We start from the raw sequence: 40,507 nt of genomic DNA on the forward strand, positions 1-40,507 counted from the left end.
TCGTCACCTGCCGTCTCGCGGCCATGTCGATCTTGCCTTCCACATCGGGCAAGCTTTCCTGGCTACGCGCTCAAAATAGGTGAGGCACCACCCGGCGCCACGCGCTCAAAGTAGGTGAGGCACGCCGTTCGCGTGATCACAGCGTGCGCGGTGCCTATCGTGGTGGGATGTCCGCTCGAGTTCTGACCCTGGCCCTTGCGACCGGCGGTCTGCTGGCGCTGGCCGGCTGCGCGTCCACCACCGACGGCGCCGCGTCCGAAGCCCCTCCGACGCCTGCCGCTACCGCCACCGCCACTGATGCCGCCACTGCCACTGATGCCGCCACCGCCACTGATGCCGCGCCGCTGCCCGCGGGGGCGCGCTGCGACGTCGGCCGGCCCGGCACCGAGGGGCTGGTCCTGGGCGGGACGGTGGACTGCGACACCCTGAACTCGGTGTGGTCCCGCGCGGTGGTGGACCCGGCGTTCCCCGTGCACGGCAACCGCAACACGATCACCGTCGACGGTTGGACCTGCCGTGCCCACCAGACCCGCCCGGTGCAGACCGGCTACTGCGAGGATCCGTCGACACAGTCGCGATTCAAGGTGATCCACACCTAGAAGCCGCGGCTACGGAAGTACGACGACCTTCCCGTCGGCGCCCGCCTCCGCACGGGCGTGTGCGGCGGCGGCCTGGTCGAGCGGGTGCTCGGAGTCCACGACCACCTCGAAGCGGCCGTCCGCCGCCAGCCCTGCGGTCAGCTGCAACGCGCCGAACGCCGAGGGGACGGAGGACACGCGCACACCCTTGTCCGGCGCATCGAAGTTCGCCAGCGTCACGACGCGGTCGGGGCCGCCGGCGATCGCGATGAGCTCGTCCAGTGACCCCCTGCCGGAGGCGTCGAGCACCGCGTCGACGCTGTCCGGCTCCAAGGACGCCACGCGATCGTCCAGGCCTGGACCGTGGTCGAGGGGTTCGACGCCCAGGACGCGCAGGCGTTCCTGTTTGGCGGGGGAGGCCGTGCCGAGCACGGCGATGCCGCGAGTCAGCGCCAGCTGCGCCGCGGCGAAACCGACGCTGCCCGAGGCGCCGTCGATCATCAGCGTCGCCCCCTCGCCCACTCCCAGCAGCTCCAGTGCGCGCAGGGCGGCCTCCGCCGCGGTGCTCACCGACGCCGCCTGCGCCCAGGTCCAGGCGGCGGGGCGGACGGCCCAGTGCTCCAGGACGGCGTGCTCGGCGAAAGTGGCGGGCCCCAGCCCGAAGACCTCGTCGCCCACAGCCACTCCGACGGCATCCGCGCCGACCTCGTCGACCACCCCGGACGCCTCCACTCCCGGGATCACGGGCCGCGGCGGGGCTCCGGCGTCCCCGGCGAACATCCCCGCACGCTTCTTCAGGTCGAAGGGGTTGACCGACGCGGCCCGCACACGGATGCGCACCTGCGCGGCACCGGCGTGCGGCACGTCGACGCGGCCGGGGGTGAGCACCGACGGCCCGCCATATGCGCTGTAGGAGACCGCGCGCATGGTGTCAGGGGAATCGTCCATCGTGACCTCCGGGCCGCTTGTGGCTTCGTGCTGCCACCATGCCACGTGGCGCAGGACCGCAGGGCTGGGCCGCGGCGGTTTCGGCGACCGGTGGTCCATCAGTAGCCTCGTGGCGTGAATCAGCTAGCTTTTCGACTGACGGACACCGGCCAGGAATGGCTGATCGACAAACCCGTGCACATCGCGATCACCGTCGTACTCGCGTTGATCGTCCGGTATCTGCTGCACCGGGCGATCGATCACGTGACACGGAACTCGGACGGCGAGGGATCGACCTCGCGCAGGGCACGGCGACGCGAGAAGCGTGCCGCTCGGCTCGCTGCGGCGGAACAGGCCGCGGGCGAGGGCAGCGGCATGGAGAGGGGCAGGGGCACACTGCACGTGGAGGAGGGCGGCGGGATCACCGCCGCGATCCTCAAGAAGAACGCGCGCAAACGCACCTCGGAGGACCTGCGCGCGGAGCGACAGCGCGACGAGCGCCGGGCGCAGCGGCTTGCGACGATCGGCTCGGTGCTCAAGTCGCTGGTGTCGTTCCTGGTGCTGCTGTGGGTGATCTTCGACATTCTCCGGATAGTCGGCGTGAATGTGGCGCCGTTCATCGCCTCCGCCGGCATCGTGGGCGTGGCTCTGGGTTTCGGTGCCCAGGCGCTGGTGCGCGACTTCCTGTCGGGCCTGTTCATGCTCTTCGAAGACCAGTATGGCGTGGGCGATTGGGTGGATCTGGGCGAGGCGTCCGGGACCGTCGAGAACGTCGGCCTCCGGGTGACGTCGGTGCGGGATCTGCACGGCACCATCTGGTATTGCCGTAACGGCGAGATCATGCGGGTGGGCAACTACAGCCAGGACTTCGGCGTCGCGTTCCTGGAGTTCCCGGTGTCCTACGGCGCGGACATCGATCTGGCCTGCAAGGTGGCGTTGGAGACGGCCAAGGAGGCCGCGGCCGAGGAGCCGATGAAGTCCAACCTGCTCTCCGCCCCGGAGTTGCAGGGCGTCAACGCGCTGGACGCGGATTCGTGGACGCTGCGCATGACGGTGGTGACGCGCGCGAACATGCAGTGGGCCACCGAGCGCGAGCTGCGCCGGCGCATCCGCCGGGCGTTCGACACGGCCGGGGTGAGTGCGCCGTACCCGGGAGGCCTGCCGGTGTCGCCACTCAAGGATATGGCTCCGCAGCCCGCGGAGTGATCCACCAGCGGGTCGAACCCCACGCGGCGAAGCAGAGCAGGATCAGGCCCGGAAGCACGCCGGCCACGATGGCGGTGACCTCGCCGGAGGAGTCCAGGCCCGCGAACACCAAGCCGGCGACGCCGCAGGCGCCGACGGCTCCGCCGATCAGGCGGAAGAAGGCAAGCCGGAACAGGCGGGCCATCGGAAAGAAGTGCAGGCCCACGACCACGGACACCCAGGCGACGCCGGCGCGCGGGGCGTCGAGCAGGCCGTTGATGACGGCGAGCCCGCCGAACAGTGCCACCACCTCGGCCGCAACGATCATCCAATAGCCGCGCGCGAGCCCCGGCGGCGCCGTCCGCGCGTCGCCGGGGCCGTCGGACGCGCGGACGGTGCCCACCGCGACCGAGGCTGTCGTCGCGGTGGCGAGGGCGATGGCGGCGATGCGGACGGCCCAGGCGGCGGCGGACGGTAGCGGCCACGAGTTGACCAGCACGTAGATCAGTCCGAATCCGGCGGCGACCAGCGATCCGATGAGCCGGCCGCGAGCAGGCTGCTGCACTGGGTTGTCCTTTCTGCAGGCGCGCGGGCTGACCAACCTACGCCATCGGCAGGTAGTGTCCGTGAGACGAACGGGGCCACGCGCCCCGCGGAAGTGGAGGTGGCAATGTCCTACATCATCTATGCGGCACTGAAGGCCGGCGGCTTCTCGGAGGCGGACGCGCGCTACTGGGCGACGCTGCTGGCGATCAACCCCCAGTAGCCGGCCCGCAGTAGTCGACTCGCAGTACTCCTCGAACCGCCCCGCGGCCGCTGCGGCTGTGCCAATGTGGTCCCCGAAGCCACGGCCGTTTCCAGTGCCGTGCAAGTTCCAGGATGAGGGGCGTCGGGGTATGTACGCGATGTACACGGAGGAACGCGGATTTCCGGAGTCCGCGTCGAAAGCGCGCGCGGCGATCCGGGCGGCGCTGATCACGTCGGCGATCGCGGCGATCGTCCTCGGCGTGATCGCGCTGTTCTGGCCGGGCCCCACCCTGCTCGCGATCGCAGTGCTGTTCGGCCTGTGGCTGGTGATCGGCGGTGTCGTGCGCGTCGCCACCGCCATCACATCGCACTTCCTGTCCACCGGAACGCGTTGGACGCTGGGGATCCTCGGTGCGCTCGTCGCCGCCGCCGGCATCGTGTGCCTGTTCAACCCCGGCAAGGCGCTGTGGGTGCTCACGGTGTTCATCGGCATCAGCTGGATACTCGACGGCGTCATGGCGCTGTTCTCGGGACGCGACCGGGCCACCGTGGGCCCGCGCTGGTTGTACATCGCGGGCGCGGTGGTCTCGGTGATCGCGGGCATCATCGTGCTGGCCATGCCCGGCGTCGCCGTGGCCACGTTCGCGATGTTCGGTGGGATCCTGCTCATCATCATGGGGATCGTCACGCTGTTCACCCTGCCGCCGTCGGAATCGGTGAACCGCGCGTGACCGACGGGTATCGTGACCGCATGCTGATCCGCCCCACACTGCGACTGCAGTCCATTGGTTTCTGCATCGGCTCCACCTTCTTCTTCGTGGGCGCAGTGCCGGGGCTCGCCTCCGTAATGGGGGCATTGACCACCAATATCGTGTTCTTCATCGGATCGTGGTTCTTCACCGGGGCGGCATTCATCCAGTTGTTGCTGGCCGGTCCGCGCTTCGTCGCCTATAAAGGGAGCCGGGCGATCAGCGCGGTGTGGCTGGTGGCATCCGCGCAGTTCGTCGGCACCCTCCTTTTCAACGTGAGCACGGGTGCCGCGATCACCGCGCACGGCACGCGGAGCGAGCAGGTGAACGTGTGGGTGCCGGACGCGGCGGGCTCGGTCGCGTTCCTGGTGAGCGCGTGCTTCGCGATGCTCGGCCTCATCCGTTCTCATGAGTTGATGAAGCTGATCTACCGGGATACGATAAGCGGCTGGTCGAATTGGCTCGGTTGCGTCGCCTTCGGACTGTCCGCCATCGGCGGCTTCGTCTACGCGAACGGAGCCACAGCGGATTCCCACTTGGCGAACCTGGGCACGATGATCGGCGCCATATGCTTCTTCGTCGCGTCGATCTTCTATGTCGGACGCGCGGGGGAGGAGCCCGCCGGTGTTCCCGAGCCGGTGGAGGCCGGTGGCCTGGGAACCGGGTGATCACGTCGCTTCCTCGGGGGTCCGGCCAGGGCCTCGGAAAGGTCGGTTGGCGGTGCTGTGAACTCGGACTTCGCTGCGCGGTCGTCGATCGAGACCGTGCCGACGATCCGCCGGCCCGTGGGCTCGCCGGGCGACTAACGGAGTTTGCGTCGGGGCCGCTTGGAGCGCAACAGGATTCCCGCCTAAGCGAACTCGCCCTTGGGCAGCACGTAGATCCACCGGGAGTGTGCCTCATGGTTGACGGTCCGGCCGGCGGCGTCCGTAGCCACGCGGCGCAACCGGCCGCCGAGCTGGCGCGGTGTGCGTGATCTGCTGCGCAGATCAGACGCCTGCGCTTCCCGGCCTCGCTGTCCGTATGCACCTGCGTGTAGCCGCGCGTCATGGTCGTGTTGCGTTGCCACTCGCGCCAGACGACCGTGTGGTCGCGGCCGATGCCTGCCGCGATACGCGCCCGGTCACCCATCGTCAACTGCCTTGTTGATGCGACGCGAGCGAAAGCCATCGCGGATGCCGAAGAGCCGAATCGGCAGAAGCTGGTGAAGAGAGCAGGTAAGCTAAGCGGACGTTCATCCGATTGGGCAAGTCGTGCCAGCTGATCAGACCGGATTCTGGCCTGTAGCGGTCGAAGTGTGGCCTAGGCGTCACTTATCTGTGCGAACAGTGAGGTGTCCGTACGAGTAACAGCGAAGGAATGTGCATGCGCAACGCCTTTAAGGTGCTACGTCGTGACCTCACGCGCATCCGTAGAGCGCCGAAGTCGTGGGCGATCATAATCGGACTGCTGGTGCTTCCCGCCTTGTACGCTTGGGTGAATATCGTGGCGTTCTGGAATCCTTACGGGAATGCAGACCACATCAATGTCGCCGTCGTCAACCAGGACGAAGGGGCCAGTACCGAGCTCACCGGTGAGGTGAACGTTGGCGAGCAGGTGGTCGACCAACTGAAGACCAACGATCAGCTCGGTTGGCAGTTCATGGATCATGACGATGCGATGGACGCGGTCCGCTCGGGCGCGAGCTACGCCGCCATCGTCATGCCGCCGGATTTCAGCAAAGATCTCCTGACCATCACCACCGGTGACTTCGTGCAGCCGCAGCTCGAGTATTACACCAACGAGAAGGCGAACGCGATCGCCCCCAAGATCACCGAGGTCGGCGCATCGACGCTGGACACGCAGATCAACTCGAAGTTCGTCTCAACGGTGGCGCAGACGATCGCCACGGAGGCCCGACAGGCGGGAATCGATACCGGGCAATGGCTGATCGGCTCGCGCAGTAACACATTGACTGCGTTGGACCAGGCGCTCACCACGGTTCAGGCCGCACGCATGAGCCTGACCGAGCTGCATGACGCACTCGGCCCCGGTGCCGCAGCTGTCTCCGATGCCAGGGCCGCCCTTGAGCGGGTGGACGCCGCCATCGGCGATGTGACCGACGCGGTCTCGGATGCGCAGGGCCTGGTCAACGAGGTGCAGGGGGACCTGTTCGACTTCTCGGAGACTTTGACGGGGGCCTACGTGTCCGGTGCGTCGAACCTCACAGGCGCCACCACACGCCTGAATCAGAGCATCGAGCAAGTCGCCGGAGGTGCCGACGCGGCGCGCTCCGCGCTGACCACGGCGCAACGGGATGTGCAGACAGTGATAGACGCCAACCAGGCGTTGCTGGCCACGATGCGCCCGTTGGAGGCCGCGCTTCCCGATGCAGTACCGATCAAGGCCCAGATTCGGCAAGTGATCAACGAGGTCTCCGCGCAGTCGACTCGTGATCAGGAGCTCCTGGCCATGCTCGGCGACGCAACCGCCGACGTGTCGACGGTGACCGATCAGACTGCCGCGGCCTCAGATGCGATGAGGGCCGTCGAGCGGTCGTCCTCCGCTCTGCACGGCGTACTTGCCGGAACGTTCCCGAGCCTCAACCAGTCCATGTCCTCGTTGTCCTCAAGTGTCGGCGCCTTCTCCTCGGCGCTCGATTCGCAACGTGTGCTCGTGAGCGAGGCCGTGGGAATGCTCTCCGAGCTCGAATCAGTGCTTGACCAGACGGATACGGCCGTGACCTCGCTCGACGGTAATCTGCAGGATGTGCAGTCGGATCTCACCACGTTGCAGACCGACTTGAACGCGATCACTGCTGCGGACATCTGGAACCAGGTCAGCGAGCTGACCTCGCTAGACCCCGAGTCGATCGCGGGGTTCATGGCGGGGCCGGTGCAGGTCCATGAGAACGATTTGTTTCCGGTGCCGGCATACGGATCTGCGATGGCACCGTTGTTCACCAATTTGTCCCTGTGGATCGCAGGGTTCGTGTTGATGGTGCTGTTCAAGCTGGAGGCTGATACCGAGGACGTCGAAGGCCTGACGGTGAGGCAGGCGTACTTCGGCCGTTGGTTGCTGTTCGCGGTGATGAGCGTCATCCAGGGCCTGCTGGTGAGTATCGGAAACGTACTGATCGGTGTGCAGACGGTGAATCCGGTCGTCTACGTGGCGACATGTGTCTTTATCGGGCTCGTCTACATGTCGATCATCTATGCGCTGTCGGTCTCGTTTGGTTACATCGGGAAGGGGATCGCAGTTTTGCTGGTGATCATGCAGATTCCCGGCGCCTCGGGCATCTACCCGATAGAGATGATGCCGGACTTCTTCAGGGCGCTTTTTCCCTTCTTTCCCTTCACCTACGGGATCGATGCGATGCGTGAGACCATCGGCGGATTCTATGGCCTCAACTATCTCCGGTACATGGCCGTTCTCACTCTCTTTGCCGCACTGTCCTTTGTCCTTGGAGTCCTCCTTCGCCAGCGTCTGGGAAACTTTGCGCGGCTGTTCAACAGCAGATTGGCGGACACCGGGCTGTTCCTGAGCGAAGACGTGCAGATATTGGGATCGCGACGTCGCCTCACGCAACTCGTGCGTGCATTGACCAATCGCGACAAGTTCCGCGCCGACAACGACAGGCATCGGAGTTGGCTGGACATGAACCACAAGGCCCTGCAGCGTGCCGCGCTGATCATTGGCCTGGTGGGGACCGTGGTGCTGTTCGTGATCGGGACTGTATTCCCGGACGCCAAGGCCACCGTTCTTGGTCTGTGGGGGCTGCTGTGTCTCCTTGTCATGGCGGCGATCATTCTGGTCGAATACATCAGTCAGAACATCGTCTACGGAACGGAGGTGGCCGACCTCCCCGATGATGAGCTGAAGCGCGAACTGGCTGCTGAGGAGGTCGCGATCCGATCCGATGCGCGCCTTGACCAGCTGGAGTTGCGGGGGCAGGACGCATGAACAACATCGTCACCCTGATCCGTCAGGACTTCGGGCAGGCAACACGCAATGTGATTCCAGCAATGGTGCTCGTCGGGGTCGTGCTGATCCCTTCGTTCTTCGCATGGTTCAACGTACTTTCAAGCTGGAAACCATTCGAAAATGTCAGCAACCTCAAAGTCGCTGTGGCCAGCGCCGATGAGGGATTTGAAAGCAATCTGTTCCCGATGCGGCTCAATGTGGGCGATCAAGTGATATCACAGCTGCGGGCCAACAGCGACATCGACTGGCAGTTCGTCTCCAAGGACGAGGCCATTGATGGCACGAAATCCGAGGAATACTACGCAGCGATCGTTCTGCCTCCGGACTTCAGTCAGAAGATGCTTACTTTTCTGTCGCCCGGCGCGTCGCCTGTGAAGATCGATCTCTATGTGAACGAGAAGAAGAACGCGCTCTCGTCGCTGATCACCGGAGAGGCTGCGACAGAGGTCTCGACGCAAATCAATACAAGTTTCACGCAGACGCTTGACGAGGTCGGCTTAGCCTTGGTGTCGTCTCTGGCCACGCATCTTGAGGATTCAAACGCGCAGGAAACCTTGGATAACCTCGAGTCGGCGGTCGGTAAGATCTCAGTGCAGTTGAACTCCGCTGCCGGCACGGCGGGTATGTTCGCGGGTTTGCTCTCGTCTGCCGATTCCCTCCTGTCGAGCACTGGTTCTCTCGCCTCGTCGGCATCTCAAGCGGTCCAGGACACCACCGGCGCGATCGGTCGGGGGGCGGAGTCCGTGAGCTCGGTGCAGGGCGTGCTGACGTCGGCCTCGGAGCTGTTGTCCAAGGTCTTCACGGTGAATGCCGACAGCTACGACGCGCTTCGCGCTGAGATCAACCGGATTCTCGGTCAGGCGCCTGCGACACAACCGGCTGGAGACGGGCTCGCGCAGGCGTCCGGGATGGTGGATGAACAGGTCGCGGGGTACACGCGGCTACGCGACCAGTTGAGAGCCCAGGAAGCGAAGCCCGGCCTCGACCTCGTGACCAGGGAGGCGGTGGGTCTGCTGGCGGACCGTGTCGATGCCGTCATCGACCGTCAGGAGGCACTCAAGCAGCGGCTCGACGCGGCTGCGTCCTCCGCGTCGCAGGGAAACGTGGATCGTGAGGCAACGCGCAATGCGATACTCCAAGATGTTGATTCCGCGCAGTCCGCGCTCGCCGACGCCCGTGATCAGTACACGAATAGCCTGCAACCGCAGCTCGCCCGTCTCGCTGCCGACCTGCAAGCGGTGCAGGGCAGTTTCGGCGGTATCGGTCGGGATCTGCGCGCAGCGGAGCAATCGCTGGCCGCCGGCGCGGGCTCGCTGAGCGCGGGCCTGTCGGACGGCGAGACTGCGGCCCGGCTGCTGGCGAGCGACCTCGGCGAGTCCGCTGGTACCTTCGCCCAGCTCGAAAAGGCCCTCCAGGATGCGTCGAACTCAGGCGATCTGAGCGAAGTGTCCCGGATCATCGGCTCCGATCCGGCGAAGTTCGCCGCGGAGCTCGCCTCACCGGTCAGCCTGGATACGATCCCGGTGTTCAAGGTTGACAATTTCGGCTCCCAGATGGCGCCGCTGTACTCGGTGCTCGGTCTCTGGGTGGGGGCACTGCTGCTGTCGGTGCTCATCCGCACCGAGGTATCCCGGGATGCTCTTCCGCCGCTGAGCCGTCCGCTTCGCCCGTGGCAGGAGTATTTCGGTCACTACGCGATATTCGGCGGGCTCGCATTCCTGCAGAGCACGATTCTCTTTGCCGGTCTCATCGGCTTTGTCGGTGTCCGCCCCGCCCACCCTTTCCTGTTGATTCTCGCAGGCTGGGTCATGTCGTTCGTCTTCTCGCTCATCACCTATACGCTCGTGCTGGCATTCGGGGAGGCGGGCAAGGCGATAGCAGTCCTCCTGCTGGTCGTGCAGATCTCCGCGGGCGGGGGTGCGTACCCGTTGGCCGTGTTGCCACAGTGGTTCCAGAACATCAGCCCCTTCGTCCCCGTCTCCCACGCGACGAGTGCCGTGCGCGCGGCCATCGCCGGGATCTATGAAGGCGACTACTGGAAGGACCTGGGCTGGCTCCTGCTGTTCATCCTTCCTGTCCTGTTTATCGGTCTGGTGTTGCGCCTGGCGGTGAAGAAGTTCAACGACGACCTGAACTCGTCGCTTGAGGGGACCAAGCTGATGAGTGTGTGATCGCTTCCACGGATAGAAGCCTTACCCTATTATCTGCCAGGCTGAGTTGAGTGGCCTGCTGCGGTGTTCTCGGAAAGTGAAGCCTCTCAGGTGCAGATCGCGGAGCAGTGAGGTCCGTCCGTGTGGACTGCCTCCATCAAACACGGGACACTTCGAAAGAGCCGAAACGATGCCGCGACTGCCCCCGATTCAAGTGAGCCGAAGCCTTATCGCCATGCACTTGCACAGCCTCAGGGGCGACAGGTCCGTCCTTGCCGGTCGCACATGACCCGCGGATCTGTCAGAAGCGCCAGGCTTATTCCGTTTGCGGCATATGCTGCCCGTCGTGCTGCTAAGTTCGCATCATGGCTGAGATTGGCAGCGCCGCAACCGCGGAGCACGCCGCGCGGTGTCCGCGAGTGGGCTCGCAGTGGAAGGGCCGTGGGGCCATTCATTCGGTTCCGTCGACCTCGACCTCGACCTCGACCTCGACCTCGACGTCGCGTCGGGCGGGGTGATGGTGATACCGGCGCCGGTCGGCTGCGTGCGCCACGTGCTCATGCTCACGCTTTGCGGGCGGCAGTATATCCACAGTGGCGAGCTGTCGATCCTCAGCTTCGACAATCAGCCCCGCAATGTTTTCGCGCAGTCGATGATCGTCCGGATGGACGCAGTGGACGAGATCGAACGGTCTGTGCGCGTGCGCGAACTCATCGAGGAGGAGCGGCGCTGGAACTCGTCACTGTCGGCACGGCGCAACCGCATGTACACGATGGAGCGCCTCCACCCGCCCGTGGAGGTGTGACAGGCAAGGCACGCACGCGCACATTCGAGAACCAGGCATTGATGCTTCAACCACGGAGGGAACACTTACCATGACGCTTCCACGCACCAGCGGGCCCAACCGCACCGGTACCATCGCCCCCGCATACACCGGGCGGCTGAGCACCGATCCGATTCCACGCCTGCGGATGCCGGACTCGGAGATGGAGCCGGCGGCGGCCTACCGGTTCATCCACGACGAGCTCATGCTCGACGGCAACTCACGGCTCAACCTCGCCACATTCGTCAGCACGTGGATGGACCCCGAGGCCGACAAGCTCATGGCCGAGTCCTTCGACAAGAACATGATCGACAAGGACGAGTACCCCTCGACTGCTGCGATCGAGGCCCGGACCGTCGCGATGGTGGCCGACCTGTTCCACGCGCAGGGCCTGTCCGAGACGGACCCGGCCACGGCCACCGGGGTGAGCACCATCGGCTCGTCGGAGGCGGTGATGCTGGCGGGGCTGGCGCTGAAGTGGCGTTGGCGGCAGCGCCGGGAGGCCGCCGGCCAGGACGCCACCAGGCCCAACCTGGTGCTCGGGTCCAACGTGCAGGTCGTGTGGGAGAAGTTCTGCCGCTACTTCGACGTGGAGGCGAAGTACCTCCCTATGGAGCCGGGCCGGTATGTCATCACCCCCGAGCAGGTACGGGAAGCGGTGGACGAGAACACGATCGGCGTCTGCGCGATCCTCGGCACCACCTTCACCGGCGAGTTCGAGCCCATCGGGGCGATCTCCGAGGTGCTCGACAAGCTGGCAGCGGACGGCGGACCGGACGTGCCACTGCACGTCGACGGCGCATCCGGCGGGTTCGTCGCCCCCTTCCTGCATCCCGACCTGGAGTGGGACTTCCGCAACCCGCGCGTGGTGTCGATCAACGTCAGCGGTCACAAGTACGGGCTGACCTATCCGGGCATCGGGTTCGTGGTGTGGCGCAGCGCGGAGTACCTGCCGGATGACCTGGTGTTCCGCGTCAACTACCTGGGCGGCGACATGCCCACCTTCACGCTGAACTTCTCTCGCCCCGGAAACCAGGTGGTCGGCCAGTACTACAACTTCATCCGGCTCGGCCGCGAGGGATACCAAGCGATCATGGAGACGCTGCGGGACACCGCGGTGTGGATCGGAAAACAGGTCGATCAGATCGACGGACTGCGCCTCGTCAGCGACGGCACGGCCATCCCGGTGCTCGCATTCGAGCGCGACACGACGGACGGTTACACGGTGTTCGACGTCTCCCACGAGCTGCGGTCCCTGGGGTGGCAGGTGCCGGCCTACACGATGCCGGAGGGCGCCGAAGACGTCGCGGTGCTGCGCGTGGTGGTGCGCGAAGGGTTCAGCAGGGACCTCGCGGCGCGGATGGTGGACGACCTGAAGACGGTGTGCAAGAGGCTCGAAGGGGGCGTGGAGATCAAGTCGGCGGCCAGGCACTTCGCCCACTGAAGCACGGCGGTGCCCGAACACTCCCCGCCGGACGGGACGCATGACCGCGACTACGTCCACAGGGTGCTCGATGCGGCGTTGCGCGTCGGCTCATTGCTGCTGTCGAGCAATTCGGGCACCGCGGATGTCGCGGCGACGATGTCCGCCATCACCGGGGCCTACGGGCTGCGGCACACGCAACTGGACGTCACCGCGACGACGATCATCCTGTCGGTGCCGCGCGGCGTCGAGGGCGCGCCCCTGACGGCCATGTGGCACGTCCGTGGGCGCTCCCTCGACTACACCAGGCTGCACGCCGTCCTGGATTTTGCGCAGCAGGTGGCCGACGAGCGGCCGGACCTGGACTGGGTGCACGAGCGGATCGACGAGCTGGATTCGGCCCCGCCCCCGTACAACACCTGGGTGTCCACCGTGGCGCTGGGCGTCATGGCGGCGAGCTTCTCGGTGCTGCTCGGCGCCGGTCTGGTCGTGGTGGTGATCGCGGCGGTGACGACGTCGATGATCGACAGGATCGGCAGGTTCCTCGCCGGCCGCGGCCTGCCGTTGCTGTTCCAGCAGGCAGTGGCCGGGCTCGTCGCGACAGGCGTGACCCTCTCGCTCGACGCCGTCGGCAAGCTCCCCGAGGGCGCCAACCCGTCGCTCGTCGTCGCGGCGAACATCGTCGCGTTGATGTCCGGCATGGCCATCGTGTCCTCCGTGCAGGACTCGATCACCGGCTACTACCTGACGTCCGTCGGCCGGATCATGGAGATCCTGCTGTCGATGGTGGGGATCTTCGTCGGGGTGGGGGCGGCGCTGCGTATCGGCGACGCGCTCCACATCGACGCCTCGGTGAGCCCCGAGTCCGTGGCCGGTTGGCTGAGCGTGCCGGTGATGGTGGCGGCGGGCGCGGTGGGCGCGGCGGCAGCCGCCGTGTCCAGCTACGCCCCGGCCCGCGCCGCCGGGGCGGCGGGCGCCGCCGGGTCGCTCGGCGCGTTGATCTACTTCGGGATGATGCACCTGCACGCCGGCAACGTGGCCAGCTCGTTCGTCGCCGCCACCGCGATCGGCCTGGCCGGCGCGGTGGTCGCGCATCGATTCTCGGTGCCGCCGCTGGTCATCGTCATGTCCGGGATCGTTCCGCTGGTGCCCGGGGTGACCACCTACCGGGGATTCGTCACGCTCGTCGACGGGCATTCGGCGCAGGGCCTCGGCACGCTCGTGGTGGCGGCAGGCACCGCGGTGGCCCTGGCGGCGGGCGTCGTCTTCGGTCCACTGCTGGCACCGGTGACGCGCCGCGAGATCCGGCAGATGCGGCGGCTGGGGGCCGAACTGGGGCCGCGGTTCGACAGCCGGTGGTCGCGAGTGCCGACGCTGGCGGGCATCGATCTGCGCCGTCGGCACTTCACACACCACCATCGGCGGCGGCCGCGGTGACGGCCGATCCGGTGGCGCCGGGGCCGATACGATGCGGGCATGACCGCTGAGCACGCCGCGACCGCAGACGCCGACCGGACGGACCCGGACCTCGCCCGTATCGTCCGCGACACGGTCGCCGTCGTGGACGCGCCGGAACAGGACGGTACGGCCGTGGCCGTCTGGCACATAGACGTGGGCCCGGACATCGGCCTGGCACGTCCGTGCGGCGCGTGGCTGCTGGACGGAGACGACAACGGGGACCAGGTACGGGCCCTCGTCCGCGGCCGCAGGATCCTGGCCACCGCGGCGGGCGCGCGCGCCCTGGCGAGCCTGCACCCGGAGATCGACGGCTGGATCGACGGCGACGCGACGGTGCGGGGCGTGCACGACGAGATCGACGCGTTGCAGCAGGCGTTCGAGCAGCATCTGCGGGAGACCGGCCGCAGTTTCGTCGCGCCGGGGTGGCCGCAGGTGCCCGCGGGGCTCGACCCGGACGCGTCGGCCGTCCTGCAGATGGCGGCGGACACGACGGGGGGCGACGACGGGACCGGGGCGGCGCTCGCGCTCAGCCGCCGTCTCGCGGATCTCGCCGACACCTGGCAGAAGGTGGAGAGGCAACGGCTGGCCAGGCAGTTCTTGCGGGGCCGCGGCGGCGACGCCCACCGAGCGCTGCCCGTCGCGCTGCGCCCCGGTGGGCGGTCCGCAGGTGAGGGTGCGGCCGCCGGGAAGGATTGACGGCGCAGGGGGGTTGTCCGAAGAGACGCTGGTTTCTCCGCACGAGAGGATTCGACATGGGCAAGATCCATAGCAACGTCACCGAGCTGGTCGGCGGGACGCCACTGGTGCGGCTGAACCGGCTCACCGACGGGGCGGGCGCCACCGTCGTCGCCAAACTCGAATTCTTCGGCCCGGCCAACAGCGTCAAGGACCGGATCGGCGTGTCCATCGTCGACGCGGCGGAGAAGGCCGGCGACCTGCGTCCCGGCGGCACGATCGTCGAGGGCACCAGCGGGAACACCGGCATCGCACTGGCCATGGTGGGCGCGGCCCGCGGCTACAAGGTGGTGCTGACGATGCCGGACACGATGTCCACCGAGCGCCGGATGATGCTGCGGGCGTTCGGGGCGGAGATCGTGCTCACCCCCGGTTCCGAGGGCATGAGCGGCGCCCTCGAGAAGGCGGAGGAGATCGTCGCCGCCACCGACAACGCCATCCTCGCGCGCCAGTTCGCCAACCCCGCCAACCCGGACATCCACGACGCGACCACCGGCGAGGAGGTGTGGGCGGACACCGACGGCGAGGTCGACATCTTCGTCGCCGGCATCGGCACCGGCGGCACACTCACCGGCGTGGGCCGCAACCTCAAGCGCCGCAAGCCGGAGGTGCGCGTGGTAGGAGTGGAGCCGGTCGACTCGGCGATCCTCAACGGCGGTGCCCCCGGTCCGCACAAGATCCAGGGCTTGGGAGCCAACTTCGTGCCCGAGGTGCTCGACCGCGAGGTGTACGACGAGATCATCGATGCCGGATTCGAGGACTCGGTGCGGGTGTCCCGCGAACTCGCGACCCGCGAGGGGATCCTGGGCGGCATCTCCGCGGGGGCGAACGTGTGGGCGGCGCTGGAACTGGCCAAGCGACCGGAGAACGCCGGCAAGCTCATCGTCGTCGTCGTCCCCGACTTCGGCGAACGCTACTTCTCCACGCCGCTGTTCGACCACATCCGGGAGTGACGGCGGTGGGGCTCACCGGATTGCGGGGCCTGTCGGTGGCCGTACGCGAGGACCTGGCCGCGGCACGGTCGCACGACCCGGCCGCGCGCGGCGACCTGGAGAACGCGTTCGTCTACTCGGGCCTGCACGCTATCTGGGCGTACCGCGCCGCGCACGCGATGTGGCGGAGGCCGGGGCTGCGAGCGCCGGCACGCCTGCTCTCGCAGCTGGTGCGCGGGCTCACCGGCATCGAGATCCACCCGGGCGCGCGGATCGGCCGCCGCTTCTTCATCGACCACGGCATGGGCGTGGTGATCGGCGAGACCGCGGAGATCGGCGACGACGTGATGATCTATCACGGCGTCACCCTGGGCGGCACGTCGCTGGAACGCGCCAAGCGGCACCCCACGCTGGGCGACCGGGTCACCGTCGGCGCGGGCGCGAAGATCCTGGGCCCAGTGACGATCGGGGCGGACAGCGCGGTGGGCGCCAACGCGGTGGTCACCCGCGACGCCCCGGCGGACTCCATCGTCGTCGGCATCCCCGCGCAGGCCCGCGCCCGCAAACCCGCGCAGCATGAGCCGCTGGTCGACCCCACCAGCTATGTCGATCCGGCGATGTACATCTGAGAGGCCCGCACGGTCGACTGCGCTGTACATTCGGGACCGTGGAGAAACACGCCCGGGTGGCCGTCATCGGCGCGGGGCAGGCGGGACTCTCCGCCGCCCACCACTTGATCCGGCGCGGGCTGAACAGGGACCGGCTGGTGGTCCTCGACGCCTACCCGGGCCCCGGTGGGGCGTGGCGCCACCGCTGGCCTTCCCTCACGCTGAGCACCGTCAACGGGGTGCACGACCTGCCGGGCATGCCGTTCACCGAGGTACTCGACGCCGGGCAGGACCCGTCGTCGGTGCCGGCGGCGGAGGCGGTGCCGCGCTACTATTCCGCGTACGAGGAGCGCGAGGGCATCGCCGTGCGCAGGCCGGTGCGTGTCCACTGTGTGAGTGGCGGCGGGGTGAGCGACGGCGCCGACGAACGGTTCCGCATCGAGGCCATCGGCCCGGACGGCGTTATGGAGGCCTGCGTCGACGGGCTGGTCAACGCCACGGGCAGCTGGGAGCGTCCGTTCATCCCGCACTATCCGGGCGCGGAACTGTTCCGCGGGCGGCAGATGCACACCAGGGACTACCGCGGGCCCGACGAACTGGCGGGGAAGCGGGTCGTCGTCGTGGGCGGCGGCATCTCCGCGGTGGACATCCTCGCCGAGGTATCGCAGACGGCGGACACGCTGTGGGTGACGCGCACCCCACCGCGGTTCTCCGACGAGCCCTTCACGGCGGAGGTCGGCCGGCGCGCCGTCGCCCGGGTGGAGGACAGGGTGCGGCGCGGCCTGCCCCCGGGCTCGGTCGTCTCCGTGACGGGAATCCCGTGGAACCCGCGATACCGCGACGCGCAGCGGCGGGGAGCGCTGCAACGTCGCCCCATGTTCACCTCGATCACCGAGCACGGGGTGCGGTGGGCGGACCCGGCCTGCGACGAGCATGCCGACGTCATCGTGTGGGCCACGGGATTCCGCAGCGCGCTCGACCACCTGGCGCCGCTGCGGCTGCGCGGACCGGGCGGTGGGATCACGATGACCGGCCGGCTCGCGACGCGGGTTGCGGGGCGCCCCCGGCTGCATCTGATCGGTTACGGGCCGTCGGCCAGCACCATCGGCGCCAACCGGGCGGGACGCGCGGTGGCGGCGGAGCTGCTGGAGGCACTGACGATACCGGTTTCCGATGGTCCGGGTTCCGATGAGTAGGACTCCGGCGCGGAGGGTGCGCGACGCCGGTTAGGTTCCGTCGTAGGAAATCGGGCCGGGGAGGGGCGGCCGCCGAGGACCGCGCGCACGCTGGCCGTAGCTGATTACTCGCTACGGCCAGCTGTTTTCCTGAGGGGCCCGGCGCGCTGCGGATCACACCCGCGGAATTTGCCTCGTCGGCCGTCGCGGCTGCTATGATTGTTGTGGCTTTCCTTCGGCTATGTCCATTGGGTATTCCGGGAAACGTCAGCACACTGGTCAACGTCGCCCAGTGGGGTCGGTGGTCGGCGCGCAATTCTGCTGCGCGCGGCCGGACGAGTGTGCCTATCTTTCTTCCCTCATCGGTCGAGGTTCTCTCGTCCCCGGGTGCCCAGCCCCGGTGACCAGCCCGCCGGATCTTCGAGATTCCGCGCGTCGTCCACCTGACCTGCTGAAACACCAGTACGCAGCGAGAAGGGAACGACGATGGGACAGTCGACGGGAACAATGCGGCCCGGACGGACGGGGTTGTACGACCCCGCCCACGAGCACGATGCCTGCGGCGTCGCCTTCGTCGTCGACATGCACGGCAGGCGCAGCCGGGACATCGTGGACAAGGCGCTCACCGCCCTGGCCAACCTGGAGCACCGGGGTGCCGCCGGCGCGGAGGCCACCAGCGGCGACGGCGCCGGCATCCTCCTCCAGGTGCCGGACGCACTGCTGCGCGCGGTGGCCGGCGTTGCGCTGCCCGCGGCGGGCGAATACGCCACGGGCATCGCGTTCCTCCCCGACGACGCCGCCGAGGCGGACGCCGCCGCCGCGCGCGTCGACGCAATCGCGGCGGAGGAGGGCATGACTGTGCTCGGCTGGCGCGAGGTGCCGGTGGACCCGTCGAGCCTGGGCGCCATGGCACGCTCGGCGATGCCGTCGTTCCGGCAGGTGTTCCTCAGCGGAACCCGCGAGGCGCCGCTGGCCGGCATGGACCTCGAGCGGCGGGCGTACGTGGTGCGCAAACGCGTGGAGCGAGACAACCCCGACGGTGCGGTGTACTTCCCCAGCCTGTCGGCGCGCACCCTGGTCTACAAGGGCATGCTCACCACGCCGCAGCTGCCGGAATTCTTCACCGACCTGCGCGACCCGCGGATGGAGAGCGCCCTGGGCCTGGTGCACTCGCGCTTCTCCACCAACACGTTCCCGTCCTGGCCGCTGGCGCACCCGTTCCGCACAGTGGCGCACAACGGTGAGATCAACACGGTGATCGGCAACGAGAACTGGATGCGGGCGCGCGAAACCCTCATCGACACCGCGGTGTTCGCCCGCCCGGGGGCGGCCGGTGCGACGCCGGACATCTTCCCCACCTGCACGCCGGGCGGTTCGGACACCGCACGGTTCGACGAGGTGCTCGAGCTGCTGCACCTGGGCGGGCGCAGCCTGCCGCACGCGGTGCTGATGATGATTCCGGAGGCCTGGCAGCACCACGAGGGCATGGACCCCGCGCGCAGAGCCTTCTACGAGTACCACTCAGCGTTGATGGAACCGTGGGACGGTCCGGCGTCGGTGGCCTTCACCGACGGCACGGTCATCGGCGCGGTGCTCGACCGGAACGGCCTGCGTCCCAGCCGCGTCTGGGTGACGGACGACGGACTGGTGGTCATGGCGTCCGAGGTGGGCGTCCTCGACATCGACCCGGCGCGGGTGGTGCGCAAGATGCGCTTGCAGCCCGGCCGGATGTTCCTGGTGGACACCGGGCGCGGGAGGATCGTCGACGACGACGAGATCAAAGCCGAGCTGGCGGCGGAGCACCCGTACCGCGAGTGGATCGAGGAGAACGTCGCCCACCTGGCCGACCTGCCCGACCACCCCTACAAGTACATGCCGCATGAACGGGTGGTGCTGCGCCACCAGGTGTTCGGCTACACCGAGGAGGAGGTCTCGCGCCTGATCCGGCCGATGGCGGTCACCGGCGCGGAGGCGCTCGGTTCGATGGGGACGGACACGCCCATCGCGGTGCTCTCGGACCGTCCACGGATCCTGTTCGACTACTTCGCCCAGATGTTCGCGCAGGTGACCAACCCGCCCCTGGACGCGATCCGCGAGCAGCTCGTGACCAGCCTCGCCTCGGGCATCGGGCCGGAGGGCGACCTGCTGCACGCCGCCCCGGAGTCGACCCGGCGCATCGTGCTGTCCAACCCGATCCTCGACAACGACGAGTTCACCAAGCTGGTGCACGTCAACAACCCGGACGGCAGCGGTGACGATCTGCACGGCGAAGGCGGGGGCGGGCGGTTCCCCGATTTCCGCAGCGTCGTGGTCCGCGGCCTCTACAAGGTGGCCGACGACGGCGAGGGGCTGCGCCGCGCGCTGGAGGACGTGCGCCGGCAGGTCTCGGATGCCATCGCCGACGGCATCGGCATCGTGGTGCTCTCCGACCGCGAGTCCGACGAGCATTGGGCGCCGATCCCGTCGCTGCTGCTCACCGCGGCGGTGCACCACCACCTGGTACGGGAACGCACGCGCACCCGGGTGGGCCTGGTCATCGAGTCCGGTGATGCGCGCGAGGTCCACCATATGGCGATGCTGGTCGGCTACGGCGCCGCCGCGATCAACCCGTACATGGCGTTCGAGGCGATCGACGAGTTGCACCTGCGCGGCGACCTGCCGGGGCTCACCCGCGACGAGGCGGTGGCCAACTACGTCAAGGCCGCCGGCAAAGGCGTGCTCAAGGTGATGAGCAAGATGGGCATCTCCACCATCGCCTCCTACACCGGTGCGCAACTGTTCGACGCCGTGGGGCTCTCGCAGGAGCTGGTCGGCGAGTACTTCCCGGGCACCAGCTCGCGCATCGGCGGCATCGGCCTGCCGCAGATCGCCGCGGACGTGGCGCGCCGGCACGCACTGGCGTTCACGGACCGGCCCACCGAGCGCGCGCACCGGGAGCTCGAGGTGGGCGGCGACTACCAGTGGCGCCGCGAGGGTGAATACCACCTGTTCAACCCGGACACGGTGTTCCTGCTGCAGCACGCCACCCGCACCGGGCAGTACCGCGTGTTCAAGGACTACACGAAGAAGGTCGACGACCAGTCCGAGAGGCTCGCCACGCTGCGCGGCCTGCTGCGGTTCCGCGAGGGTGCCCGCCCGCCCGTGCCGCTCGACGAGGTGGAACCGGTGAGCGCGATCGTGCAGCGGTTCTCCACGGGCGCGATGAGCTACGGTTCGATCTCGGCCGAGGCGCACGAGACGCTCGCCATCGCGATGAACCGCCTGAAGGCGCGCTCCAACTCGGGCGAGGGGGGCGAGGACGCCGCGCGCTTCACCCCCGACGCGGGCGGAGACCTGCGCCGGTCGGCCATCAAGCAGGTGGCGTCGGGCCGGTTCGGCGTCACCTCGCACTACCTGAGCAACTGCACCGACATCCAGATCAAGATGGCGCAGGGCGCCAAACCGGGCGAGGGCGGCCAGCTGCCGGGCGGCAAGGTGTACCCGTGGATCGCCGAGGTGCGGCATTCGACGCCGGGCGTCGGCCTGATCTCGCCGCCACCGCACCACGACATCTATTCGATCGAGGATCTCGCACAGCTGATCCACGACCTCAAGAACGCGAACCCGCAGGCGCGCGTGCACGTCAAGCTGGTCTCGCAGCTGGGTGTGGGCACGGTGGCCGCGGGCGTGTCCAAGGCGCACGCCGACGTCGTCCTCATCTCCGGACACGACGGCGGCACCGGCGCCGCGCCGCTCACCTCTCTCAAGCACGCGGGCGGCCCGTGGGAGCTGGGCCTGGCCGAAACGCAGCAGACGCTGCTGCTCAACGGCCTGCGCGACCGCATCTCGGTGCAATGCGACGGCCAGCTCAAGACGGGCCGCGACGTGATGATCGCGGCGCTGCTGGGCGCCGAGGAGTTCGGTTTCGCCACGGCCCCGCTGGTGGTCTCCGGCTGCGTGATGATGCGCGTGTGCCACCTCGACACCTGCCCGGTGGGCATCGCCACGCAGAATCCGGCGCTGCGGGAGCGGTTCACCGGCAGCCCCGAGTTCGTCGTGAACTTCTTCGAGTACATCGCCGAGGAGGTGCGCGAGCTGCTGGCGCAGCTGGGCTTCCGGACGCTCGAGGAGGCGGTGGGCCAGGTCGGGATGCTCGACACGGCAGCCGCAGTGGAGCACTACGGCTCGGCCGAGCACTACAAGGCCGGCGCGCTGGACCTGAGCCCCATCCTGGAACCGGTGCTGGGCGGCTCGCTGTACCCGAACCAGGATCTGCACTGCACCCAGGCGCAGGACCACGGGCTGGACAAGGCCCTCGACAACACGCTGATCGCGCAGGCGCGCGCGGCGATCGACGGCGGCGGGCCGGTGCAGATCACCACCCCGATCACCAACGTGAACCGGACGGTGGGCACCATGCTCGGCCACGAGGTGACGTTGGCGCACGGGGCGCAGGGACTGCCCGACGGCACGATCGACATCACGTGCACCGGCTCGGCCGGCAACAGCTTCGGCGCGTTCGTTCCGCGGGGCGTGACGCTGCGGCTGTCGGGCGACGCCAACGACTACGTGGGCAAGGGGCTCTCCGGCGGGCGCATCGTGGTGCGGCCCCCGGCCGACGTCCCGGAGACATTTCGCGCGCAAGACAACGTGATCGCCGGCAACGTGCTCCTCTACGGGGCCACCGGCGGCGAGGCGTTGATCCGCGGCCTGGTGGGCGAGCGGTTCTGCGTGCGCAACTCGGGCGCGACCGCCGTCGTCGAGGGCGTGGGCGACCACGGCTGCGAATACATGACCGGCGGCAAGGTCGTCGTGCTCGGGCCCACCGGGCGCAACTTCGCGGCGGGCATGTCCGGCGGCGAGGCGTTCGTCTACGACCCGGACGGCGCGCTGCCCGCCAACCTCAACGACGAGATGGTCGAGCTCGAGGACGTCGACGACGGCACGGCGGACGCCGACTGGCTCCGTGGACTGCTGGTGCGCCACCACGTGGAGACCGGCTCGGAGGTGGCCGAGTACGTGCTCGCCAACTGGCCGGGAGTGCTGGCGCACTTCGTCAAGGTGATGCCCCGCGACTACAAGCGGGTGCTGCAGGCCATGGAGCGCGCGCAGGCCGAAGGAACAGATGTGAACGACGCGATCATGGTGGTGTCCAATGGGTGATATCCGAGGCTTCATGAAGTACGAGCGGTCCGTGCCCGCGCGTCGCCCCGTCCCGCTGCGGCTGATGGACTGGCGCGAGGTCTACGAGCCGTCCGACCCGGACGCGCTCAAGGTCCAGGCGAGCCGGTGCATGGACTGCGGCGTGCCGTTCTGCCACGACGGATGCCCGCTGGGCAACCTCATCCCCGAGTGGAACGAACTGGTCACCAAGGGCGACTGGCGCGCGGCGAGCGAGCGGCTGCACGCCACCAACAACTTCCCCGACTTCACGGGGCGGCTGTGCCCGGCGCCGTGCGAATCGGCCTGCGTGCTCGGCATCAACCGGGATCCGGTGACCATCAAGCAAGTCGAGCACGACATCGTCGACGTCGCGTTCGACGAGGGCTGGATCAAGCCGATGCTGCCCGCGAAGTCGACGGGCAAGCGGGTGGCGGTGGTGGGCTCGGGCCCGTCGGGGCTCGCGGCCGCGCAACAACTCACCCGCGCCGGCCACGATGTCACGGTGTTCGAGCGGGCCGACCGCATCGGCGGGCTGCTGCGCTATGGCATTCCCGAGTTCAAGATGGAAAAGCACCATATCGACCGCCGGTTGGCGCAGATGGCGGCGGAGGGCACGCGCTTCGAGACGAACGTGAACGTGGGCGGCGGCGAGGACGGCGCGCTGCCGGTGGAGCAGTTGCGCGAGCGGTTCGACGCGGTGGTGCTGGCGGTCGGCTCCACCGTGGGCCGCGACCTGCCCGCGCCGGGCCGCGATCTCGACGGTGTCCACCAGGCGATGGAATACCTGCCGCATTCCAACCGGGTGCAGGAGGGCGACGTCACCGTGCCCGCGATCGACGCGAAGGGCAAGAGCGTCGTCATCATCGGCGGCGGCGACACGGGCGCCGACTGCCTGGGCACCGCGCTGCGTCAGGGCGCCGCGTCGGTGCACCAGTTCGAGATCATGCCGCGGCCGCCGCAGACGCGTGCCGATGCGACGCCGTGGCCCACCTACCCGCTGATGTACCGGGTGTCGTCCGCGCACGAGGAGGGCGGCGAACGGGTGTTCTCGGTGAACACCGAGGCGTTCGTCGGCGACGGCGGCGGAAAGCTCACCGGGCTGCGTTACCACGAGGTGGAGTCGGTGGACGGGACGTTCCGGAAGGTCGAGGACACCGATTCGGTGCTCGACTGCGAGCTCGTCCTGCTGGCCATGGGGTTCACGGGACCCGAGCGCGACGGGCTGCTCGACGGGCTCGGCGTGGAGTACACGGCGCGCGGCAACGTGGCGCGCGGCGCGGATGCGGGCGAGACCTGGTCCGGCGGCAGCGACTGGGCCACCAGCGCCGACGGCGTGTTCGTGGCCGGCGACGCGGGCCGCGGACAGTCGCTGATCGTGTGGGCGATCGCCGAGGGGCGTTCGTGCGCGGCGGCCGTCGACGAGTACCTGACCGGCGCCACCGACCTGCCCGCGCCGGTGCGCACCACGGACGTGGCGATGCGCGCTCCCGCCGTGTAGCCGGGAACGCGTAGCCGGGAGGGCGTAGCCGGGAAGGCGTAGCCGGGAAGGAGCCGTGTAGTCCGAACGGCGGAATCGGCGCGACGAAAGCGGGACACCGTCGCAATGCGTCGGGCCGGAGATATATCCTGACTATGCTTGGTGCGGGCTGTGACGCGGATCGCATGAAACTGTTCGCAGCCCGCCGCGTTCGGGTGTATGGAGGAATATCGATGCGTCTACGGCGTGGAGCGGATTCGAGCGGGACTGCGGCACGGGGGCCACGTGCGCGTACGTGGGCCGGCCGTGCGGCGGCTCTGGGCGCTACGGCGCTCGGTGCGGCCGCGATGGTCGTCGGCACCGGCGGAGTGGCCTCCGCGGCGCCTGCCGGGTGCGTCTCGCTCGACGTGATAGCCATCCCCGGCACGTGGGAGACCAGCGACAACGGTGCGCCGGGCGGTTCGCCGGGCATGCTCGGGGCGGTCACGTACAACCTGCCGTCGAACATGCGCGCAGATTATGTCTCCTACGCGGCCACCGCGTTCCCCTGGGAGTCGAAGGTCTACGGCGCGTCCAAGCACGAGGCGATCACCAATGCCGGCAACCTGATCGGTGACATCGCTGCGCGCTGCCCCGACACCCGCTTCGCGCTCATCGGCTACAGCCAGGGCGCGGACGCGGCGGGCGACCTGGCCGCGCAGATCGGCCACGGCAACGGTCCGGTGCCGGCGAGCAAGGTGGCGGCGGTCGGCCTCATCTCGGACCCGCGGCGTTCGGTCTTCGACAACCTCGTGGGCCCGCCCGTCGTCGGCAACGGATCCGGCGGGGCACGCATCGGTGGCTTCGGCGCGCTGGGCGACGACGTGCGCACCTTCTGTTCGCCCGGAGACCTCTACTGCGCGGCGCCGCCCGGCGACTTCATGGCGCGGATGGCCGGGTACCTGGTGCAGCAATCCGATCCGGGATCCTCGGAGCGGGACCGGTACAAGCCGGAGGGGGTCGCGCTGTACGACGCGATCATGGAGGCCGGGGGCATCCCGACGCTCGGCCAGCAGATCTCCGAGGTCACCTTGTGGGCGCACATCGACAAGTACAAGGACTTCCTCGACTCGGGCATCCACCAGGACTACACGACGTTCCCGGTGACCTCGGACGGCACCTCGGCGACGCAGTGGCTGCGCAGCTGGCTGATCAGCAAGGCCTGACCGGGCCCGGCGTGCGCGGCCGCGTCCATGCGCGATGATGGTGCCGTGAGTGAATCCGACGCACCCGCGGTGCCCATCCGCGACGCCGCCATCCGGCTGGGCCAGTTCCTCAAACTGGCGAACCTGTTGGACAGCGGGGCCGAAGCCAAGCAGGTGATCGCCGAGGGCGAGGTGGCAGTGAACGGCGAGACGGAGACCCGGCGCGGCCGTCAGCTCCGCGACGGCGACGTGGTCTCCGTGTTCGGCACGGAGGCGCGCGTGGAGGGGCCCTGACCGGACCACCCGACGGCCGCCGTCAGCAGCTCGGTGATGCGCGCGAGCAGCTCCGGCGAATCGTCCTCCACCGCGATGGTGCTCGTGAACAGCGCCGCGCCGGCGGCCATCGCGAGCACAGCGCGGGCGTCCAGGTCGGCATCCGCGTGCCCCGTCGGCCCGGAACCCGTCTGCCGCTGGGCCGTCTGCCGCTGGGCGTACAGTGCCGCCGCGGGCCCGCCGAAGCCCTGCCAGAGCGCCGCCCGCAGCCGGTCGTTCTCGCGCAGCGCGGTGAGCAGGCCCGGCACCGCGGCCCGGACGTCGGGGCGGTGGAACAACTCGTGGCTTCCGCGCACCACCCACCCGACCCAGCCCGCCAGGTCGGTGCCCTCGAACGGGCCCAGGTCCGGCTCGGCGCCCAGCACCGCGTGCAGTACCAGCTCTGCCTTGGTGGACCAGCGCCGGCTGATGCTGGCGCGGCCCACACCCACCCGCGTGGCGACCGCCCGGATGCTCAGCGCCTCCCAGCCCGCCTCCGCCAGGAGATCGCGCGTGGCCTCGAGGACGCGCGCGTCGATCGACGCATCGCGCGGCCGGCCGGCGGGCCGCTCCGGTGCCCCGTCGTCGGTCACCGGGTTCCGCCCCGAAGGAACGTGCGCAGGTAGCCGGGCAGGCGCCGCGCGGGAACGGGGCGCGGCCAGTCGTCGGGGCGGACCAGCGCGTCGGTGCCGCCGTCGACGAACACGATGCTTCCGCACTGGAAGTCCGCGGCGTCGGTGAGCATGAAGCATGCCCATTGCGCGAGGGAGTCCGGCGCGCCGAATCCTCCGACGGGGATGGGGAACCTGCGGACGGCCTTGCCCTCGAGCGGGTCGTCGAGCTGTTGCTGCAGGAGCGGGGTCAGGACGGCTCCCGGGGCGAGCGCGTTGAGGCGGATCCCGGCGCCCGCCCACTGCGGCTGCACTGCGGTGCGGCGCACCCATCGGCTCAGTGCGATCTTCGAGGCCGCATACACCACCGCGGGGCGCCCGGGGCCGAGCAGGCGGGTGGCGCGCAGGGCCTTGTCGACGTCGCCGGCCAGCAGCGCGCGCACGGCGCGGCCGGGCACAAGCGGTGTCGTCGTCGCGGAGTTGCTGGCGATCACCACCGCCTTGCCCGGGCGCCCGGCGGCGAGCGCGGGCTGCCACTGTGCGAGCAGCTCCACCGCGCCGAGGTAGTTGACCTCGGCGATGAGCCGCGGATGCCGGCCGCCGCCGACGGGACCGACACCGGCGGCGAGAATGGCGCCGGCGAGCTCACCGCCGGCGATGTCGAGGACCTGTGCCGCCGCGGCGCTCCGGCCCGCCGGGGTGGCGAGGTCGGCGGTCACCTCGGAATCCAGGCGGCCGGTGGTGTGCAGGTCGACTCCGATGACGCTGTGCCCCTGCGCGCGGAGCAGGTCGGCCGTGGCCCGCCCGATGCCGGACGCCGAGCCGGTGACGGCGTAGGTGCCCGGCCGCGTGGGCACGGCCGCCGTCACGATGCCGCCAGCACGCAGCGGGTGCGCGAGTAGATGGTGGGCATGCAGCGGTTGCAGTGGATGCACAGGGACCGCGTGCGCTGGTCGGCCTCCACCCGGCGGATCAGGTCCGGCTCGCGCAGCAGCGCGCGGCCCATGGCGACGAAGTCGAAGCCCTCGCCCATCGCGCGGGTCATGCCCGCGTAGTCGGTGACCCCGCCGAGAAGGATGAGCGGCATGGACAAGGCCGCGCGGAACTGCCGTGCCTGTTCGAGCATGTAGAGCGGCTCATAGGGGTAGGTCTTGAGGAAGAACCGGCCGACGGCGCGCAGCCCCGCGCGCTGCGGCTGCGGCATCGCGGCGGCGAATTCGCGCACCGGCGCGTCGCCGCGGAACAGGTACAGCGGGTTCTTCAGCGAGCTCCCGCATGTGAGCTCCAGCGCGTCGAGCGTGCCGTCCGATTCGAGCCACTGCGCCACCCGCAGCGATTCGTCGAGCCAGAAGCCGCCGGGCACGCCGTCGTCCATGTTGAGTTTGGCGGTCACCGCGATCTCGTCGCGCACCTCGTCGCGGACGGCACGGGCCACCTGCCGGGCCACCCGGGCCCGGTTCTGCAGCGATCCGCCGTACTCGTCGGTGCGCTTGTTGAGGGCGGGGCTCAGGAACGCACTGGTGAAGTAGTTGTGGCCGAAGTGGATCTCCACCGCGTCGAATCCGGACTCGATCGCGATGCGTGCGGCCCGGGCGTGGTCGGCGGTGATGCGGCGGATGTCGGCCCGGGTGGCGGCGCGGGTGAGGCGGAGGCTGAGCGGGCTGAGCTGATTGCTGGGCGCGAGGGCCTTGGCCCGGTTGGACCGGGCGTTGGCGACGGGGCCGGCATGCCCGATCTGGGCGGAGGCCTTGGCGCCCTCGACGTGCACCGCGTCGGTGAGGCGGCGCAACCCGGGGACCGCCTCGGGGCGCATGAAGATCTGGTGGCGGTCGGTGCGGCCCTCGGGGGAGGCGGCGCAGTAGGCGACGGTGGTCATTCCCGCGCCGCCGGCCGCGACCGTGCGGTGGAACGCGATGAGGTCGTCGGTGACCAGGGCGTCCGGGGTCATCCCCTCGAACGTGGCCGCCTTGATCGTGCGGTTGCGCAGGGTCAGCGGGCCCAGGCGCGCGGGCGCGAAGACGTCCGCCCCGTCCTCGGTGCGCGGTGTTGTCACGGATCCCCCTCCCGCGGCGCGGGCCGCCCCGTGCCGCATTGCGATGCCAGTGGAACCGAAATCTAGCACGGGGCGGAATCTCGCGCGGTCGAGGGACTGCATCCAGTGGACATGTGATGGTGACGGCGGCAAGGCACGCGTCAGAGCGGGGTGACCGCCTCGACGCGCACCGCGGCGACGGCCTTGGGGGCCGCCCCGCAGCTGGACGTGCGCGGCGCAAGCGGCTCGGTGCGCGTGGCGATGCGCCACTGGCGTCCGTCCCGGTGGGCGACGGTGCGCGAGTCGGGTCCGTCGCTGTGGACCACCAGCGCGTTCAACGGAACACGCTCGGCCGCAAGGCGTTCACGTACGGCGAGCTCGGCGGCCTGGCCGGGCTGGTCCCAGCAGCTGCGCCCGCGCAGTCCTGCCGTCGGAAGCGTGCCGCCGGCGATGCCGCGCACGGCGGCCTCCGCCTCGTCCGCGCCGACGCGCCCGTAGGAGTAGCCGGTGGGCAGCACGATCATCGACGGCGCGAACCGGTGCCCGCCCGTGTGCGAGCACTCCCAGACGTGCTCTGCCGTCGGGTGCGGTGCGCCGGCCAGCGTTGCGGCGATGGGGCGCCCGTCGATCGCACAGCACACGTCGCGGCGGCCGTGCGTGCACACGAGGGTGACTGGATCTGTGACGGCGTGCCCGGGCGGCGTCGCGGCGGGATCGGTGGCCCAGGTGAGGTCGACGTCGAGCAGGTCGCGGGGCGTGTCCACTGTGAGCCGCGCGCACTGCACGCGGTCCGGGTGCGAGCGCGCAAGATAGACGGCGCGTCCGGTTCCGGCGTCGCCAGCGGGACGCCCCGGGCGGCGGATGAGCATCAGCCGGGTGCCGGCGTCGTCGACGCGGGCCTTGAGCAGCGCGGTGAGCTCGTCGCCGAACGCCGTGCCGTCGAAGATGTCGCGCCCCCACGGCGCCGGATGCTCCAGGCACAGCCACGCGCCGACGTGCGTGGCGGTGCCGCGGAGCGGTTCGTCCAGCGCGGAGATCTGCGAACAGCGGAGTGGGTCCGCTGCAGGAGTGGTCACAGGAAGCAGTGTCCCTCACCGCGGTAGGTGCGGGTGACCTCGAGTACCTCGCCGCCGCGCACCATGTGGATCTCGTTGAACCGCTCGAGCAGTTCGCCCGACTTGGCGTGCCGCAACCACACGCGGTCGCCGAAGCGCAGCGCGCCCGCCCCGTGCAGCGGCGTCTGCACCTCGCCGGCGCCCTCGTCACCGTCGAACGAGAGTCTCTCCGGCAGCGAAGGCGCGGGTGCGCGGTCCGGTCCCGGCACGCCCGAGGCGATGTAGCCGCCGCCGAGGATCGTCGCCACCGTGGGCAGCGGCTTGCGGACCACGGGCATGGCGTAGGCGACGGCGGGTTCGAGGCGTAGCGAACGGTAGCGGTCGAACAGCAGGGGGTCGAACAGGCCGGAGCCCGCCGACAGTTCGGTGGCCGCGCCCACGGCGGAGGTGCGCTGCAGGCTGCCGGAGCCGCCGCCGTTGACCAGCTCCAGTGGTGCGGCGTCGTGCTCGGCCAGTGTCGACTCGATGGCGGCGAGCACCAGCGGCAGGCGCCGGGCGATCTCGCGCAGCGACGCGGCCTGCATTCCGCGCACCGCCAGCTGCCGCAGTGGCCGGCCGGGGACGATGTCGCCGACGCCCGCGATGTGGCCCTCGTAGGCGAGTACCGAGGTGAGCTCGACACCCTTGGTGCGGCAGGCGAGGGCCGTGAGCTCCGCGGCCTGCTGTGGGGTGCGCACGGGGGAACGCTTGGGGCCGATCCTGGCGAGCCGGCCGCCCAGGGGCCACCATCCCAGGTCGATCTCCGCGCACACGGGAACGGTCTGCCCCATCGCGTGCGCGGCGATGAACCGGATGTGCTCGGGCGAGTCGACGAGCAGGCGGATACGGGAGCCGGTGGCCTGGGAGGTTTCCACCACGTGTTCCACGGCGGCGCCGTCGGCGGTGGGGTAGGCGACGAGGATGTCGTCGACCCCCGCCTGCGCCAGGTGGCAGGCCTCGTCGGGCGTGAATGCGAGCACGCCCCGGAACCCGGGGTGTTCGCGCAGCACGTGGGAGATCAGCTCGGTGCAGCGGATGGACTTGCTGGCCAGACGGATCGGCAGCCCGCCGGCCGCAGCGACGAGGAAGCGCGCGTTGGCGTCGAGCGCGTCCAGGTCGACGGCCGCCAGCGGCGCCGTGACGGAGGCGGTGGCCGCGTCGAGCCGGCGCAGGCTCGCGGTTCCCCCGGTGACGCTCATTCTTCGCGGACCACGATGCCGTCGTCGTCGCTGTAGAGCATCTCGCCGGGGACGAACTCGACCCCGCCGATACGGACGACGAGGTCCCGGCGGCCCGCGCCGGTCTTGCCGGACTTGCGGGGGTTGGTGCCCAGCGCCTTGCAGCCGATGTCGAGGGTGCGGATGATGGCCGAATCGCGGATGGCCCCGTTGACGATGAGGCCGGACCACCCGTTGTTCATGCCCAACCCGGCGATGACGTCGCCGACGAGGGCGGTGTGCACCGAGGCGTCGCCGTCGATCACCAGCACGCCGCCGTCGCCCGGCTCGCCCAGGACCTTCTTGAGCAGGGCGTTGTCCTGGAAGCATGAGACGGTGGTGATGCGTCCCGAAAAGCGCGTGCGGCCGCCGTGCTGGGTGAACTGGGTGTCGCAGCTGCGCACCTCCGGGCCGATCTCATCGACCAGGTCGGCGGTGGCGGGCACGTCGGGTAGGGCGGCTTCGGTCATGGAGTACTCCCCGTCTCGCGTCGGTGCGCACCGGGCACGCGCGCCCGGGCTCGATGGTGACGCGTCAACTCTAAGGCTAAGTCTGCGTGGACGAACGATCAAGACGAGCGATCAAGACAGCCGATCAAGGGTGTGGGGTGCTCAGTGCGAGTAGTCGCGGAAGGTCATCGCGGCGCCGAGGACGCCGATGATGAACAGGACGGTGTACACCGGAATCTGCACGGCCTTGCCCACGTCCGTCGTGGCCACCACCGCGCCGACCACCATGACCCCGATCATCATCGCGATCCCGTAGAACGGGGTGCGCTGGGGGTGATCGCCGCGTGCCATGACTCCAGTGTGCGCCGGTGCGGGCGGCCGGCGCAGGCCGCGGCCGCGCCGCGGGCGGCGTGTCGGACCTACTTCACGCACGGCACGCCGCCCGCAGCGATCTGCGAAAGATCCGTCGGCTGCGGATCCTCGCTCGTGGACAGGGCCTCCCGGGGCGCCGGACCGCCCGCGTCCGGATCCGACTGGTCCGGCGTCGCATCGTCGCTGAATTTCTGTCTCAACGTAGCCGGAGCGGACGCGGTCAGATGCCGGGCCACGGGATTGTTCACGAGGTCCAGACCGGCGATGAACTGGAGAGACCCGGGCGCGATGGCCGCGTCCTCGGTGACGTCGTCGATCCCGAGGTAGTCGGCCAGCGACCGGGCGTCGGCGCGTTCGCCCGGCGCGAAGTGGACGGCGGAACGGTGCTGCACGGCGTCAGCCGTGGTCGCCGCGCCGGGCTCGCCGCCGTACGGGGACGCCTCGGCGGCGAGCCCGTCGGCGAGAGCGCCGGCGAGCCCGTCGATCCCGGTGGCGTTGGCGACGTCGATACGCGTCGCCGACACGTCCAACACCGTGCGCGAAGTCCCGGCGTCCAGGCCAGGGGGATCCTTCGCGCCTGCGTCCGGTCCGGCGGCAGGGGGCTGGAGCAGTAGGGCCACGGTGCGGCGGATCTCGGCGGTATCGACCGTGTTGACCTCGGAACCGTCGTCGAGGGTGGCGAACCCCGTGATCGGCAGCGTGTAGGACTCGACCGTCGCCGGGTCGATCGACGACGCGAGAGCGAACGCCCCGGCGAGGTCGAGGTTCTTGTCCAACGTGAGATGCGAGCGCGCGATGTCCGTCAGACGGCCGCGTGCCCCGGAATCGGTCACCAGGTTCTTCCCGCCGAGCTGCTTCGCCACCGACAACAGGAACGCCTGCTGACGCCGGCTGCGATCGATGTCGGTGAAGTTGAGGGCCGGGTTCACATCGCGGCGCTGGCGGACGAAGGCCATCGCCTGGGCGGCGTCGATCTGCTGTTTTCCGGCACGGAAGTCCGCGCCCGAAAACGGATCGTAGGTGTCCTGCTGCAGGCACACGGTGATCGGCTCGACCGTGCGCGCGAGCTCGTAGAAGGCACCCATGGTGACCTCGACGAAGTTGTCGATCGGCACGTCGCCGAGGAACCGGGACACGGTGGCGGTGACCGACTTGCGGCCGGCCTCCCGGGCACCCCGTTCCAGCGCCGCGCCGTCCTGGGATTGTTCGTGCGCGCCGCGGTACTCGGAGAACGCGTGGCCGTACGATTCCTTGATCTTCGCCTGACAGACGCCGTCCGGGCACCCGGGGATCTCGACGTAGTCATCACGCGGAATGCCGATGAGCTTCGCCCGGCCGTCCGCGCCTACGTGGACCAGCATGAGCGTGTTCGCGTTGTAGCCGCCGACGCTCTCGTCGCCCGCGTGGATCCGGTCGTACACCTCCTGCGGCAGCGGCTTCCCGTCCTTGTCGAGGCGGCTGTCGAGCCCGATGATGAGGATGTTGCGCTCTTTCCCCTCGGATGCGGACACGCCGTCGAGGGCATCGGAGGTGGCGATCGCGCCGTTGATGTCGTTCCACTGCCACCAGGCGACGCCGGTGCCCAGCAGCACGACCGCCGACGTGCAGGCCGTGATCAGGCGCGTCGCTGCGAACACGGCGCCACCGCCGCGGCGCGTGGCGGTGCGGCTTCGCCGGGGGCTGCGGGTTCGGCGGGGGGCGAGGGTTCGGCGGGCCCGTGCGGCGCGGTGCCGACCTGTTCCGCCGCGACTGGCAACCTGAGGCGGGGGGACGTACTCCGCCCGCCGCGTCGGATCGACGCCGTCTTCCGTCACAGTTGAGGCGCCCTTCTCGTCTCCCGCCCGGGACCATGAACCACGGCAAGAGTACGGGGCGACGCGGCGAGCGCACCCCGAGGGGGCGCCCGCCCTCCCGCGCTCAGGCCCCGCCCTCAGCCCTCGCGGGTGAAGTACTCGAGCACCAGCCGGTTGAACGACTCGCGCTGTTCGATCATCGCCCAGTGCCCGCAGTTGCTGAACACGTGCAGCTCGGCGTCGGGCAGGTGCCGGTAAGCGAAGTGCGCCCCCTCGTACGGCAGCATCCTGTCGTCGCGGCCCCAGATGAGCAGAGTCGGCTGGGTGATGCCCTCCGCGCGTGCCCACAGGGGGAGGGTCTTGAACTCGGGATTGAAGATGGAACCGAAGATCCCCATCGTCTGCGCGATGACGCCGGGCTCGAGGGCGCGACGGGTGCGGTCGGCGATGAGCTCGGGGGAGACTACGTCGCGATTGCCCACCATCGTGTCCACCCAGGCCTCCATGGCCTCCTCGGACGGGTTCTTGAGGAAGTCGAACAGCCGCCGCGACCCCTCGCTGGGGTTGGGTGCGAAGAGGTTCTCGGCCAGCCCGCCCGGGCCCATCAGCGCCATGCGGCGGACCCTGCCCGGGGTGGCGAGGGCGGCCTCGCAGGCGACGTTGCCGCCCATCGAGTTGCCGACGATATCGGCCTTCTCGATGCCCAGCTCGTCGAGCAGCGCGGCGACGGCCTCGGCGGCCACGCGCGGGTAGGCGGCGTCCCACTCGAGCGCGGGGCTGCTGCCGAACCCGGGCATGTCGAGGATGATCGTGCGCCGCTGCTCGGCGAACGCGGCGAAGTTGCCGGAGAAGTTCGACCAGCCGTTGACGCCGGGGCCCGAGCCGTGCAGGAACAGGACCGGGGTTCCCGGCTTGTCCGCGCCGGCCTCGTTGTAGTGCAGCTCGAATCGTCCGGCGGTGATTGTGCGGGTCGTGCTGTCGAAGTCGGTCTGCTCGCTCACTGAGGTGCCTTCCCGGTGGATCCCTGCCGATCGGCGGATTGCCGAGTCGCATCGTGCGCCATTGGAACATGTTCCATTCGGCGCTGGGCAGGGTGGTGACCCGATCAGGAGGAGGACGCGTCAGCGTCCGAACCGGTCCTCGTACTCGCGGCGCAGCGCATAGTCCTTCTCGTGCGCCCACCAGTCGGCCAGATCGGGGTCCAGGCCGTGCACCTGCAGTCGGTGGCGGCGGTAGACGCGCCCCAGGACGAAGGAGAAGTACACGAACGGCAGGAAGATCGGCAGTGTCATCCCCACGTGCACGAACAGGCTGGCGGGGATCAGCCACATCAGGCCCAGGCCCACGAACGCGGGCAGGATCAGGCGGATCGCCATCCGGAAGTTCGCGCCCGGCCCTCCCAGGTCGCGAATCACCCACTCGCGGTACTGGGGCGGCAGGACCTTTCCGTAGGAGTAGGCGATGTACTGCCAGAATCCGGGCCGCTCGCGCGCCGTGCGGGGACCGCCGTCCATGTGCATCGTTCCTGTCGTCGGCGGGCCCGTCAGCGGCGGACCCCCTCACATCGAGGATATACGGCGGAGCCGATGCGCGGCCGCCCGCGCCGGAATGCGCTGCGCGCGGGCGGCAGGCCCACTCAGGCGGGCGCTTCGGCGTTCGCGAGGATCACGTCGCGCAGGTACTGCGCCAGCCCGGGCGCGACGTCGTCGTAGTGCTTGCGGAATCGTTCGTCTGCGATGTACATCTCCGCCAGGCAGCACTGCATCTCGTGCGAGCAGTCGTAGAATTGCTCGATGCCCGCCCGGTGCCGCTCGGCCAGCGCGTTCGCCCGCTCCCCGCCGGCGGGCGCCCCGTCGGCCATGGCCGCGGCCAGGTCCGCCTCGAGCGCATCCGTCTCGGTCTTGATGCGCCTCCAGTCGTCCTTGGTGTACCGGGCTGCACGCTGTTCCGACTGCTTCCATGCGTCGGTGCCGCCCCAGCGCTCCTGCGCCTCCGCCTCGTACTCGTCGCCCAGCCAGTCGTCGCCGAACACCTCGCGCTGTTCTTGCGGGGTGAGCTGAATGCCCATCGTCTTCGCCTCCATCATCGTGTCCACGGCCGTAGCCATCTGCTGCAAACGCGCGATCCGCTCGTCGATCAGTCGGCGCTGCCGCCGCAGGTGCACCATGGCGTCGGCATCCGGGTCGTCGAGCAGGCTGCGGATCTGCTGGAGCTCGAATCCCACCTCGCGGTAGGTGAGCACCCGGTGCAGCCGCTCGATGTCCGGCGCCGTGTACACGCGGTACCCGGCGGCCGTGCGTGCGCCGGGCGAGGCCAGGCCCACCTGGTCCCAGTGGTGCAGCGTGCGGACGCTGACCCCGATGAGGCGGGCCGTGGCTCCGACGGTGAGTTCCGCATCCCGGACGGGCGTTTCGTCGTTCACGGGTCCCACCTTCCGGCCTCCCGCCGCGTGAGGGTCAAATGTCGGTGCGCGGACGGTTCCACGGTAGGCCGGGCCGGGCCGCAGCGGCGGGATTCGCGGCCCCGCGGCTGTCTGTGACCGCGGGTAGTGTGTGACGCACAGAACCGAGACGGTGAACCGGAGGGGAACAGATGCCCGCGCCCACCAAGGAGACGTTCGCGCGTCTCGCCAAGCTTGTCGCCATCGACGCAGCAGATCAGCGGCCCACGAGGGACATCGCGGAGGTGTTCACGGGCCGCACGCTGGCGACGATCCCCGTCGGCACGGCGGACGACGCCCGGGCCGCGGTCGAGCGCGCCCGGGTGGCGCAGCGGCTGTGGGCCCGCCGCAGCCCCACGCAGCGCGCGGAGGTGTTCTTCCGCTACCACGACATGGTCCTGGCCCACCGCGACGCGCTCATGGACATGGCGCAGGCGGAGACGGGCAAGTCGCGCGCATCCGCGCTCGAGGAGGTCCTCGACATCGCGATGACCGCCCGCTATTACGCGCGCACGGGACCCAAGACGCTGAAGAGCCGCAGGGTGCCGGGCATGATCCCCGGCGCCACCAAGACGCAGGTCCACTACCAGCCCAAGGGTGCGGTGGGTGTGATCTCGCCGTGGAACTACCCGATGACGCTGGCGGTGTCCGACGCGGTGGCCGCGCTTATGGCAGGCAATGCCGTCGTGCTCAAGCCGGACAGCCAGACGCCTTACTGCGCGCTGGCGTGCGTGGAGCTGCTCTACCGGGCCGGGCTGCCGCGCGACCTGTTCGCGGTGGTCCCCGGGCCGGGGTCCGTGGTGGGCACCGAGCTGGTCGAGACCACCGACTACCTCATGTTCACCGGCTCCACCGCCACCGGCAAGCACCTGGCGGAGCAGGCCGGCCGGCGGCTCATCGGGTACTCGGCGGAGCTGGGCGGCAAGAACCCCATGATCGTCACCGCGGGCGCCGATCTGGGCAGGGTGGCGGAGGCGGCCACCCGCGCGTGCTTCTCCAATTCCGGGCAGCTGTGCATCTCGGTCGAGCGCATCTACGTGGAGCAGGCCGTGGCCGACGAGTTCACGCGCGTGTTGGCCAAGCGGGTGCAGGCGATGACGCTGGGCGCCGGATACGCGTTCGGCACCGAGATGGGCAGCATGATTTCGAAGAGCCAGCTCGAGACCGTCACCCACCACGTGGAGGACGCTGTGGGCAAGGGCGCCACGGTGGTCGCGGGGGGCAATGCGCGCCCGGACCTGGGCCCGCTGTTCTTCGAGCCGACCCTGCTCACCGGGGTGACCGCGGAGATGGAATGCGCAGCGGGGGAGACCTTCGGGCCGCTCGTGTCGATCTACCCGGTGACCGACGTCGAGGACGCGATCGCGCGCGCCAACAACACCGAATACGGCCTCAACGCCAGCGTGTGGGCCGGATCGGCGGCCGAGGGCGAGGCCATCGCGCAGCGCCTGCGCGCCGGCACGGTCAACGTCAACGAGGGCTACGCGCCCGCCTGGGGAAGCACGGCGGCCCCGATGGGCGGGATGGGCGATTCCGGCGTGGGGCGCCGGCACGGGGCCGACGGCCTGCTCAAGTACACCGAGCCGCAGACGGTGGCCACGCAGCGGGTGACGGGCATGGCGGGCCCGGCGTGGATGCCGCCCAAGGTGTGGGCCAAGACGCTGCCGGTGGCCATCAAGGCGCTGAGCTACGTGCCCGGACGCTGATCCCGCCGCCGAGCCGGGGTCTACCGGTGCTCGCGCTGCGGTGCGGCACCGCGGAACCACCGACTCGGCGTGGAAGAAGGGCGTCAGTCCGGGTGGTCAGTCCTCGCCGGCGTCGTCCCCGGCGCGGCGCCGCGCCCGCATCAGCAGCACGACCGCCAGCACGCCGCCCAGGATCGCCGCGAGGATCATCGGCATGAGGTTCGACTCGGGCGCCTCGTAGCTCTCATATGCGGGGGCCGGGCGCTCGGTCGGCGGCGTGGGCTCGGTCGCGGGAAGGGGCGCAGGTTCCATTTCCGCGGGCAGTGCGTGGCGCGGGCCGGACGACTTCCGGGGCGTTCCTTCGCTCTCGGCCATAAGCGTCTCCTGTCTCGTGGCTGGGCTGTCCGGTCGACTCGGCTGTCACGGTGCGGGGCCGCCCGGCTGCAGGGCGCTGCGCCGTCGGCCAGTTCGCGTCGTGCCATCGAACACAACCTGTCGACCACAACATACTGTGTCGTCGGACACGGCCGGAGAGGACGTCGGGCCCAACCTATCGTGCACAGGGGCCGCGGCGCGGCGGTACGGGCGCGGTGGGCCCATCCCCGGTGCAGGGGCGGAGACGGCGTAATGTGACGGCCAACCTCATCCGCCGATGGCTCCGGCGCCCGGTCCGCCGGGACGGCGCCACCGATTCGCGCGCCGCGGGGGCACACGTTGCCGTGCCCGGTCCGGCGCGGCGAGTCTGAGCACGAAAGATCGGAACACACTCGATGACCGCTGAAATCACGCCGACCACGGGCAGCCACTCGGCGATTCTGAGCTTGGGCGTCTACCGGCCCGAGCGTGTCGTCACCAACGAGGAGGTCTGCAAGACGATCGACTCGACGGACGAGTGGATCCGCACCCGGTCCGGCATCCGGTCACGCAGGTTCGCAGGGCCCGGTGAGACGTCGGTGACGATGGCCACCTCGGCCGGCCGCAAGGCCATCGCTGCGTCGGGGCTCGACACCGAGCAGATCGACTGCATCATCATGGCCACCTCCTCGCATTACAACCAGACGCCGCAGGCGGCCACGCTGGTGGCGGACGCGCTGGGCCTGCCGGGGCCGGGGTCGTTCGACCTCAGCGCCGGGTGCGCAGGATTCTGCCACGGGCTGGCGGTGGCCGCCGACCTGGTCCGGGCCGGCAGCTCCCGGCACGTGCTGGTGATCGGCGTCGACCACATGAGCGTGGGCCTGGACATGACCGACCGAACCTCGGCGTTCATCTTCGGCGACGGCGCGGGAGCCGTGGTCGTCGGACCGTCGGACACGCCGAAGATCGGTCCGGTGGTGTGGGGCTCGGACGGCGGCCAGGCCAATGCCATCCGCCAGGAGCCGTCGTGGATGGACATCGTCAACAGCGGCGACTACGAGCGCCCGTCCCTGCGGATGGAGGGACAGTCGGTGTTCCGCTGGGCGGCGTTCACCATCGGCAAGGTGGCCAAGGACGCGCTCGACGCGTCCGGGGTGGGCGTCGAGGACCTCGACGCGTTCGTCCCGCACCAGGCCAACCAGCGCATCAACGAGCTGATCGTGCGCGGCCTCAAGCTGCCGGAGACGGTCCCCGTGGCGGACGACATCATCGAAACCGCCAACACGTCGGCCGCCTCGGTGCCGCTGGCGATGGAGAAGATGCTGCGCGAGGGGCAGGCGCCGGCGGGCGGCCTGGCGCTGCTCGTCGGGTTCGGCGCGGGCCTGTCCTACGCAGGCCAGGTGGTGCGGCTTCCCGAAGCGCCGGTCGAGTCCTGACGGCGCACGCCTTCAGTTCCTGAAAACGCCTGTGCGGCGGGTCCGTCTGGACCCGCCGCACAGACGTTCGTCGAGTTCAGTCGTCGTCGCCGGGGCTGCGCAACGCGAACCACAGCCCGCCGCCGAACAGGACGACCGCCGGGATGACGAACCACCACCACTGCACTCCGCCGCCGGAATCCGACCCTTCGTCGGTGTCGGAGGCGTCGGCCTTGGGGCCGGGCGTGCCGTCGCCGGGCTGCGTCAGCTCGAAGCTGCGCGTGTAGCCGACGACGTGGCCGTCGGCCGAGGTCACCTTCACCGCCACGGTGTACGTGCCCGCGGGCCCGAGCGCACCGACGGGGACGGAGATGGTGTTGCCGGACACCGTCGGCTCGCTCCGCGACCACAGGTTGCCGTCCGGGCCCACCACCGTGAGGTTGGCGTAATCGGGCGAGATCGCCTCATTGAACGTGAGCGTCACCCGGTCCGGCCCGGCGTCGACCGCGGACCCGTCGGGCGGGCTCATCTCGATGATCGCCGAGTGCGCGGAGGCGACGCCGGCTCCGAGCGTGGCGGCGGCCGCGGCCAAGAAGACCGCGAGCATCGCCGCAGCCGCCGACCGTCGCGTGCCGCGCCGGCGCCGCTCCGGCGCGGTGCGGCCCGGAACTGCTCTCCTGCCCATCGTCATGACCTCCTGCGGACGATGTTGCCGAGAGCGAGCGCCAAGGCCAGGGCGCCGAGCACCAGGCCGGCCCCGCCGAGCCACCGGGCGACGGAGTCGTCGCCCGGCCCCGCATCGTCCGCCTCCGTATCCGCTGTCGCGGATTGCCCGCCGTGCGCATGGCTGCTCTCGGCGGACGCGGGTTCGAGGGTGAGGGACGGCGCCGGATGCTCGGGCTCCGTACCGTCCGCCGCCCGCTGCTGGTCCCATTCGACGACGGAGCCGTCGGAATAGGTCTGCACGGCGGGGAAAACCACCGTGGCCGAGTCCGGCAGCGGTCCGGCGGATACGCGGAACTCGCCGAACTGTCCGGGGCCCACCTCCACGCCCGGATCGGCCGTCCACGTCACGGAGGTGGCCAGGGCGGATTCGGGGTCCTTGGTCACCGCCGAGTGCCAGCCGGGCATCGGCTCGGTGCGCGCCGAACGCAGGCCGGGGAGCGTGACGGTGAGCCCGGTGGTGCCCGCGGTGTCGGACTCGGTGGGCACCCGGAACGTGAGTACCTCGTAGCCGCCTTGCGTCGCCCCCGGGGCGGAGACCGTGACGTGTGCCGCGGCCAGCCCGGAGCCGGCCAGCGCGAGTGCGCCGATCATCGAACCGGCGCACAACGCGCGTCGTGAGAAAACCTTCATCGTGCGAAATCCTTCTTTCTTCTGCGCGCCCGCAGTCTGCCATCGGGCGCGCGCGACGTCGCGCGGCGTGACGTCCGGCGAGGCGCCGGTCACGCCGCGGAATGCGGATGTCGGGGGGCGG

The 40,507-nt window shown here is 69.7% G+C and carries 35 protein-coding genes and 1 pseudogene; 19 read left to right on the forward strand and 17 right to left on the reverse strand.

Features of this window, described 5'->3' with window-relative positions; all coding sequences use genetic code 11:
* Positions 1-167 precede the first annotated feature (167 nt).
* Complete coding sequence (locus JJ683_RS13980) at positions 168-599, forward strand: YgdI/YgdR family lipoprotein (protein ID WP_200175013.1); 432 nt, start codon at positions 168-170, stop codon at positions 597-599.
* Positions 600-608: 9 nt separating this feature from the next.
* On the opposite strand, the gene JJ683_RS13985 is transcribed toward JJ683_RS13980, so the two are convergent.
* Positions 609-1,526: an NADP-dependent oxidoreductase gene (locus JJ683_RS13985; protein WP_200175015.1), complete on the reverse strand. Its 918-nt coding sequence runs from the start codon at positions 1,524-1,526 to the stop codon at positions 609-611.
* Positions 1,527-1,640: 114 nt separating this feature from the next.
* Between JJ683_RS13985 and JJ683_RS13990 the strand changes: the two genes are divergently transcribed.
* Complete coding sequence (locus JJ683_RS13990) at positions 1,641-2,711, forward strand: mechanosensitive ion channel family protein (RefSeq protein WP_200175017.1); 1,071 nt, start codon at positions 1,641-1,643, stop codon at positions 2,709-2,711.
* Here the strand turns inward: JJ683_RS13990 and JJ683_RS13995 are convergent.
* Positions 2,680-3,255 carry a hypothetical protein gene (locus JJ683_RS13995; protein WP_200175019.1) on the reverse strand — a complete coding sequence of 192 codons (576 nt, stop codon included), beginning with the start codon at positions 3,253-3,255 and terminating at the stop codon, positions 2,680-2,682. The genes JJ683_RS13990 and JJ683_RS13995 overlap by 32 nt on opposite strands.
* Positions 3,256-3,586: 331 nt before the next feature.
* Here JJ683_RS13995 and JJ683_RS14000 point away from each other — a divergent pair, with 331 nt between their 5' ends.
* Complete coding sequence (locus tag JJ683_RS14000; protein WP_200175021.1) at positions 3,587-4,168, forward strand: HdeD family acid-resistance protein; 582 nt, start codon at positions 3,587-3,589, stop codon at positions 4,166-4,168.
* Between the two features lie 20 nt (positions 4,169-4,188).
* Positions 4,189-4,854 carry a hypothetical protein gene (locus JJ683_RS14005; protein WP_200175023.1) on the forward strand — a complete coding sequence of 222 codons (666 nt, stop codon included), beginning with the start codon at positions 4,189-4,191 and terminating at the stop codon, positions 4,852-4,854.
* A 137-nt stretch (positions 4,855-4,991) separates the two neighbouring features.
* On the opposite strand, the pseudogene JJ683_RS19820 reads toward JJ683_RS14005, so the two are convergent.
* A pseudogene (locus JJ683_RS19820) lies at positions 4,992-5,356 on the reverse strand (IS30 family transposase); the annotation flags it as partial.
* Between the two features lie 195 nt (positions 5,357-5,551).
* Between JJ683_RS19820 and JJ683_RS14010 the strand changes: the two are divergent.
* The 13 genes from JJ683_RS14010 (at position 5,552) to JJ683_RS14070 (ending at position 25,550) form a co-directional block, all read left to right on the forward strand.
* Positions 5,552-8,128 (forward strand): YhgE/Pip domain-containing protein, encoded by a 2,577-nt coding sequence (locus tag JJ683_RS14010; RefSeq protein WP_200175025.1) that lies wholly within the window; start codon positions 5,552-5,554, stop codon positions 8,126-8,128.
* Positions 8,125-10,320, forward strand: coding sequence for a YhgE/Pip domain-containing protein (locus tag JJ683_RS14015; protein WP_200175027.1), 2,196 nt, complete (start codon positions 8,125-8,127; stop codon positions 10,318-10,320). Before JJ683_RS14010 ends, JJ683_RS14015 begins: the two co-directional genes overlap by 4 nt.
* 388 nt (positions 10,321-10,708) lie before the next feature.
* Positions 10,709-11,104: a hypothetical protein gene (locus JJ683_RS14020; protein ID WP_200175029.1), complete on the forward strand. Its 396-nt coding sequence runs from the start codon at positions 10,709-10,711 to the stop codon at positions 11,102-11,104.
* Between the two features lie 70 nt (positions 11,105-11,174).
* On the forward strand, positions 11,175-12,566 hold the full coding sequence (gene gad, locus JJ683_RS14025; RefSeq protein ID WP_200175031.1) for a glutamate decarboxylase: 1,392 nt from the start codon (positions 11,175-11,177) through the stop codon (positions 12,564-12,566).
* A gap of 9 nt (positions 12,567-12,575) precedes the next feature.
* Complete coding sequence (locus JJ683_RS14030) at positions 12,576-13,982, forward strand: threonine/serine exporter family protein (RefSeq protein ID WP_307810940.1); 1,407 nt, start codon at positions 12,576-12,578, stop codon at positions 13,980-13,982.
* 39 nt (positions 13,983-14,021) lie between these two features.
* Positions 14,022-14,699, forward strand: a complete 678-nt coding sequence (locus JJ683_RS14035) for a DUF6218 family protein (protein WP_200175033.1) — start codon at positions 14,022-14,024, stop codon at positions 14,697-14,699.
* A 56-nt stretch (positions 14,700-14,755) separates the two neighbouring features.
* Complete coding sequence (cysK, locus tag JJ683_RS14040; RefSeq protein ID WP_200175034.1) at positions 14,756-15,691, forward strand: cysteine synthase A; 936 nt, start codon at positions 14,756-14,758, stop codon at positions 15,689-15,691.
* 5 nt (positions 15,692-15,696) lie between these two features.
* The gene (gene epsC / locus JJ683_RS14045; protein ID WP_372435307.1) at positions 15,697-16,299 is read left to right on the forward strand and encodes a serine O-acetyltransferase EpsC; all 603 of its coding nucleotides are present in this window, start codon (positions 15,697-15,699) and stop codon (positions 16,297-16,299) included.
* A gap of 38 nt (positions 16,300-16,337) precedes the next feature.
* A complete protein-coding gene (locus JJ683_RS14050; RefSeq protein ID WP_200175036.1) occupies positions 16,338-17,474 on the forward strand; it encodes a flavin-containing monooxygenase in 1,137 nt (378 codons plus the stop codon).
* 465 nt (positions 17,475-17,939) lie between these two features.
* Positions 17,940-22,595 (forward strand): glutamate synthase large subunit, encoded by a 4,656-nt coding sequence (gltB, locus tag JJ683_RS14055; protein ID WP_372435304.1) that lies wholly within the window; start codon positions 17,940-17,942, stop codon positions 22,593-22,595.
* A complete protein-coding gene (locus tag JJ683_RS14060; protein WP_200175038.1) occupies positions 22,588-24,093 on the forward strand; it encodes a glutamate synthase subunit beta in 1,506 nt (501 codons plus the stop codon). The genes gltB and JJ683_RS14060 overlap by 8 nt, the downstream gene beginning before the upstream one ends.
* Positions 24,094-24,419: 326 nt before the next feature.
* Positions 24,420-25,277: a cutinase family protein gene (locus JJ683_RS14065; RefSeq protein WP_242474719.1), complete on the forward strand. Its 858-nt coding sequence runs from the start codon at positions 24,420-24,422 to the stop codon at positions 25,275-25,277.
* Between the two features lie 27 nt (positions 25,278-25,304).
* Positions 25,305-25,550: an RNA-binding S4 domain-containing protein gene (locus JJ683_RS14070; RefSeq protein ID WP_200175042.1), complete on the forward strand. Its 246-nt coding sequence runs from the start codon at positions 25,305-25,307 to the stop codon at positions 25,548-25,550.
* Here the strand turns inward: JJ683_RS14070 and JJ683_RS14075 are convergent.
* The 11 genes from JJ683_RS14075 to JJ683_RS14125 form a co-directional block, all read right to left on the reverse strand.
* Positions 25,487-26,161 (reverse strand): TetR/AcrR family transcriptional regulator, encoded by a 675-nt coding sequence (locus JJ683_RS14075; RefSeq protein WP_200175044.1) that lies wholly within the window; start codon positions 26,159-26,161, stop codon positions 25,487-25,489. The genes JJ683_RS14070 and JJ683_RS14075 overlap by 64 nt on opposite strands.
* A complete protein-coding gene (locus tag JJ683_RS14080) occupies positions 26,158-27,048 on the reverse strand; it encodes an SDR family oxidoreductase (RefSeq protein WP_307810942.1) in 891 nt (296 codons plus the stop codon). The genes JJ683_RS14075 and JJ683_RS14080 overlap by 4 nt, the downstream gene beginning before the upstream one ends.
* Complete coding sequence (locus JJ683_RS14085; protein WP_307810943.1) at positions 27,045-28,232, reverse strand: NADH:flavin oxidoreductase; 1,188 nt, start codon at positions 28,230-28,232, stop codon at positions 27,045-27,047. Before JJ683_RS14085 ends, JJ683_RS14080 begins: the two co-directional genes overlap by 4 nt.
* A 140-nt stretch (positions 28,233-28,372) precedes the next feature.
* The gene (locus tag JJ683_RS14090) at positions 28,373-29,287 is read right to left on the reverse strand and encodes a ferredoxin family protein (protein ID WP_200175046.1); all 915 of its coding nucleotides are present in this window, start codon (positions 29,285-29,287) and stop codon (positions 28,373-28,375) included.
* Positions 29,284-30,504, reverse strand: coding sequence for an alanine racemase (locus JJ683_RS14095; protein WP_200175048.1), 1,221 nt, complete (start codon positions 30,502-30,504; stop codon positions 29,284-29,286). Before JJ683_RS14095 ends, JJ683_RS14090 begins: the two co-directional genes overlap by 4 nt.
* The gene (gene rraA / locus JJ683_RS14100; RefSeq protein ID WP_200175050.1) at positions 30,501-30,992 is read right to left on the reverse strand and encodes a ribonuclease E activity regulator RraA; all 492 of its coding nucleotides are present in this window, start codon (positions 30,990-30,992) and stop codon (positions 30,501-30,503) included. Before rraA ends, JJ683_RS14095 begins: the two co-directional genes overlap by 4 nt.
* A 141-nt stretch (positions 30,993-31,133) precedes the next feature.
* The gene (locus tag JJ683_RS14105) at positions 31,134-31,322 is read right to left on the reverse strand and encodes a hypothetical protein (protein WP_200175052.1); all 189 of its coding nucleotides are present in this window, start codon (positions 31,320-31,322) and stop codon (positions 31,134-31,136) included.
* A gap of 68 nt (positions 31,323-31,390) precedes the next feature.
* The gene (locus tag JJ683_RS14110; RefSeq protein ID WP_200175054.1) at positions 31,391-32,980 is read right to left on the reverse strand and encodes an LCP family protein; all 1,590 of its coding nucleotides are present in this window, start codon (positions 32,978-32,980) and stop codon (positions 31,391-31,393) included.
* A 293-nt stretch (positions 32,981-33,273) separates the two neighbouring features.
* On the reverse strand, positions 33,274-34,137 hold the full coding sequence (locus JJ683_RS14115; RefSeq protein ID WP_200175057.1) for an alpha/beta fold hydrolase: 864 nt from the start codon (positions 34,135-34,137) through the stop codon (positions 33,274-33,276).
* 120 nt (positions 34,138-34,257) lie between these two features.
* Positions 34,258-34,650: a DUF5313 family protein gene (locus tag JJ683_RS14120; protein WP_200175059.1), complete on the reverse strand. Its 393-nt coding sequence runs from the start codon at positions 34,648-34,650 to the stop codon at positions 34,258-34,260.
* Between the two features lie 122 nt (positions 34,651-34,772).
* A complete protein-coding gene (locus JJ683_RS14125) occupies positions 34,773-35,558 on the reverse strand; it encodes a MerR family transcriptional regulator (RefSeq protein ID WP_200175060.1) in 786 nt (261 codons plus the stop codon).
* Positions 35,559-35,728: 170 nt separating this feature from the next.
* On the opposite strand from JJ683_RS14125, the gene JJ683_RS14130 reads away from it, so the two are divergent.
* Positions 35,729-37,282: a succinic semialdehyde dehydrogenase gene (locus JJ683_RS14130; RefSeq protein ID WP_200175061.1), complete on the forward strand. Its 1,554-nt coding sequence runs from the start codon at positions 35,729-35,731 to the stop codon at positions 37,280-37,282.
* Between the two features lie 96 nt (positions 37,283-37,378).
* On the opposite strand, the gene JJ683_RS14135 is transcribed toward JJ683_RS14130, so the two are convergent.
* The gene (locus JJ683_RS14135) at positions 37,379-37,636 is read right to left on the reverse strand and encodes a hypothetical protein (RefSeq protein WP_200175062.1); all 258 of its coding nucleotides are present in this window, start codon (positions 37,634-37,636) and stop codon (positions 37,379-37,381) included.
* A 395-nt stretch (positions 37,637-38,031) separates the two neighbouring features.
* On the opposite strand from JJ683_RS14135, the gene JJ683_RS14140 reads away from it, so the two are divergent.
* Positions 38,032-39,051, forward strand: coding sequence for a beta-ketoacyl-ACP synthase III (locus JJ683_RS14140; protein WP_200175063.1), 1,020 nt, complete (start codon positions 38,032-38,034; stop codon positions 39,049-39,051).
* Between the two features lie 76 nt (positions 39,052-39,127).
* On the opposite strand, the gene JJ683_RS14145 is transcribed toward JJ683_RS14140, so the two are convergent.
* Both JJ683_RS14145 and JJ683_RS14150 read right to left on the reverse strand, forming a co-directional pair.
* Entirely contained in the window at positions 39,128-39,715 is a 588-nt protein-coding gene (locus JJ683_RS14145) for a copper resistance CopC family protein (RefSeq protein WP_372435306.1), read from the reverse strand.
* 2 nt (positions 39,716-39,717) lie between these two features.
* Positions 39,718-40,386, reverse strand: a complete 669-nt coding sequence (locus tag JJ683_RS14150) for a YcnI family copper-binding membrane protein (protein ID WP_200175066.1) — start codon at positions 40,384-40,386, stop codon at positions 39,718-39,720.
* Positions 40,387-40,507 lie beyond the last annotated feature (121 nt).

It is taken from the genome of Tomitella cavernea (genome assembly GCF_016599145.1).
Lineage (GTDB): Bacteria > Actinomycetota > Actinomycetes > Mycobacteriales > Mycobacteriaceae > Tomitella > Tomitella cavernae.

Coding starts and splice junctions, on each gene's coding strand:
- JJ683_RS14035 (WP_200175033.1), top strand. CDS start 14,022: ATGACCGCTGAGCACGCCGCGACCGCAGACGCCGACCGGACGGACCCG.
- JJ683_RS14005 (WP_200175023.1), top strand. CDS start 4,189: ATGCTGATCCGCCCCACACTGCGACTGCAGTCCATTGGTTTCTGCATC.
- cysK (WP_200175034.1), top strand. CDS start 14,756: ATGGGCAAGATCCATAGCAACGTCACCGAGCTGGTCGGCGGGACGCCA.
- JJ683_RS14065 (WP_242474719.1), top strand. CDS start 24,420: ATGGTCGTCGGCACCGGCGGAGTGGCCTCCGCGGCGCCTGCCGGGTGC.
- JJ683_RS14150 (WP_200175066.1), bottom strand. CDS start 40,386: ATGAAGGTTTTCTCACGACGCGCGTTGTGCGCCGGTTCGATGATCGGC.
- JJ683_RS14130 (WP_200175061.1), top strand. CDS start 35,729: ATGCCCGCGCCCACCAAGGAGACGTTCGCGCGTCTCGCCAAGCTTGTC.
- gltB (WP_372435304.1), top strand. CDS start 17,940: ATGGGACAGTCGACGGGAACAATGCGGCCCGGACGGACGGGGTTGTAC.
- JJ683_RS14070 (WP_200175042.1), top strand. CDS start 25,305: ATGCGCGATGATGGTGCCGTGAGTGAATCCGACGCACCCGCGGTGCCC.
- JJ683_RS14140 (WP_200175063.1), top strand. CDS start 38,032: ATGACCGCTGAAATCACGCCGACCACGGGCAGCCACTCGGCGATTCTG.
- JJ683_RS13980 (WP_200175013.1), top strand. CDS start 168: ATGTCCGCTCGAGTTCTGACCCTGGCCCTTGCGACCGGCGGTCTGCTG.
- JJ683_RS14105 (WP_200175052.1), bottom strand. CDS start 31,322: ATGGCACGCGGCGATCACCCCCAGCGCACCCCGTTCTACGGGATCGCG.
- JJ683_RS14010 (WP_200175025.1), top strand. CDS start 5,552: ATGCGCAACGCCTTTAAGGTGCTACGTCGTGACCTCACGCGCATCCGT.
- JJ683_RS14120 (WP_200175059.1), bottom strand. CDS start 34,650: ATGGACGGCGGTCCCCGCACGGCGCGCGAGCGGCCCGGATTCTGGCAG.
- rraA (WP_200175050.1), bottom strand. CDS start 30,992: ATGACCGAAGCCGCCCTACCCGACGTGCCCGCCACCGCCGACCTGGTC.
- JJ683_RS14145 (WP_372435306.1), bottom strand. CDS start 39,715: ATGGGCAGGAGAGCAGTTCCGGGCCGCACCGCGCCGGAGCGGCGCCGG.
- JJ683_RS14015 (WP_200175027.1), top strand. CDS start 8,125: ATGAACAACATCGTCACCCTGATCCGTCAGGACTTCGGGCAGGCAACA.
- JJ683_RS13985 (WP_200175015.1), bottom strand. CDS start 1,526: ATGGACGATTCCCCTGACACCATGCGCGCGGTCTCCTACAGCGCATAT.
- JJ683_RS14095 (WP_200175048.1), bottom strand. CDS start 30,504: ATGAGCGTCACCGGGGGAACCGCGAGCCTGCGCCGGCTCGACGCGGCC.
- JJ683_RS14000 (WP_200175021.1), top strand. CDS start 3,587: ATGTACGCGATGTACACGGAGGAACGCGGATTTCCGGAGTCCGCGTCG.
- JJ683_RS14060 (WP_200175038.1), top strand. CDS start 22,588: ATGGGTGATATCCGAGGCTTCATGAAGTACGAGCGGTCCGTGCCCGCG.
- JJ683_RS14135 (WP_200175062.1), bottom strand. CDS start 37,636: ATGGCCGAGAGCGAAGGAACGCCCCGGAAGTCGTCCGGCCCGCGCCAC.
- gad (WP_200175031.1), top strand. CDS start 11,175: ATGACGCTTCCACGCACCAGCGGGCCCAACCGCACCGGTACCATCGCC.